Source organism: Mesorhizobium sp. BR1-1-16, assembly GCF_020165495.1.
Lineage (GTDB): Bacteria > Pseudomonadota > Alphaproteobacteria > Rhizobiales > Kaistiaceae > Kaistia.
The window spans coordinates 900922-956985 of sequence record NZ_JAIUIE010000001.1; the positions used below are offsets into that span (position 1 = coordinate 900922).

Below are 56064 nucleotides of genomic sequence, written 5' to 3' on the forward strand. Positions count from 1 at the left end.
CGACTCGTCCGAGATCGCCTTGGCGGTTCCGAGCTCGGCGATGAGATGATCCTTCTCGGCCCGATAGCGCATCATGCCCATCGTGGTCGATTGCAGGCGCTGTGACAGCGTCAGGAAGAAGATCTCGCTGCCGATCGAGAGGAAGGAGAGGGCGAGATAGAGCACATCCTGGCGGATCGCGAACAGCGCCACCATGGTCAGCGCGATCGGCGCCGTGCTCGCGACCGCGCCGGCGGGAATGCTCGACGCGAACATGGTGCCGACCGCAAGCATGGTCAGCATGGTCGCGAACTGGAAGATCTCGATGCCGGGGGCCTGCGCATTGGTCGTGGCGACGAGCAGGGCGATCCAAGTCAGCCCGTAGCAAAATTCCGTCGCGACGAAAATGCGGGTCCAGCGGCGGATCGACACCCGGTCGGATGGACTCCTGACGAAGCGGTGGCAGAGAAGGGTGCCGCCGCAATGCACGAAAAGTGTCGCGGCCGCCCAGGCGACGATGACGGCGTGCGGCAGCCAGACCGTCGCCACGAGCGCGACCAGCGCTACGAGTAGCGGCACGGCATAGGCCGCTGACAGGCGCGTGCGCGCATAATGGACCAACAATTCGTGGTCGAAGCTCGGGCTGGTGCCGCTTGTGGAGGCGAGGCTTTCGCGGTGATGGCGCACGGTGCGCGCAAGCGCGCGCCGCCGCTCCGCGCGCTCGCTGTTCATGGCGATCTTGTCGTTCGGAATGAGGTCCGATACGCCGTGCATTCAAAGTTTCCCGGACGGGATGGACCCCGATACTGTCGAGCTTAACCGCTGATGGTTTAAGTCCCCTTTCGACGGGCTGGTTAATGCGGGGTCGCAATGATGCGTCCAACCGATCCGAACGCCGTTCCGGCTGAGCTCGGAGTGGCGTCTTTCGATGATATCGCTACCCGTGCCCGCGCCTGCCGGCTCTGCGTTACGGCGCCGCGTGGCGCGCCGCTGCCGCATGAGCCGCGGCCGGTGATCCGTGGCTCGGCCGAGGCGCGGATCTTGATCGCCGGCCAGGCGCCAGGCACGCGCGTTCACGCCTCCGGCGTCCCATTCGACGATCGCTCGGGCGAAAGGCTGCGCGACTGGATGGGGGTCGACACGGACACCTTCTATGACGAGGGCTTCATCGCGATCCTGCCGATGGGCTTCTGCTTTCCCGGCCTCGACGCCAAGGGTGGCGATCGTCCGCCGCGGCGTGAATGTGCGCCGGCCTGGCGGGCGCCGCTCGTTGCCGTGCTGCCGGCCGTCAAGCTTGTGCTCGCGATCGGCGGCGCGGCGCAGCGCTGGCATCTCGGGCCAGAGGCCGATGGCGGCGTCGACGACACGGTCCGCCGCTGGCGCACTATCGTCGCGTCTGCCACCGCGCCCACCGTCTTCCCGCTGCCGCATCCCTCGTGGCGCAACACGGGCTGGCTGAAGCGCAATCCCTGGTTCGAGACAGAACTGCTACCGGAGCTGCGGGCGCGCATACTCGACCAGCTTGGTCGTCTTGACAGGTCGACGCGTTAGGGAGAGAATATTATTCTCATCTATCGTGCTTGCGGCGGCTCAGGCGGAAAATTCGTCCGGTCGCTCGCTTGGGCACTCTGGGGACAATTCACAGATGATCGATCGGCTCGACAGGAAGATCCTGCAGATCCTGCAGGAGGACGCAACCATCCCGGTCGCCGAGATCGGGCGAAGGGTCGGCCTTTCGACGACGCCCTGCTGGCGGCGCATCCAGAAGCTCGAGGAAGACGGCGTGATCCTCCGCCGCGTCGCTGTGCTTGATCCGCGCAAGGTCAACGCGAAGGTGACCGTGTTCGTCTCGATCACCACGAGCCAGCATAACGAGGAATGGCTGAAGCGCTTCGCCGAGGTGATCCGCGACGTGCCTGAGGTGGTCGAGTTTTACCGCATGAGCGGGCAGGTCGATTATCTGCTGCGCGTCGTCGTGCCCGATATCGAGGCCTATGACGCCTTCTACAAGCGGCTGATCACGCGCATCGACATCGCCGATGTTTCCTCGGCCTTCGCCATGGAACAGATCAAATATGCGACGGCCCTGCCGCTGAACTATGTGCCGCTCGAAAAGGACAAGGGTGTCGCCTGACCGCTTGGCCCTTGATCTCGATCAAGGCTGGCACGCCGTTGGCCGAGCAGAAGTCCGCTGGAGCGGGAGAATGAGACGATGAACCAGCCGACCGATCCACGCGGGCGTGTGCCCCTGACATTGGGCACGCCCGAAGGTGTCGACGAGGATGGCATCCGCCGCCTCGTGCATGGCTTTTATGACGCGGTGCAGGCGGACGCTTTGCTCGGGCCGGTCTTTGCCCGCGAGGTCGAGGATGGCCGCTGGCCGGAACATCTCGCCAAGATGTGCGACTTCTGGTCTTCGGTGCTGCTGAAGACGCGCCGCTATGAGGGCCGCCCGCTGGCGCCGCATCTTCGCCTCGCCGATCTCTCGGATGCGCATTTCGAGCGCTGGCTTTCGCTGTTCGCCGCAACGGCACGGCGCTCGTTCGAGCCCGATGCGGCTGCCGTCGTCATTGCCTTCGCCGAACGGATCGCCAACTCCTTCCGCCTCTCGCGTGCCCTGCACCGCGGCGAGGATACGACCCGCTTGCGGCCGATCGCGGCTGCCTGATCGGCGATTGAACCTGCCGGTCAGTGCTGGCGCACATGCCGCGTCAGCCGCCGCTCGATCAGGTCCCAGACCCGGCGGATGATCTCGACGAGCGCGAGATAGAGCACTGCGGCCCAGAGATAGACCTGGAAATCGAACGAACGCGAATAGGCGAGGCGGGTTACGCCCATCAGATCGAACACCGTGACGATCGCCGCCACCGATGAACCCTTGATCATCAGGATGATCTCGTTGCCGAGCGGGCGAAGCGCCAGCAGCACGGCCTGAGGCACCACGACCATGCGGAAGATGGCCCGCGGCTTGAGGCCGAGCGACATCGCGGCTTCGCTCTGGCCGCGCGGCACCGCCAGGATCGCACCGCGATAGATTTCAGCCTGATAGGCGGCGGTGTTCAACGTGAATGTGAGCGCGCAGCAGAAGAAGGCATCGCGAAACAGCCACCAGAGACCAACCGCCTGCAATTCCGGTCGGAACTGTCCGGCGCCGTAATAGACGAGGAAGGTCTGGGCCAGAAGCGGCGTTCCACGCACGGCATAGACATAAGCAAAGGCGAGGCCGCCGACGAGGCGGTTCTTGCTCATCCGCCCGAGCGCGATCGGAACGGCCAGCAGCGCGCCGAGGCTGATCGCGATGACGACGAGTTGCAGCGTGACCATGAGGCCCTGCAGCATGCGGGGGCCGTAATTCTGCAGCAGCTCCCAGTTCATGCTGCCCGCCTGTGGCCGCGTTCAACGCGCCGTTCGATCGCGGTGATGCCGATCGAGGAGATCATCGACATCGCGAGATAGATGAGGCAGGCGACGCCGAAGAAGAAAAAGGGCTCCTTTGTGACGCGGACCGCGATGCCGGTCATGCGCAGGAGATCATCGAGCGCGATCACCGAAACGAGCGAGGTATCCTTGAGGAGGATCAGCCAGAGATTGGCAAGGCCGGGCAGGGCGAGGCGGATCAGCTGCGGCAGGATGACGAGCCTGAGCGTCGGAAAGGGCCTGAGGCCGAGCGCTTTGGCCGCTTCCCACTGGCCGCGGCTGATGCCGTTGAAGGCGCCGAGCAAGACTTCCGATGCATAGGCCGAAAAGACGACGCCGAGCGCTATCATGCCGGCGACGAAGCCGCTGATCTCGATCGTCTGCCCGGGCACGACCAGGTTGACAAGCTTTTGAAGCGCGATCTGCCCGCCGAAATAGACGATGAAGATCGTCAGCAGCTCGGGCAGTCCGCGAAAAACGGTGGTGTAGAGATTGCCGAAGGCGCGCAGGAGGCGGTTGTCGCTGCGCTTGGCCTGCGCGATCGCCAGGCCGAGAACGAGGCCGAAGGGCAGCGTTGCGAGGGCGAGACGTATCGTCAGCCAGGTACCGGCGGCCAGGGCATTGCCCCAGCCGCCAGGCCCGAAACTGATGAGGCCGAGAAGATCCAAGCCGTTCTTCCTCCGCCGCGCCTTCCGGCCTTGCCGATCGGGCGAGGCCGCGAAGGGCTAGTCCGCGCTCAGTTAGCCCAGATCGAGAACGGGAAATACTCGGCGTTGATCTTGTCGTAGGTGCCGTCGGCCTTGATCGCCTCGATTGCCTTCGAGATGGCGTCGCGGAGGTCGGTGTCCTGCTTGCGCACCGCCGCGCCGATGCCGCCACCGACCGGAACTTCGCCGACGATCTCGCAGCATGCGCCGTCGGATTTCTTCAGCCACTCCATGCCGACGAGCTTATCGACCAGCAAGGCGTCGATGCGGCCCGAGGCCAAATCGAGATTGACCTCGTCCTGCGTCGGATAGAGCTTCACGTCGAAGCCCGGATAGGTCTGCTCGAGATAGCTCGACTGGATGGTCGAGGACTGGGCGCCCAGGGTCTTGCCCTTGAGACCGGCCGGCGAAACATCTGTGATCCCCGATCCCTTCGCGGCGATGAAGGCCGTGGGCGTGTTGTAATAGGCGCGGGAGAAGTCGACGACCTGCTTGCGCTCGTCGGTGATCGACATCGAGGCGAAGATCGCGTCGAACTTGCTCGCCTGCAAGGCGGGGATGAGACCGTCCCAATCCTGGGCGACAAAGGTGCAGGTCGCCTTCAGATTGGCGCAGACCGCCTTGGCGATGTCGATGTCGAAACCTTTGATCTGCTTGTCGGAATCGATGAAATTGAAAGGCGGGAAAGCACCCTCGGTGCCAATGCGGATGGTCGACCAATCCTTGGCCTCCGCCGAGAGAGTAACCGCGACGAGCGTCGCTGCCGTCAGGGCAATTGTCTTGAACAGGCGCATGTTCATGAATCCCAATGTTTCTTCGGCTCCTGAAGGAACCACTGTTCATTGCTAGCATCGGACAGAGTGGATGCACAATCCGGGCGCCTGGCACCTCAGGCACCGGATCGGAACAGCTCCAATTGATCCGCTTGCCTAAGCGTTGAGCGTGCTTTGATAAGCATCACAATCCGCGTCAGACCGCAAGCCACGCCTCGGCGCGGATGAGGTCGTCGGGCGCGTTGACGTTGAAGAAAGGGTCGGGGCCACCGGCAGCGACCGGCCAGGTCGCAACCGAAAAGCCGACGGCGGCGAGGAATCCGCGGACGCCCTGGCTTTTTGCTGTCCTGCGCCAGTCAGCAAGCATCGTCGCGAGGGCGACTGGCCAAAGCGCGAAGACGGGATGGTCGCGGTCGCCGGAGGCCGCGATCACGATCCGGTCGGCCTCGCCCGCGACTTCGGCAAGGCGCGTGACCAGATCGGCTGGCAGCAGCGGACCATCGACCGGCACCGTGACAAGAAGGCGCGGGGGAGAGGCGAGCCGCGCGGCCCAATCGAGCCCCGCCTCGACACCGCCGAGCGGCCCGGTGTCGGGACGATCATCCGCGACGACAGGCAGTCCGAAGCTGGCAAAGCGTGCCGGATCGCCATTGGCATTCAGCGCAAGCGGGCCAACCTGTGGCCCCAGCCGAGCAATCACATGCGCCAGCATCGGCTGCCCGGCCAAGGGCACGAGCGCCTTTTCCCGGCCCATTCGTGTCGAGCCACCGCCTGCGAGGACCAGGCCCGCGACCGTCATCGGCTCCAGCGCTTGTTGAGAAGCATGAAGGCTCCGCCTGCTGCGAGCCCCCAGAATGCCGCGCCTATGCCGAGAAAGGAAAGCCCCGATGCGGCGGTGACGAATGTTACCATCGCTGCGTCTCGATCGGCGGGGTGAGCAACGGCACCGGCCAGAGCGCCGCCGAAGGCTCCGAACAGCGCAAGCCCTGTCGCGGCCTCGATCAGAACCGGCGGTGCGATGGTCAACAGCGCTGCGGCGGTTGTGGCGCCGAGACCGAGCACGAGATAGGTGACCCCGGCCGACAAGGAAGCGATCCAGCGTCGGCCCGGATGGGGGTGCGCGTCGGGGCCGGCGCAGAGCGCGGCCGTGATCGCGGCGAGGTTCAGCGTGTGGCCGCAGAACGGCGCGGCTATGATCGAACCGATTCCTGTCGCGACGAAGATCGAGCTGACCGGCGGATTGTAGCCATTGAGTCGGAGCACCGCGAGGCCGGGCAGGTTCTGCGCCGCCATGGTCACGATGAACAGCGGTACGGCGAGCGAGATCATCGCCGTGGCGCTGAATTGCGGCCAGACAAATGCGATATCGGGCATGAAATGGGCTGACATCAGCCCGCCGGACGGCGCATGCAGCGCGATCATGACGACCGCGGTCGCCACCGCAGCCGGAACGGCCCAGATCCGCTTGATCCGCCCGACGATCGCCCAGACCAGCACCACCGGTATGGCAAGGCTTGGCTCGGTCGCGACCGCCTTGGCCGGGGCAAGACAGAGGCCGAGCAGAATGCCGGCCAGCATCGCGCTGGCCAGCACCGGCGGTATGGACGACACGAGCTTGCCGAACGGCTTGATCATGCCGGCGGCGATAATCAGGACACCCGCGCCGATAAAGGCTCCGATCGCCACCGGGAAGCCGCCATCGAGCATGCCTGTCGCTGCGAACAGGACCGAGCCTGGCGTCGACCAGGCAATCGAAATCGGCAGCTTGTACCGAAGGCTGAAGAGGATCGAGAGAAAGCCCTGCACGATGCAGATGGCAAGAAGGCCCGAAGCCGCCTGGGCTGGCGTGGCGCCAACCGCGATGAAGCCCTGGATGATCACCGTGAAGACGCCGGCATAGCCGACAAAGGCCGCGATGATGCCGGCAAGAACTGGTTGCAGGTCGCCTGAACGTGCGAGGCCGGCCTGAGGATGATCGGAACTGTCCTGGAGGGTCATGCGGGGCTTGCGATAGAGAGGGCGGAGTGCAATTGTTAGATTGGATCCAATCGACAGGCAAGCGGCGCCGACATCTCTGCGCGTCGGGGCATGGGGTCGCGAAGGATCGGTCATCGCCGATGCGCGGGATTAGGTCAGGTAGGGGGAGAGAGCGCTGTGGCATCGCTGGACCAGGTGATCCAGGCCGGGGGGCGACGCTTTCGCACGGCGACGGAATTCGTCGAGGCGACCCTCAAACAGGCGATCCTCTCGGGCGCGCTGCTGCCCGGCACGCCGCTGCGGCAGGAGGAACTGGCGACCCGCTTCGAGATGAGCCGCATGCCGATTCGCGAGGCGCTACGCCAGCTCGAGGCGCAGGGCCTTGTCGACTTCGAACCGCATCGCGGGGCGATCGTCGTCGAGATCACGCTGGCCGACTCGGACGATAATTTCGCGATCCGCAGCGCGCTGGAGCCGCAGGCGCTGCGCCTTTCGCTCCCGCATCTCGGGCCAGACGATTTCGCGCTTGCAGAAGATCTGATCGCCGAGATCGACAGCGAGAACGACCCCGCCCGCATGGGCGAGCTCAATCGGCGCTTTCATATGACCCTCTATGCTGGCGCGGGCCTCCCGCGCCTGCTGGCGCTCACCGAGCAGCATCTGGTGGCCGCAGATCGCTATCTCCGCTTTCACCTTGCGACCGACGGCGACATGGGTCAGGCCGAGCACCGCGCGCTCGTCGCTGCCTGCCGCGCGCGGGATGAGAACGAGGCCGTGGCCGTGCTCAACCGGCATCTCGCACGGGCGCGCGCCGGCCTCAGCGCTTTCTTCGCGGCGCGGGCCGCATCTTGAGCGCGGCGGAACGTTCGGCCCGGCTTTGACATTGATGGGAGAGGCAAGAGGTGCCTCGTCTGCACAGGATTCCCATCATGAAGACAGTCGCGATCGTCGTTTCAACCGTCGCCGCGCTTATGGCGGTGTCCACCATTCCGGCCAGTGCCGTGAGCGCGAGCAAAGCGCGCCAGGTCTGCATCAATGCCGCCGCCACCCAGCACAACGCGCTGAAGGGCAATGTCGAGGTACGCAAGGTGAAGGCCGGCAAGTCGGGAGCCCAGGTCAACCTCGTGGTCAATGACGTCGAGGTGAACTGCATGGTGACCTCGGGCGGCAAGGTCCGCTACATCAACTGATGGCATCGACCAATGAAAACGGGCGGCCCGGGGCCGCCCGCTTTCGGTTTTCATGACTGGTCGCTCACGCTGCGACGTCGAGGCCCTTGGCAAGCTCGAGCGCCTGACGCTCGAACAAACGGCGATAGATGCCGCTGTCGCGCCTGACGAGCACGTCATGCGTGCCTTCCTCGGCGATCTTTCCGCGCTCGAAGACAAGCAGGCGGTCCATCGAGCGAACGGTCGAGAGACGGTGTGCGATGACGATCGCCGTGCGTCCCTCCATCAGCCTCTCCATCGCCTCCTGGATCAACGCCTCTGATTCCGAATCGAGGCTGGACGTTGCCTCGTCGAGGATCAGCACAGGCGCATTGGCAAGGAAGGCCCGCGCAAGCGCGACGCGCTGGCGTTCGCCGCCGGAGAGCTTCACGCCACGCTCGCCCACCAAGGTCTGGTAGCCTTTCGGGAGCCGCCCGATGAAGTCGTGCGCATTGGCGAGCCGCGCCGCCTCGATGATCTCATCCATCGAAGCGCCGGGACGCGCATAGGCGATGTTCTCCGCCAGCGAGCGGTGGAACAGGATCGGCTCCTGCTGCACGATCGCGATCTCGCCGCGCAGCGATGACTGCGTGACATGGGCAATGTCCTGCCCGTCGATCAGGATGCGGCCTCGGTTCACGTCGTAGAGACGCTGGATCAGCTTGACGAAGGTCGTCTTGCCGGATCCCGAATGCCCCACGAGACCAATTTTCTCGCCGGCAGCTATGGTTACGTTGAAATCCTCATAGAGCGGCGTGTCGTGTCCGGCATAATGGAACGTCACGTCGTCGAAGCGGATTTCGCCGGCGCCGATGCGCATCGGCCGTGCATCGGGCTGATCCTCGATGCCGAGCGGCTGGTCCTCTAGGCCGACCAACTCCTCCATGTCGTTGACTGAGCGCTGCAGGTTGCGGACATGCATGCCGACATCCAGCAGATAGCCTTCGAGGACGAAGAACGAGGTCAGCACGAAGGTGACATCGCCGGGGCTTGCTTGTCCCTGCCACCACAGCCACAGGACGAGCCCAATGACGGCGCCGCGCAGGATCACAACCATGGCGTTCTGCGACGTTCCGTTATTGGTGCCTCGGACCCAGGTGCGCGCGGTCCGGACGCGCCACTTGCCGATGATGCCGGCTAGCCGCGCATCCTCGCGCGCCTCGGCGCCGAACGCCTTGACGACCGAGTTGCAGCTGACCGCATCGGCCAAAGCACCGCCGAGCTTGGTGTCCCAGGCATTGGCAAGGCTTGCGGCCGGCGCGACATAGAACAGCGACAGCGACACGGTCACCGTGATGTAGACGACGGAGCCGATCGCCACGATGACGCCCATCATCGGCCAATAGGTGCCCATCAGCAGCGTGGTGCCGACCAGCACGACGATCGACGGCAGCAAAGCCAGGATCAGCGTGTCGTTGAGCTGGTCGAGCGCCCACATGCCGCGCGAGATCTTGCGCACGGTGGAGCCGGCGAAGCTGTTGGCCTGCCAGTTGGTCGAAAAGCGCTGGACGCGGAAGAAGGCATTCTCCGCCACGGTCGACATGATGTTGAGCGTCAGGCGGATGATGCCCATGAAGGCGAGATGCCGCGCGACGACCATGCAGAGGCTGAGCCCCATGACGATCAGGAAGGCCCGCACCGCAATGGCGAGCGCCGCCTCACGCTCGGTGCCGCTCGATGCAAGCGCATCGACGATGCGGCCTGCGAACAGCGGCAGCAGGACATGGGCGAGCGTCTCCAGCAGCATTGCCGAAGCAACGAAGGCGGCGATCTTCTTCTCCTTGCGCCAATGCGCAAAGGTGAAAGCGAAGACTTTTGCGAACGGGCCGGACAGCCAGCGGCTGCGCGGCCGCGGAAATGTGATGCGAACCATGATGACGACCCGGCCGCTCGACGCGGTTCCGGCCTCAAAAAGAAAGACGACGATCGGCGGACGCGGCGCCGCAAGGGCGCGCCGTCACACGGCGAAAAAGAGGAAGCTGGGAGAAGGGCGGAGACCGGGCGCGGCTGAGAGCCGGGGCCGGATGCGCCCGCCGTCCGAACTAATGCCCGGGATGTTCCGGGACGGGGAAGGCAGGCGCGGCAGCCATATGCATCGAAGCCATGCAGTCCTCCCTCGTTGGACGTTTCAGGAGGACAATATGTACTGCAAGTCGTGGCGCATGCCAAGCCGTCGCCGCGGCGAAGTGCCACGTCGAAGCTCTGGAAGCGGGTGTCTGTGTCCAAAAAGACACAAAGCGGCTGCGGGAGTAGAGAATGGGGCCCCGGCCGGAGCCGGGCCGCCGAAGCGCTATTCAGTAACGACGGGCGCAGCCGCATGCAGGGCGCGGGCGGCTTCCTGCGCGAAGCAGAGATCGAGAATGCGCTGCACTTCCGCGGCGCGGCGGAAGGTTGGCTCGTCATTGATCCCGGTGTTGCAGGCCTTGGCGAAGCGCGCATAGGTCGTGGGGACCGGCGGGCATTCAACAGGCTTCCAGCTCGACGAATCGATGTCGGGGCCTTCGCAGATCTTGAGCGAGGAAACCTTGCCGTCGGTCCGGACATCGAGCCCGCCGGCTGTGCCGAACAGGCGCAGCGTCAGGTCGTTGGCATGGCCGGTCGCGAAGCGCGTCGCCGAGATCGTGCCGAGCGCGCCATTGGCGAATTCGGCTGTCATCACGGCGGAGTCGTTCACGTCGAGCGGATAATCGCCGATCTTGTCGCCCTCGGCCTTGTGGAAGGTCTTCAGGCGGCTGTCGATATTGGCGACCTCGCTGTTCGCCGCGAAGCTGGCGAAATCGACGATATGCACGCCGACATCGCCGAGAACGCCCTTCGAGCCATGCTGGGCTGAAAGGCGCCAGAGCCAGCGCGACTCGGTGCGCCAGTCACCCCATGCCTTGCTGACGAGCCAGCTCTGCAGATAGGACGCCTCGAAATAGCGGATGTCGCCAATCGCGCCGGCCATCACCAGTTCGCGCGCCTTCTGCAAGGCGGGCGAGTTGCGATAGGTGAAGTTGACCATGTTGATGACGCCCTTCGCCTCGGCCGTGTCGGCCATTTCGAGGGCGAGGGGGTAGCTGGTCGCGAGCGGCTTCTCGCAGAACACATGCTTGCCGGCGGCGAGCAGGCGCATCGTCGTCGGATAGTGCACCGCATCGGGCGTCACATTGGCGACGGCGTCGAAGCCGCCCCATGCGATTGCCGATTCGAGGTCGGCGAAAAGCTCGGTGATGCCGAACTGCTTGCCGAATGCCTCGCGGCGCGCCGGGTCGGTCTCGACCGCCGCGACGAGTTCAGTGTCGGGCGCTGCGGCAAAAGCTGTTGCGTGGCTGACGGCCATGCTGCCGGTGCCGAGGATAAGGATCTTGGCCATGATGGTGGGTATGAGCTCCTGAGCGCGATACAGCTTCCCCTAGCGGAAGCCAGCCTCGCCAGCCTTGTGCAGCGTTTCGCCCTTGATGGTGAGCGGACCGTTCGGGGCCTTGTCGGCGGGGGTGTTGGGGGCATTGGTGATGCCAGCCCAGGCGGGCGCGGGGTTGTTGGCCCACTTGACCGCGTTCTTCAGCACCTGCTTGACGTCGGTGTTGTAGTAGATCGGGTAGGTTTCATGGCCGGGCGAGAAATAGAAGATCTTGCCGCCGCCGCGCTGGTAAGTCAGGCCCGAGCGGAACACTTCGCCGCCTTCATACCAGGTGACGAACACCGTCTCCATCGGCTCGGGAACCGTGAAGGGCTCGCCATACATCTCGGTCTGCTCGATCTCGAAATAGTCCGAGAGACCCTGAGCGATCTGGTGATTGCGATTGATGACCCAGACCCGTTCCTTCTCGCCAGCCTCGCGCCACTTCAGCGAGCAGGGAGTGCCCATGAGCCGCTTGAAGATCTTCGAGAAATGGCCGGAATGCAGGACGAGGAGGCCCATGCCTTCCCAGACGCGATTGGCGACGCGCTCGACGATCTCGTCGGAGACCTCGCCATGCGCCTTGTGGCCCCACCAGATCAGCACGTCGGTCTTGGCGAGGCGCTCGACGGAAAGCCCGTGCTCGGGCTCCTGCAGCGTCGCGGTCGACGCTTCGATCATGGGGTCTTCGCCGAGACCCTTCGCGATCGTGGTGTGCATGCCTTCCGGATAGATTTTCCGGACCGTCTCGTTCTCCTGCTCGTGAACGTTCTCGCCCCAGACGACGACGCGGATCGTCATGATCTCATTCTCCCTTGAGGGTTCCTCGGTGACACTTTCGACCCGCGGCACGGGCGCATTTCGGAGGCGACTCGAGATGGGCGCGGGGGGGCCGCTTGTGCCCATCCAAAGCGCTTTGGATGATCAGCGGCTTATCTATAGCGCGCCGTACGGTGGATACAATATGGTCTGGTGAGCGCCGATGCAGGCTTTTGCAAGGCTGGCGAAAAACCGGCTCGGTCGCCCGCTTGACGCGGCGGCGGCCATGTCTCTATATGCCGCCATCTCGTCGGCGCGTCCGGCGAAAGGGCGGTTAGCTCAGCGGGAGAGCATTCGCTTCACACGCGAAGGGTCACTGGTTCAATCCCAGTACCGCCCACCATTTCCACCTATTCCCGATCCGGCAGCGTCTTCGCCTCTGCCCAGAGCGTTTCCATCTCGTCGAGGCTCGCTTCACCGGGGCTGCGTCCGATTTCAAAGAGGCGCTGCTCGACATGGCCGAAACGTCGACGGAATTTCTCGTTGGTGCCGCGCAGCGCGGTGTCGGGATCGATATCGAGATGGCGCGCGAGGTTGACGACGGCGAAGAGCAGATCGCCGACTTCGTCCTGCAGCCGCGCCGGGGCGTGCTCCGGTCTGGCGAGTTCCTCCTCGACCTCCTCGATCTCCTCCCGCATCTTGGCGATCACGGCATTCGGGTCGTTCCAGTCGAACCCGACCGTCGATGCCTTCTTCTGCAGGGCGACCGCGCGCGCGAGCGGCGGCAGGCCGGCGGGAACCTGGCCGAGCAGCCCCGGCGCTGATTCGTCTGGCAAGCCGGCTGCGGCCCGGCGCTCGGCGCGCAGCCGCTTCTCCTCGGCCTTGATCTCATTCCAGAAGCCTTTGGCCGAGCCGGCGCTGCGCGCCTCGGCGCTGCCAAAGACATGCGGATGCCGGCGGATCATCTTGGACGTGATGCTCTCGACGACGTCGCCAAACGCGAACGCGCCTTCCTCTTCGGCCAGGCGCGCGTGATAGACGACCTGCAGCAGCAGATCGCCAAGCTCCTCCTGCAGGTCGCCACGATCGCCACGCTCGATGGCGTCGGCAACTTCATAGGCCTCCTCGATCGTATAGGGCGCGATCGTCTCGAACGTCTGCTCGACATCCCAGGGACAACCGCCGACCGGCGCGCGCAACGCCGCCATGATCTCGATAAGGCGGGCGATATCGCGCGAAGGCTGCATGGCTCGGTCCTTGGCAAGGTTTTCAGGAGGCGGAGCGTCCCGGCATCGGCCGCGCTCGTCAAGCCGGTGTAGAGCGACAACGAAATCAAAGACTGCCTCTTTTTTGGACGCTCTGCACAGGGATGGAACGCACGGCTCATGCTCCCGGGCCCGCTAAGGTGCATAGATGCGGCAAGCCGCGATCACCGGCGCGCAGGTCACAACGAGATCGAGGGCAGGAAATGGCTTCCAGGACGACGGGGAAGATGTCGCTTCCCATGCTGACCGCCATGGTTGTCGGCTCGATGGTCGGCGCCGGCATCTTCAACCTGCCGGGCCGCTTCGGCACGGCGACAGGCCCGTTCGGCGCCATCATCGCCTGGGCGATCGCCGGCACTGGCATGTACATGCTGGCGCGGGTCTTCCAGGCCCTGGCCGAGAAGAAACCCGAAATCGATTCCGGCGTGTTCGCCTATGCCAAGGCTGGTTTCGGCGACTATATGGGCTTCCTGTCGGCCTTCGGATACTGGCTCGGCAGCTGCCTCGGCAACGTCTTCTACTGGGTGCTCATCGGCTCGACGCTCGGGCGCTTCTTTCCCGAAATATTCGGCGACGGCAGCAGCCCGACCGCGATTATCGTCTCGCTGATCGGCATCTGGGCGTTTCATTTTATGATTCTGCGCGGGGTCGAGCAGGCCGCCTTCATCAACGGTGTCGTGACAGTCGCCAAGATCGTCCCGATCATCGTGGCGATCATCATCTTCATCTTCGTTTTCAACTACAGCCAGTTTTCCGAGAATTTCTTCGGCGGCATCGGCATGCCCGACAAGTCGCTGTTCCAGCAGGTGCGTGACACCATGCTGATCACCGTCTTCGTCTTCCTCGGCATCGAAGGTGCCAGCGTCTATTCGCGCTTCGCCAAGACGCGGGCCGATGTCGGTTCGGCCACTATTCTCGGCTTTGTCGGTGTCATGGGGCTGATGGTCGCCGTCACGCTGCTGCCTTACGCAGCCATGCCACGCGCCACCATTGCGGGCGTCCAGCAGCCTTCGCTTGCCGGTGTGCTGGAAATCGTCGTCGGCCATTGGGGCGCGGTGTTCATCTCCATCGGCGTGCTCATTTCGGTGCTCGGCGCCTATCTCGCCTGGTCGCTGATCTGCGCTGAGGTTCTGTTCGCCGCCGCCAAGTCGCAGGACATGCCGCGGCTCTTCGCTGCCCAGAACGGCAACAAGGTGCCGGCCAATGCGCTCTGGTTGACCAATATCGTCGTGTCGCTGTTCGTGATCTCGACCTACTGGTCGCGCGACGCCTTCAACTTCATGCTCGACATGACGAGCGTGACGTCGCTGCTGCCCTATCTGCTGGTGGCCGGCTATGGCGTGCTCATCGCCCGGCGCGGCGAAGGCTATGAGACGACGCCGCTGGAGCGCCGCCGCGACCAGATCTTCGCGTCTATCGCTGTCGCCTACACGATCGTCATGTTCCTGGCGGCGGGTCTCAAATACGTACTGCTCGTCGCAGTCCTCTATGTGCCCGGCACCGTGCTCTATGTCTGGGCTCGGCGCGAGCAGAACGCTCGCCTGTTCTCATCGCCAGAACTCATCGCCTTCGCCGTCACGGCGCTCGCCGCCGTTGCCGGCGCTGTCGGTCTCGTGACCGGCGTCATCACGCCTTGACATCAACGCCGTACAGAAGGGTCGAAACCATGGCCGAAACCGCGACACCCACCCCGTTCGGGGTTCATTCCGAAGTCGGTCAGCTCCGCAAGGTCATGGTCTGCGCGCCGGGGCGGGCCCATCAGCGCCTGACGCCCAGCAATTGTGACGAACTGCTGTTCGACGACGTCCTCTGGGTCGACAATGCCAAGCGGGACCACTTCGATTTCGTCAACAAGATGCGCGACCGCGGCATCGATGTCGTCGAAATGCACAATCTGCTGACCGAAACCGTCGCAATTCCTGAAGCGAAGGCGTGGATCCTCGACAACCAGATCATCCCCAACCAGGTCGGTCTCGGCCTCGTCGACGAGATCCGGAGCTATCTGGAAGGTTTGCCGCATCGTGAACTTGCCGAAACGCTGATCGGCGGGCTTTCGACGGAAGAGTTTCCGGATATCCATGGCGGCGAGATGCTGAAGCTGGTTCGCGAGGCGGCCGGGGTCACCGAATATCTGCTGCCGCCGCTGCCGAACACGCTCTACACCCGCGACACGACCTGCTGGATCTATGGCGGCGTCACCATCAATTCCCTGTTCTGGAAGGCGCGCCACGAGGAGCCGATCCTCGCCGCGGCTATCTATCGCTTCCATCCCGATTTTGCCGGCCGCGTGAAGGTCTGGTGGGGCGATCCGACTGCGGATTGGGGCATGGCCACCTTTGAGGGCGGCGACGTCATGCCAATCGGCAAGGGCAATGTGCTGATCGGCATGAGCGAGCGCACCTCCCGCCAGGCGATCAGCCAGGTCGCCGAGCGGCTGTTCGCGGAAGGGGGCGCCGAGCGTGTCATCGTCGCGGCCATGCCCAAGCTTCGGGCGGCGATGCATCTCGACACCGTGTTCACCTTCGCGGATCGCGACTGCGTCCTGTCCTATCCGGACATCGTCGATGGCATCCAGGCCTTCTCCTACCGGCCAGATGGCAATGGCGGCCTCGAACTGCACAAGGACAAGGGCACGTTCATCGAAACCGTGCGCGATGCGCTTGGCCTCAAGAAGATGCGGGTCGTCGAGACGGGCGGCAACGCCTATATGCGCGAGCGCACACAATGGGACTCCGGCGCCAACCTTGTCTGCGCCGCGCCGGGCGTCGTCTACGCCTATGACCGCAACACCTATACCAACACGCTGCTGCGCAAGGCCGGCATCGAGGTCATCACAATCACCGGCGCCGAACTCGGCCGCGGTCGCGGCGGCGGTCATTGCATGACCTGCCCGATCATTCGCGACGCAGTCGACTACTGACCGGGACCCTGTCCTGGGGGCAGGACGGATCGTGCGGCCGTCGCGATGCCGCGACTGGCCGCACGATCCGATGGGAACGCCGATGCGCGACGGCGATGCAGGACTCGGCTAGAACCTTGAAAGGTTCAGGACCGCGCGGGGATTTCGATGCATCGCTGGTTTGGCAGGCAGCTGAGGCGCCTGGTGCTTCTCGTCATCGTCGTCGTCGTGTCGCTGCTCGGCGGCCGCATCTATCTGGCCGAGAGCGGCCCGCCGCTCGAGCCATGGCACACCTATGTGCCGAAGGAGATGTCGGACGAGGCGATGGAGCGCGCCAGCTTCGCTGACTATCAAAAGGCCGAGAACGCCATCTTCGCCGACATCCGCCGCCATGTGACGGATAAGCTCGATGCTGCCGAGCGCGTGCCTTTCAACCGCTACTTTGCCGGTAGCCCGGTCAATCCGGAGCGCTTTGCGACAGACTGGAACCGTTCGTTCGAATTGATGCCGCAGGGCACGCCTGTCGGCGCCGCGGTGTTCCTGCATGGACTGACGGATTCGCCCTATAGTCTCCGTCACCTCGCCGAACTCTACCGGGACCGCGGCTTCGTCGCGATCGGCATCCGCTTGCCGGGTCATGGCACGGTGCCGGGCGGCTTGACGGCGGTAGCGTGGCGGGACTGGATGGCGGCCGTGCGGCTTGCAATGCGCGAGGCACGGCTGAAGGCCGGGCCGGACGCGCCGATCCATATCGTCGGCTATTCGAATGGCGGCGCGCTGGCGCTGCTCTATGCGCTCGACGCGCAGGAGGACGAGAGCCTCGCGCGGCCCGCACGCATCGTGTTGATGTCGCCGATGATCGGCGTCACGCGGTTTGCCCGTTTTTCAGGCCTGGCCGGACTACCCGCGCTGCTGCCAGCCTTCGCCAAGACGGCCTGGCTCGATCTCCTGCCCGAGTTCAATCCGTTCAAATACAACTCCTTCCCGGTCAATGCCGCGCGCCAATCCTATGCACTGACCATGGCAGTGCAGGACCGGATCACGCGCCTGGCTCAGGAGGGCAAGCTCGGCGGCCTCGCGCCGGTGCTGACCTTCCAGTCTGTGCTCGATGCCACCGTGAGCGTCCAGGCCGTCGTCAATGCGCTCTATGGCAATTTGCCGGACAATGGCAGCGAACTCGTGCTGTTCGACATCAACCGCCACACCGAACTCAGCCTGTTGTTTCGCACCCGCGCCGAAGAACTTCTGCCGAGCCTCGTGACACCAGCGCCGCGAAACTACCGGCTGACGGTGCTCGGCAACCGCGATCCGACCACCGATGACGTCGTTGCTCGCAGTACGCCGGCCGGATCGACGAACGAGACTGTTCAGCCGCTGGGGCTCACTTATGCCCCCGACGTCTATTCGCTGTCGCATGTCGCCGTGCCATTCCCGCCGGAAGATGGCCTCTATGGCAATCATCCCGATCCTGCCGACGACTTCGGCATCCATCTCGGCACGATTGCCGCCCATGGCGAACGGAGCGCGCTGATCGTCAGCCTCGACTGGCTGCTCCGGATGTCGTGGAACCCGTTCTTTCCCTTCGTGCGCGAGCGCGTGCTGGCTGGCTTGCCCGGCGGCGACGCTGCGGCAAGCATCGTCCCGTCCGCGTCGGCGCCAGCGCCGTCTCCGATCACTGCGCCGCCGCCGGCTCAGCAAGTGCCAGCTCCGCAAGTGCCTGCGCCGAACACGCCGGCCCTCGAAGGATTGGCCGCTCCGGAGCCGGCGACTCCCTGACGGGTTGGTGACGCTAGAAAGAGCCGAACACCGAACCGAGAATGATCACGGCGACCAGCGCCAGGATGGCGCCGACGATCGCCACCATGACGATGTCGCGATAGCTCTGCCTGGGTGTGGCGCCGCAGACCGCCAGCAGCGTCACGACGGCGCCGCTATGCGGCAGACTGTCGAGCGTGCCGGCGCTCATGACCGCAACGCGGTGCAACAGCGCCGGGTCCATGCCGATTTCGGCGGCGAGCTTCATATAGGTGCTGCCGAGGGCATCAAGCGCGATGGTGAGCCCGCCCGAGGCAGAACCGGTGAGCGCCGCGAGTATGTTGGTCGCGACCGCGAGCGAGACCAGCGGCCCGCCGCCGATCGACAGCACCCAGTCGCGGACGAGCGCGAAGGCCGGCAGAGCGGCCACGACGGCGCCGAAGCCGACGAGGCTGGCGACCCCCATGATCGGCAGCACGGCGGCGTTCGCGCCGGCATCCATGGTGTCGCGCAGCTTGGGCAGCCGTTGCCAGTTGAGCGCCACGCTCGCGACGATCGCAACCGCGAGGGCGACAGCCACGGACCAGACGCCACTGACCGAGGCCAGCGAGATGCCGCCCCAGCGCGGCTCGGCCAGGAAGGCGAAGTCGAGCCGCGGCAGGACGAAGAAGGACATCACCAGATTGACGATGATGACGAGCACCAGCGGCAGCGCCGCAATGGCGATCGGTGGATGCGCCGCGCTCTGGAAGCCATGCCTGATCTCGGCGGGGTCGAACTCGCGGGTCGTCGTGGCGCGCTCCCGCAGCGTCGTGTCATCAAGCGCGGCCGGAGCCGACAGGCCACTCCCGTCGCCGAAACCTTCGCCCTTGCGCCGTGCCCCTGCTTCCTGGCGGGCGAGCCACCACAGGCCGAAGCCGAGCATGATCGCCGAAGCAATGATGCCGAGGCCAGGCGCTGCGAACGGCGTCGTGCCGAAGAAGGGCATCGGGATGGCGTTCTGGATCGCCGGCGTGCCCGGCAGGGCCATCATCGTGAAGGTGAATGTGCCGAGCGCGATCGCGGGCGCCATCAGCCGGCGCGGGATATCGGCCGAGCGGAACAGCGCCTCGGCCATCGGCGCGATGACAAAGAGCGCGACGAAGAGGCTGACGCCGCCATAGGTGACGATCGCGCCGGCCAGGACCACCGCGAGAATCGCCCGCTTGGTGCCGAGCTTCTCGGTCATGAACTCGGCAATCGAGGCCACCGCCCCGCTGTCCTCCATCAGCTTGCCGAACAGGGCGCCGAGCAGGAACAGCGGGAAGAACTGGCCGATGAAAGTGGCCGCGCTGCCCATGAAGGTCTGCGTCCAGTGCGCGAGCAGCGGCTCGCCCGACAGCAGCGCCGCGATCAGCGCAGCGACCGGCGCGAGCAAGAGGACACTCCAGCCGCGATAGGCGAGGGCGATGAGGAGGCCGAGGCCGAGCAGGATGCCGAGAAGACCTGTGGCAAGACCCATGTCACACCCCCTCCAGCAGGCGATCGAGATCGAGCGTCGAACGTTGGCCGATATCGTCACCGTTCAGTGCCAGGAATTCGGAGGCGGCCTTGCGGCCCTCGTCGCGCAGCATCGTCAGGAACGGCCATTCGGCGTTGAGCTTCGAGGAAGCGCCGAGCGATGCCATAACATCATTTCGGACCATGTGGATGCGCATCCGCGCCCAGCGCGCGCCCTCGGTATTGCCCGGATCCGCGACCTGGCGCAGCAGCGCGACCATGCGGAGTTCCTTCAGCAACACGCTGTTGAACGACACCTCGTTCAGCCGGTTGAGGATGTCGGCAGCCGAACGCGGCGTGCCCGGCCGTTCGACCGGATTGACCGGAATGAGGATTGTGTCGTCGGATTCGAGGTCGCGCACCAGCGGCGTGATGGTTGGATTGCCGGAATAACCGCCGTCCCAATAGCTCTCGCCATCGATCTCGACCGCCTGGAACAGCGTCGGCAGGCAGGCCGAGGCGAGCAGGACGTCCGCCGTGATCTCGCCGTTGCGGAAGACGCGGCCCCTGCCGGTGCGCACATTCGTCGCCGTGACGAAGAGCTGGATCTCGGAGCTCTTCAGCGCCTCGAAATCGATCGCTTCGTCGAGGATTGTGCGCAGCGGGTTGCGCCCCGTCGGGTTGAGATCATAGGGCGAAAACAGCCGGGACATCATGTCCATCGCCACGAATACCGGCGATGTATCGAGTGTCCATCGTCCCAGCAGGACATCGAGGGGGCCGCGCTGGAACGGGCTGAACTGCGCCGCGTTGGCGACCTGGCGCCAGTAGGCTTCGAGCGCAGCCCTGGCGCCGTCGGCACCGCCTTTCACGAAGCCAGACGCCATCACGGCGGCGTTCATGGCGCCAGCCGATGTCCCGGAGATTCCGTCGATGCGGAAGCGCCGTTCTTCCAGGAGACGGTCCAGCACCCCCCACGTAAAGGCGCCATGCGAGCCACCACCCTGCAGGGCCAGGTCGATCAGAATTGGTGGGTTATTCATCGACACATGGTTGTTCATGGCAATCAAACCCCTGTTGATCAAACCGGCGCATGGCGATCATCACAGCTTGTTGCACTGCGACATGACGCTTTCGCGCATGGCTGCCTGTCGTTTGACGACAGCCTGGCGTAGAATTGGCGGGCAAACGCTTGGGGGAGCGAGACCATGGGATCTGCGGTTCCGCGCGATCGACACGAAGCGATGCAGCCCCAGGCTTCCCTGGCGAGCTTGTGTTCCGCTTCGGTCCCGCTGCGCTTCGATACGGGTCTGTTGGACCGACAAGATCAGTTCACGGCTTGGCGCGACTTCATGGCCGCGACCATCGACGTGACACGCGAAGGTGATCCTGCCGAGGGCTTCGAAGCCGTTCAGACCGTGTGGGATCTCGGCAGCCTGGCGCTGTCGCATGCCGTGCTGCCGGCTGGCGGGCGAATGCGGCACTGGCGCCATTTGAGGCGCGATCCGCTCGATCACTGGTGCATCGTCGTCAGCCGCGGCGCTGCGGCGGACGGTGCCTTTTCTCTATCCATGCGCTCGCTGGCCTTGCCCTTCGAAGGGCAAGGCAACGATCGTGCCGTCATCAGCCTCTATCTGCCGCGCGATCTGATGCGAAGGGAGGCCGCCGCGCTGGACGCGCTCTCAGACCGGATGCCGGATACGCCGCTGGTTGGCATTCTCATCGATCATCTGATCAGTCTTGATCGTCGCCTGCCATCGATCTCGGCGGATGATCTGCCCGGCCTGGTCGAGGCGACACGGCAGCTCATCGCTGCGTGTCTCATCCCGTCGGCTGATCGCGTCGAGGCGGCGCGGGACGTGATGGTGGTGTCGCTCGTCGGCCGCGCCCGGAAGATCGTGCACCAGAATCTTGGCGCCACGAATTTCGGTCCGCAGCAGCTCTGCCGCATGCTCGGCGTGTCGCGGTCGCGGCTCTATCGGCTGTTCGAACCACTCGGCGGGGTTGCCCATTACATTCACCGCCAGCGCCTGCTGGCGGCCCATGCCGCGCTGACTGATCCACTGAACAACGGTCAGATCGTCAAGCTCGCAGAGCAAGTGGGCTTCGGTGATCCATCGGCTTTCAGCCGCGCTTTCAGGCAGGAGTTCGGCTACAGCCCAAGCTATGCGCGCGCTGCAGCTTCGGCGAATGCAATGCTGCCGCTCGTCCGCAGGCCGGCGCCGGCGCGGGGCTGGTCTGGGCTCGCCGATGTCCTCGCCGGTCTCGGCGCGTAAGGGCGAAGTTCCTAACGCGCGGCCAGCATGGCGCCGGCAAAGCCGATTGCGAGAAGAAGCAGCAGCGTGCCAGCCACCGGCCAGGTCGTGATCCACGCCTCCATCCCTGCGATGCGGTCGGCCAGCCGGTAGAACCTCGTGGTGGCGGGCCGCATCAGCACAAGCACGTCGCCCGGCGGCAATTCGGGCCGATGCCTCAGCCGCGACCAGCCCATGAAGGCGGCGCCGCCCAGCAGCATGGGCCAGGCGAGGGCAAAGAGCGATTTCGCTTCCACTGCCTTGCGGAGATTTCCCGCCACGGAAGGAAACAGCAGCCAGGGCAGCAGCAGCGCCGCGGCGGCGGCACCCCACCATGCGGCGCGGATTGCGAAGGGCGCCTCTGCGCTCGTGTCGGAAGCGGCGGTCGCGCGGGCTCGCACGATAAAATGCAGCATCAGCATCGTAGTCGCGGCTGCCGAGAGCGATCCGAGCAGGCCGGCGAGCCCGTCGCCGAGCGCATCCTTGACGGCGAGCTTAGCCAGGGCGCCGCCGGTCAGGGGCAGCCCGGCGATGCCGAGCGCGACAACGACGGCCGGCCACAGGATGGGACGAAGGTGGCGCGGGCCGGTCATCGCGATGGCTGCGAGCGCCAGGAACAGGCCACCCTTCGCGAAGACATGGTGCAGGGCATAGAAGGCGAGTTCGGACGGAGCCGCAGCGCGTCCGCCGGCCAGCGACATTCCGGCAACGGCGGCGATGACGCCCATCTGGCTGATGCTCGAATAAGCGAGGACGGCTTTCGGATTGCGCTGCGTGAGGCCGATGGCGACACCGAAAAAGGCTGAGAAGAAGCCGATGATGGCGAGCGCCTCGCCCCAGCCGGATAGAGCGGTGCCGAAAGGCAGGAAGCGCGCAAGTCCGATGACGCCGGCTTTGACCGCTGCGCCGCTGAGCACCGCGGCCGCAGGGAAGGGGGCCGCGGTGTAGGAGGGCGGCATCCAGACATGCAGCGGCACCAGGCCCATCTTCGTGCCGAAGCCGAGCAGCAGAAAGAGGAGCGCTGCGTCGCGCAGCGGAGAGGCGGCGAGGGCTGCGACGACATCGGGGATCGCGATGCTGCCGGATGGCGTGCCGACCGCAAGCAGCACGAAAGCGGTTAGCAGGAAGGCCTCGCCGATGACGGCAAGGGTGAAATAGACGCGTCCGGCGCGAAGGGCCCGAGCACTGCCATCGCGTGTGACGAGGCCGTAGCCGGCAAGGCTGACCAAGGAGAAGGCCAGATAGAAAGTGACGAGGTTGGACGCCATGAAGACGGCGAGACTGCCGGTCATCGTGAGCAGCCACCACGACTGATAGGGCAGCGTTTCGAGCTTCTCGCCCCAGAAGGCCAACGTGGCGATGCCCGCGGCCATCCAGATCAGCCCGGCGGCACCGAGCAGCATGGCGCCGGGAAAATCGAGCGCAAGGGCTAGCGGACCCGGCAGGGCAAGCGCACCGCCGATCGCGAACAGCGCGGCCGCGAGCGCCGGCAGAGGCGCGAGCCAGAGCAGGCGCGCGACCCTTGGACGCCACGCCGGCCAAAGCGCGGAGAGGACGAACAGCGCCAGCGGAAACAGTGCCGCGATCGGCAACAGCGCATTCATGGCGACACCTGAATGAGGCGGCCGATGGCGAGCAGGGGCCAGGGCGACAGCGGCAGGAAGCCGATGAGGATCGCGATCACCGCGAGCGACAATGCCGCGAGTTCGCGCGTGAGCGCGACTGGATGCAGGCGCTCGGCCGGTGCATCCGGCGTGGAAAAGGCGGGCATGAGGATACGGAACACATAGCCGGCAGCGAGCAACCCTCCAGCCAGGATCACCACCGCCCACCACCAGGCGCCTTCGCCGAGTGACGCGCTGAGCATCAGCCATTTGGCCGAGAAGCCGCCGCTCGGCGGCAGGCCCATCAGCGACAGGCCGGCAAGCGTCATCGTCAACACGGTGATCGGGGCAAGCCGGCCGAGGCCACGGAAGCCATCGATCCGGTCATGGCCGATCGCCTCATAGACAAGACCGGCGGCCATGAACATCGCCGCCTTGGCAAAGGCATGCGCGAGGAGCTGCAGCACGCCGCCGGTCCAGGCGAGCGAGGCGAAGGGCGAAGCCGCCTCGCTGCCAGTCGCGAGCGGGAAGATCAGAAAAAGATAGCCGATCTGCGCGACGGTCGAATAGGCGACCAGCAGCTTCAGCCGCGCCTGGCGGAGCGCCAGCACGCTGCCGACGATGACCGCGCCGGCGCCAAGCAGGCCGAGGCCGTTCGCTCCGATCGTGCCGAGCCCCGGCGGCAGCAGGTCGAACCAGAGCCGCAGGATCAGGAAGAACGAGCCCTTGACGACCAGCGCCGACAAAATGGCGCTTGCGGCCGCGGGTGCCCCGGCATGGGCCGGCGGCAGCCACAGATGCAGCGGGAAGAGGGCGGTTTTCGCGATGAGTCCGGCCGTCATCAACGCGATCGCCAGTAGCAGCGCTCCTTCAGCGCCGCGAATCTCGCTCAGGACCACCAGATCGAGCGTGCCATAGGCGCCATAGATCACCGCGACGCCGAGGAGGTAGAGCACCGAGCCGGCCAGCGCGAAGACGAGGTAGCGCAGCGCTGCCTCCAGCGTGTCGCGGCTGCCGTCGAGACTGACCAGCGGCACGGCCGCGAAGGTCAAGAGCTCCAGCGCGACATAGAGATTGAACAGGTCCTCGCCGGCAAAGATGAGATTGAGGGCGCCGGTGATGGCGAGGAGCATGGTCCAGAAGACCATCGGTCGGCGCCGCTCGGGGCCTTGCGGGTCGAAGCCGAACTGGCCGCGTGCATAGAGCGCCGTCACTGCGACGATCGCGCCGGTCATCGCCATCAGCACGGCGGCGATGCCGTCGACGCGAAGCGCGAGGCCAAGTGGCGGCAGCCAGCCGCCTACGAGATAGACGAGCGGCGCATCGCTCGCCCGGACCGCCTGCAGCGTCGCCAGCGACAGGAAGAGATTGACGGCGAGCGTGGCGATCGCCACCCATTCGATGTCGCGCGCACGCACGAGCCAGAGCGCAAGGATGCCGATGACCGGCACGACGACTGCCAGCACGAGCAGCAGCCCGCCAGGCGTCGTCGCCATCAAGGCCGCGGTCATGAGTGGTCGTCCCCGTCGCTGGCTTCGTCTTTGGCAGCCAGCCGTTCGATCAGCGTGATCGCCAGCGCGGTGGCGCAGAAGGCAACGACGACGCCGGTGATGACGAGGGCCTGCGGCACCGGGTCGCCCGGAAACCCAGCGCCCGCGCCCCGCCGCGCGATGACGCCGAACAGAATGAACACGCCGCCGCCAAGCAGGTTGAAGGCAAGTAGACGCCGGATGAAGACGTCATGCAGCACGATGCCGTAGAGGCCTATCCCGACCAGAACCGCGCCCATCAGGCCGTAGAGCGTCGCGGCGTCCAGCGTTGCAAGGCTCATGGTTCGACCCCCGGCGTGACGTCAGGCGGTCCGGCGACCAACAGGCCGAGTGTTGCAGCGATCGAGAGCGTGAGCGCGACTTCGATCAGCAGGATCAGCGGCTTTGCTAGCGCTTCGGGATAGGCGAGAAACGCCCCGGCCAGCGGGATGCCCGCAAGGCCGATGGCAAGGAAGACGATCGGGCCGGCTGCAAGCAGCAGGCGCAGGCGCCAGCGCCCGATCGACGGCGCTTGGGTGAGGCCGGCCATCATGGCGAGGATCCACATCGCCGCGAGAATGGTCGCGCCCTGGAATTTGCCGCCCGGCGCGTCGGCTCCGACCCAGACAATATAGACCCCGATGACGATGCCGACCGGGATCAGAAGGCGTCCGAACAAGGGAAGCGGGCCGAACGCCGCGGCAGGGACCGCCATTGCGGGTCGGCCGCCCCAGGCCGCGTCCGGCGTCAGCGACCAGACACCGAACAGCGCCAGCAGCACCACCACGGTCTCGAGGAATGTGTCCAGCGCACGATAGGCCATGAGGACACCGGCAATGGGATTGCCGAGGCCGGTGCTGGCAAGATGCGTACGCACCTCGATGGCAAGGCTTGGCGCCGGCGTCATGGGCAACAGGACGACGGCGGCCAGTGCGGCGCTGATCGCCGCGCAGAGCAGTCCGACAAGGATGCGGGCGCCAATCGGCTTCCGCGCGGTCGCGACCGGCTTCAGGCGAATGCTAGCCCTGAGCAGGATGACGCCGGTGACACCGCCGCCGATCGCCGCCTCGGTCAGGGCGACGTCGTAGGCGGCGAGCCGCGCCCAGGCGAGGGTCAGCAGCAGGCCATAGGCGACGAAGCCGACAATCGCCGCGAAATCGTCGCGCGTCCGCACGGTCCAGAGCGCGACGCCGATGACGAGCGCCGCGATCAGCAGATCGAGAGCAAGGCCGAGCATCACTCGCCCCGCTCGGTGGAACGGGCCACGCGCGCGATCAGCTGTGCCACGGTCGCACCAGCAAACTGTACCAGCGCCCAAATCACGACGAGTTTCAGCGCCATGCCGACACTGCTCGAGAGCGGCAGAAGGCCGATCACGATAAGGCCGAGGCCGAGATTGTCGGCCTTGGTCAGTGCATGCAGCCGCGTCAGCCCATCGGGAAAGCGGATCAACCCGACCGTGCCGGCGAGAAAGAAGATGATGCCGGCGCCGATCGCCGCGGTCGAGAACAGGGCGACGAGCGCCGTCATGACGCAGGCGTCCCTGGCGCATGCTCCGCTTTCGCGGCGGCGGTCGCCTTCTGCGCGAGCGTGGTCGCGAGTGCGATCGAGGCGAAGGCCGCGAGCAGCGCCAGCGTCAGCGCGATATCGACGAGCGCGTCAGTGCCGCTTCCAACCGCAAGCAGGACGAGGACGGCGACGCTGCCGGAGCCGAGCAACTGGACCGCCATCATGCGGTCGATGCGCGACGGGCCCCGCAGAACGCGAACAAGCCCGACAGCGGCAATGGCGAGGACAATGACGGCGGCAACGGTCAGCGCATCAGCCATGGGGTCGGCTCCGGGTCACGATGCGCCGAAGCCGTGCCTCGTCCCGTGCCATGTCGACCGCCACGGGTTGGCGGATATCGAGGCAATGCACGACCAGACCGTCCTTGCCGTCCTCACCAACGGGAAGCGTCCCGGGCATCATGCTGGAGATCGTCGTGAACAGGTCGCGCGCGAAGCCGCGGCCGAGAGAAGGGCGAAATGTGACAAGCCCAGTCGCGAGCGGCAGCGCGGGATCAAACGCGCGCCGGGCGACGTCGATGCCGGCAAGGAGGGACTGCTTCAGGAAACGGCCGGTGTAGCGGACCAGCGCTGCGATATCGAGCGGATGGGTGCCCTGGGGCATCAGCCGTAGGTTCGCCACCGTCGCGGCGAGCGCGGCGGCGATGCCCACCACGATATCGGTCGGAGAAATGCCCTTCAGTGCGCACCACAGCAGCAGGAACAACGCGAATCGAAATAGAGACCAGGAAGGCACTGGTCGCGCGTCACGCTTCGATCGGCCCGACCGTTTGGCCATTCGCCTGCCACCCCTTGCGATTCGCGAGCCACAGTCGCCGAGAACGATGATGCCGCAACCGGCGAGCTGAATCTCGCGCGAGGATGGTCAAGTCCGGCTGCGGTGACAAGCGCCTTCCATGGTCACGCGCACGACATGGTGGTTTGGGATTCCTGGCACAGCGATGGGACGGATTGCTCATCACATGGGTCGGCCGAATAGATAGGTTCCGCGCGAATGGCGCGGGACACGCGCCTGCGGCACATTGATCAGGAGATGGCGGCCCGTCGGCACGGGGTGCCATGTCGCCAGTGTCACTTGCGTCGCTGCGACTTGCGTGGCTCTTCTGTCGACGGTTCAAACGCTGGGATGCTCCTCGTGACGATATCGGCAAAAACGGCGAAGGCGGGTTCATCGGTGCTGCGCGCGGCTGCCATCCTGGCCTTGGCCTTGCCGCTGCTGGCAGCCTGCAGCCGCGAGGAAGAGGCCAAGACCCCGGCGCCGCGGCCCGTGCGGACGGTGACTGTCGAGCGCGCGCCGGCAACCGAATCGGTCGTTCTCACCGGTCAGGTCCAGGCGCAGAACGAGGCTTCGATGGCGTTCCGCATTGGCGGGCGCATGATCGAGCGTCCCGTCAATGTCGGCGACAGCGTCAAGGCCGGGCAGATCCTCGCAAAGCTCGATCCGGTCAACGAGCTCAATACGTTGCGCTCAGCCAATGCAGCCCTCTCTGCGGCCGAGGGCCAACTGGTCCAGGCGGAAAACGCCTTCGAGCGGCAGGATCGCCTGCTCGCCAGCGGCTTCACCACGCGGGCCAACTGGGATCAGGCGCAACAGGCGCTCCGCACCGCGCGTTCGCAGGTGGACGACGCCGAGGCACAGCTCGAGCTCGCGCAGGACCGCGTCAGCTTCACGGAGCTGAAGGCGGATGTGGATGGAACGGTGACGGCGCGCGGCGCCGAGCCGGGCGAGGTCGTGCAGGCCGGTCAGATGATCGTCCAGCTCGCGCGTCGTGATGGCCGTGATGCGGTGTTCGACGTGCCGCCGCAGGTGCTGCGCACGGCCCCGCCCGATGCCGAGATCACGGTCCGCCTGACATCCGACCCTGGTGTGACTGCCATTGGCCGGGTGCGCGAAGTGGCGCCTCAGGCCGATGCGCAGACCCGCAACTTCGCGGTTCGAGTCGGCATCAATGAGCCGCCGGCTGCCATGCTGCTCGGCTCCACCGTGACCGGCACGCTCAATATTAGCGGCGCTCCGGTGATCGCGCTTCCGGCGACCGCGCTCACGACCAGTGAGCAGAAGCCCGCGGTCTGGGTGGTCGATCCGGCCGCCTCCACAGTCTCGCTGCGCAATGTCGCGATCGTGCGCCATGATCCAGGCACGGTCATCGTCGCTGACGGCATCGCGCCGGGCGAGGTCGTGGTAACGGCCGGCGTCCAGGCGCTGCATCCGGGCCAGACCGTTCGCCTCGTCGGGGCGACGCCATGAAAGGCGTCAATCTCTCGGCCTGGGCGCTGGGCCATCGGTCGTTCATCATTTATTGGATGATCGCGATCGTCGTTGCCGGCACCGCCGCCTTCGTTCATCTCGGCCGTGCCGAAGATCCGGCGATCACCATCAAGACCATGATCGTTGGCGCAGCCTGGCCGGGCGCGACGCTCGACGACACGCTGCAGCAGGTGACCGAGCGGCTGGAGCGCAAGCTGCAGGAGATTCCCGCGGTCGACGATATCCGCAGCGAGACCAGCGCTGGCCGGACGACGCTCTTCGTCAACCTCAAGGACAAGATCACTTCAGCTGAGGTGCCGGACATCTGGTACGAGGTCCGCAAGGGCATCGGTGATATCCGCGGGTCCCTGCCGCAAGGCGTCGTCGGACCGGTCTTCAACGATGATTTCGGCGACACGTTCGGGACGATCTACGCCTTCACCTCCGATGGCTTCACGCATCGTGAGCTGCGCGATTATGTCGAGGGGGTGCGCTCGAAGCTGCTCTCGATGCCGGACGTCTCCAAGATCGACATCCTCGGCGCGCAGGACGAGCGCATCTATGTCGAATTCTCGGCCGAGCAACTCGCCGGCCTCGGCATCGACCGCAATCAGCTCATCGCGGCTCTGAGGGCGCAGAATGTCGTCAGCCCGGCGGGTGTGCTGGAAACGGGGGACGAACGCATCGCCGTCCGCGTGACCGGTGCGTTCGAATCCGAAAAAGACCTGCTCGACATCAATTTCGTGGCCAATGGCCGCCTCATCCGTCTGCGCGACATCGCTGAGGTTCATCGCGGCTTTGCCGATCCGCCGCAGCCGATGTTCCGCGTCAACGGCAAGCCGGCGATCGGCCTGGCGATCTCGATGAAGGATGGCGGCGATATCCTCGCGCTCGGTGGCAATATCCGCACGGCGATGAACGAGATCACGGCCGAGCTGCCGCTCGGCATCGAGCCGACGCTCGTCGCGGACCAGGCCGAGGTCGTCGACGACGCGATCGGCGAGTTCACGGCCTCCCTCTGGCAGGCGATTGCCATCATCGCGGTGGTCAGCTTCGTCAGCCTCGGCATCCGGGCCGGAACCGTTGTCGCGCTCGCGATCCCGCTGTCGCTCGCGATGGTCTTCGCGGTGATGGACATTGCCGGCATCGACCTGCAGCGCATTTCGCTCGGCGCGCTGATCATCGCGCTCAGCCTGCTGGTCGACGACGCCATGACGACGGTCGATTCGATCTCCTCGCGGCTTGCCAATGGCGAGAGCAAGGAAGCGGCCGCCGCCAACACCTTCAAGACGCTGGCGCTCGCCATGCTGACCGGGACGCTGGTCACCGCCGCCGGATTCGTGCCGATCGGCTTCGCCCAGAGTTCCGCCGGCGAATACACGTTCTCGATCTTCGCGGTGGTCGGCATCGCGCTGGTCGTCTCGTGGATCGGCGCGGTCACCTTCTCGCCGCTGATCGCCGTGCTCCTCCTGAAGAAGCCGGAACCGAAGACGGTCGACGCTCCTCCCGGCTTAGTTGCGCGGACGTTCCGCACGATCCTGTTGACGGCGATGCGCATGCGCTGGTTGACGATCGGCGTCGCCGTGGCCTTCTTCGTATTGGCGCTGCTGACCCTTCCCCATGTGCCGCGCCAGTTCTTCCCGGCTTCGGATCGCGCCGAACTGCTGGTCGATCTTCGCCTGCCGCAGAACGCCTCGATCGAGGCGAGCGCCGATGCCTCGGCTAAGCTAGATGCCATCCTCGGTGCCGATCCGGATGTCGCGCGCTGGAGCACCTATGTCGGCCGCGGTGCGGTCCGCTTCTATCTGCCGCTCAACGTCGAACTCGCCAATCCGTTCTTCTCGCAGGCTGTGGTGATCGCGAAGGACGTCTCCGCCCGCCTTCGTCTGCAGGAAAAGCTCGAAAAGGTCCTCGCCGAGGACTTCCCCGGCGCAGTGACGCGCGTCTCGCCGCTTGAGCTCGGCCCGCCGGTCGGTTGGCCCGTCCAGTATCGCGTCAGTGGGCCGGATATCGAAAAGGTACGCCAGATCGCGCAGCAGCTCGCCAGCGTGCTGTCGTCCAATCCGGATGCGCTGCGCGTCAACTACGACTGGATGGAGCCGGCGCGGATGGTCCGCGTTCAGATCGACCAGAACGAGGCGCGGCTGCTCGGCCTCTCCTCGCAGGCGCTGGCCTCGGCCCTGAACGCCGTCGTCTCCGGCTCGACGGTCACGCAGGTTCGCGACGATATCTACCTGATCGACGTGGTCGCGCGGGCGACGAGCGCGGAGCGTCTGTCGCTCGCCAATCTTCGTACGTTGCAAGTCCCGCTCGCCAATGGGCGCAGCGTGCCCCTGTCGCAGGTGGCGACATTCGATTTCGGACAGGAGTATCCGCAGATCTGGCGGCGCGACCGCGTCCCGACACTGACCGTGCAGGCCGACGTCAAGCCGGGCAGCTCGCCAGAGGCAGTGGTCGACGCCGTGACATCGGGCATCGACAAACTGTCGGCCACGCTGCCCGCCGGCTATCACATCGCGGTCGGCGGCACGGTGGAGGAGAGCGCCTCGTCGCAGGCTTCCGTCATGGTCGTCGTGCCGTTCATGCTGTTCCTGATGATCAGCTTCCTGATGGCGCAGCTGCAGAGTTTCAGCCGCCTGCTGCTCGTCATGAGCGTCGTGCCGCTCGGCCTGATCGGCGTCGTCGGCGCGCTGTTCATCTTCAACAGGCCGCTCGGCTTCGTGGCGATCCTCGGCATCCTCTCGCTGATGGGGCTCATCGCCAAGAACGCCGTCATCCTGATCGAGCAGATAGAGGCGGAGCGGCGAACGGGCCAGCCGGTCTGGGATGCCGTGGTCAACGCCACGGTCTCCCGCTTCCGGCCGATCATGCTGACCGCCATCTCGACGATCCTCGGCATGATCCCGATTGCGCCGACCATCTTCTGGGGGCCGATGGCTTTTGCGATCATGGGTGGCCTGTCCGTGGCGACGGTCCTGACGCTGGTCTTCCTGCCGACGCTCTACGTCACCTTCTTCAATGTGAAGGAAGGCGAGGCAGCGCCGACCCCGCCCGCCGCTGCAACGCCCGGCGCTCCGGTTGCCGCCTGAAGCCAATGTGCGGGGTGGCTCGGGGCGGGCGCCTCGCGCGCCAGCTGAAGCCGAGGACCTGACATGACAGACCTGCCGCCGCCGCTTCCCGTTTCTGGCGACGCGACCCTGCGTGAGCCCGCGCGCTGGCGCAGCGGGCTTTCGACTGCGCTGATCGTTCTCGTTGTCCTGCTCGGTCTCGCCCTCGTCTGGTTCACGGCGTCGAGCCTCCTGGTCATCTTCGCCGGCATCTTGTTTGCGGCTTTTCTCGATGCCTGCGCGCGCTCGTTGCGGCCGGTCTTCCCGGTGAGCCACACGCTGCGCCTCGCCACGGTCATTGCCGTTCTGACGCTGATCGTCGGCTTCGGCGCGGTGCGTGGCGCGGCGCAACTGCCCGAGCAGGTGCGCAGCCTGATCACGATCATCGATAGCCAGATCGACGTGCTGCAGGAGAGGCTTCTCGCCTTCGGCATCGATTCGCTCGGCCCTGAAGGCGGCCGCAACTTCCAGGGCCTGCTGCCCGATATGGGCCAGCTGTTCGGCCATGCGCAGGTCGCGGTCGGGACGGCGACGAGCGTCCTGATGACGACGATCCTCATCATCTTCATCGGCCTCTCCTTTTCGTTCGATCCGGGTGTCTATCGCGACAGCATCGTTCGCTGCGTCCCGATCGGCCGCCGTGCCCGCGTACGCGCCGTGTTCGACGAGATGGGCGTTGCGCTGCGGGCCTGGCTGGTCGGTCAGGCGGTGCGCATGTTGCTGATGGGCGTCGTCGTCTGGGGATCTCTCTATTGGCTGGGCGTGCCGGGCGCCTTCGTCCTGGGTGTTCAGGCCGGTATCCTCAATTTCATCCCCTATCTCGGACCGATCGTCGCCGCCGTGCCGATCGCGCTGGTGGCGATGCCGCTCGGCATCGGCCCGCTCGTCTGGGCGGTCGGCATCTACACGCTGATCCAGACGATCGAGGGCTATGTCATTGGCCCGCTGATCCAGAAGCGAACCGCCGATGTCCCGACCGCCTGGACGCTGGTCGGCATCGTCATCGCCGGCACGCTGTTCGGGACGCTCGGCGTCGCGCTCGCCATGCCGCTGATGGCGATCGGCCGCATCGCGCTGATCCGCTTCTATGTCGAGGATTGGCTCGGTGACCGCGCCGGCGCCAAGCCGCTTGGCGGCGATGCCATGCGGCCGACATGACGACAAAGCATCCTGATCACCGGATAGTCATTTCAAAGATCGAACAGTCATGCAGGTCCAACCGGCTCCGATCATCAAGTCGTTGTTGGCGATGATCCTCGTCCCCGGAGTCGCGCGATGACGGTTCAGCAGGTCACCGGACCGGGGCGTGCGGCGGCGCGCGCAGGATCGCTGATCCTCGCAATTGCCGCGGGATTGTCGTCTGCGCTCTGGGTGGCGATTTGTGCCGCAGCTCCGGAATTCATCTGGCGCGGGCTGAAGATCACGTTGGGGCATCTCGACGTCGGCGATGTGCTGTCAGCGCTCCTTATCGGCCTCGTTCTCGCCTTCTTCGTCGAACCGCTGATGCGGCGTTTGCAGGCGCGTGTTGAAGGTGAGCGCGGCACAAGCGGCGCCTCGCCGAGGCCTCGCAACGCCCTGTTCGCGGCGTCCATGGGTTTCGTGTTCGCCTTCGCTTCAGTCTGCGTACATGACGCGATGATCGCCTTCGTCGCGGGTGGGGACGGCGGGCATGCGGGCGAGGCGTCCGGAGTTGCAGCCGGCATCGCGCTGACCGCAACCTGGGCCATCGTCCCGTTCGCCACGACACTCGCCTGGGTGAGCGCCCGAAGCCGCTGGCTGAGGCTGCCGATGGGCGCGATTGCTGCCGTGTCGGCTGCTCTGTCCGGTTGGCTGTTCGGCTGGACGCTGTTCGAGATCGTCAGCTCGGTCATTCCATGCCTGGCGATACTCGCCCTCGGCTATCGCGAGATCGGCAGAGATCCGCTGGAGGAGGCCTTTGTGCGGGCCGGGCGCCGCCTCGTCCTGGTGGCGGCGGTCTGGCTCGTGTCAGCCGCGATCGTCTGCGCCCTTCTTGGCCTGATCGGTGCGTCGCCCGCCATGCTTTACAGTCCGTCCAGCTTCTGGATGGATGCGCGGTTCTATCTCGGCTGGGCTATCGGCCTTCTGCTGGCGCCGTTTCCGGTTGCGGCGGCGGCAAGCGCGCGGGCGACGGCCTGAGCCTTTGCCCGCCTCACTGTCGCGCTATTCCGCCGAAGATCATCACCGGAGCTGAAAGGACGACCCCGGCGACCGAGCCGATCGTCTGGCCGGCGCCCTGCGCCGTGGCGCCGATCTGGGCGGCCGGCGCGTCGGCATCGGATATGAGCTGCCCGGCAGCCATGCGCCCGCCCAGCAATTGCACGATCTCCGGGCTGGTTGCAAATTTAGAATGGTTGAGGCGGTCGCCGTTGCTCAGCGCCGAAAGGTCGATGACCGTGACGTCGTTCGTCTTCTCGAACTGCGAGAGATAGGGCTCCCGCGTCAGGTCAACGGCGCCAACGCGCGTCACGCCGCCGGACAGCAGGCGGGAGACACGCAGGGCGCGGTCGTTTGATGAAACGAAGATCGTGATATGCGGCCGCTTCGGCCCGATTTCCTGCATCTGGCGACGGAAGACATCGACGTCGAGATCGGGCGAGGCGAGAATGACATTGCTGACCTTCGCGGGGATGCGGCCGTCCTGGAGTGCGATCTGACGGAGCGCTTCGACAGCCACCCAGCCGCCCATCGAATGCGCCATCACGGTCACGCTCGAGACATTGGGGCTGCGGGCCGCTGCGCGGATGACGAAAGCGAGATCACTGCGCGAGAAATTGGCGCTCTCGCGGTCGTAATTATAGTCGAGCACCCGTCCGCGCGATGGCCAGGAGAAGAGTACCGGCGCTGCCTGTTCGTTGCTATCGTGCACGATCTGCGCGAAGCGGAACACCGAGGCGTCGAACGGCGTATTGAAGCCGTGCACGAAGATGAGCACGGGGCGCGCCTTGCCATTGCGCTTCGTGAACCATTTCGAGATATCGGCGGTCTTGACCGGCGTTACCGAGGTGGCGACGAAATCCCGCGCCGGATTGCCCGGAACCTGGCGCGGCCATTCAACCTGTCCGATCGGCCGATTGTTCGGGATCGAGATGACGATATTGGCCAGCGACAGCCCACTGCCGCGCTCGCCATTGAAGAAGACCCCCGGCGTCGGATCAGCGGCGCGCGTGGTGGCGACCAACATGTCGACGCTGCTGGCAGCCGCCGGATCGGCGGCGACCGGCGTCAGGGCACCTTCGGGCCGCGAGGCGCAGCCGGCGAGGAAGAGTGTCGTCAGTGCCAATCCCAGCAACCCGCGCCAGCGATTTCTCCTGTCGTTGCCGGCGCGCATTGTTGCTCCTGTTCTCGAACCTGACCGGCCCCCGATGCCGCGGTTGTGGTGCGAGACTATAGACGGCCGATGTCATGGTGAAGCCGGCGCGCTCAAACGGCCGGCGGATCGGCGATTTGCGATGGCGTTGCGCTGTTGCGGCAACGCTCAGACGGCGCCGACCGCGGCTGCATCCGCGCCAGGAGAGGCGGGCTTGTCTTCCGCCTGGCCATTCGAGACGGATCCCAGCATGCCAAGCGCGATTTCCCGCTCGCCCATGATGGCGAGATTGGCGCCATAGTCGACCAGATGCGTCACCTCCGCATCCGTGCGGCCGCGCGCGATGATCTGCATGGTGCGGTTGAGGGCCCGAGCCTTCGAGACGATCTGCCCGGCTTCGAAGGCATCGGGAACCGCGATCAGAAGGTGCCCGGCCCCCGCCACATTGGCCGCGGCCAGCACCTCGCTGTCGACTGCGTTTCCGACGATGACCTCGGCTCCGGTCGCAATGGCCTCCTTGGCCCGCTGATCCCCGTTCTCGACGACGAGATAGGGTCGTCCAGCCTTGCGAAGCCCTTCGGCGACGATCCGGCCGACGCGTCCGTAGCCGATCACCACCGCATGGCCGGAAAGCCGTGTCGGCGAGAGATCGCGCGCCTGTGCCGCGGCTTCGCTCGCTTCGGCGGCCCGAACGGCGGCGCGATGGCCTTCGCCGGTGCGCTGGTAGATGCGCTTTGCCAAGGCGAACATGACTGGATTGATCAGGATCGAGAGGATCGCGCCGGCGAGGATGAGGTCGCGCGCCGTCTCGTTGATGAGCCCGAGATCGGCGCCAAGCGCCGCCAGGATGAAAGAGAATTCGCCGATCTGGGCGAGGCTCGCCGAAATGGTCAGGGCTGTTGAGGTTGGATAGCGGAATGCCTTGACGATGACGAACGCCGCGATCGACTTGCCGATGAGAATGATCGCCAGCGTGCCGAGGAGAAGCAGCGGCTCTTTCATGATGATGTGAGGGTCGAACAGCATGCCGACCGACACGAAGAACAGCACCGCAAAGGCGTCGCGTAGCGGCAGTGTTTCCTCAGCCGCACGCTGTGAGAGCGGTGATTCGCTGAGAATCATGCCGGCGAAGAACGCGCCGAGCGCAAAGGAGACCCCGAACAGCGAGGCCGCGCCGAAGGCGACGCCAAGCGCTATCGCCAGCACCGCGAGGCGGAACAGTTCGCGCGATCCGGTATGCGCCACGTAATGCAGCGCCCATGGGATCAGGCGGCGTCCGACGATCAGCATGAAGGCGACGAAGGCGGCCACCTTGCCCACAGTCAAAGCGAGGATGCCGGCAAGGCCGAAGCCGCTCGAACCGGCAAGGCCGGAACCGCTGGTCGCGCCGCCCGTGAGGATTTCCGCGAGCGCCGGCAGCAGCACCAGCGTCAGCACCATTGCGAGGTCTTCGACGATCAGCCAGCCGACGGCGATCTTGCCGCGGTCGGTGTCCATCAGCCGCCGTTCCTGCAGCGCGCGCAGCAGGACCACGGTGCTGGCCACCGACAGCGCGAGACCGAAGACGAGGCCGCCGACGAGCGGCCATCCGACCGACCAGCCGAGCCCCATGCCAAGCAGCGTCGCCGCGCCGATCTGAACGATTGCGCCGGGGAGGGCGATCGCCTTCACCGACATCAGGTCCTTCATAGAGAAATGCAGCCCCACGCCGAACATGAGCAGGATGACGCCGATCTCGGCCAGTTCGTTGGCAAGTCCCTGGTCAGCGACGAAACCTGGCGTCGACGGCCCGACAAGGACGCCGGCGAGGAGGTAGCCGACGAGCGGCGAGATCTTCAGGCGGTGGGCAATGACGCCGAGGATGAAGGCCAGGACGAGGCCGATGACGATCGTCGCGATGAGCGGCGTGTAGTGAGGCACGGGTCACTTTCCGGTTCGGGGCAGGTGGTAAGGCCAAGGTGGAGGTAAGCGCCTGGAGGTTCAACCGGAAATGAAGTCGGCACCGGTCTAGGCGGGCTCTTCACGCAAAAAAAGAGGCCCTCCGGAGAGGGCCTCGATTTCAGGATCGAAGAAAGGCGAAAGACGTCAGCCGTTCGCGCCGCCGGTCGGCATCGTCGTGTTGGACGAGGTCCGCGGCGGGACCGGATCCGGCACGGCGCCGCCATGGCTCTGATAGACGGCAACGGGATCGGGCTCGACATTACCGAGCACCTGCACCCTCGTGCCGATCGGCACGCGGCTATAGAGATCGATGATGTCCTGGTTGATCAGGCGGATACAGCCGGATGAAAGCGACTTGCCGATCGACCAGGGCTGCGTGGTGCCATGGATGCGATAAAGCGTGTCGACTTTGCCCTGATAGAGATACATCGCGCGGGCACCGAGCGGATTGCCGGGGCCACCCGGCATGCCGTCCGGCCACTTAGCGGCTTCTGGATCGCGCGCCATCATCTCCTTCGGAGGATGCCACATCGGCCATTCACGCTTCGCCTGGATCCTGGCGTCGCCAGACCACGCAAAGCCCTCGCGACCGACGCCGACGCCGTAGCGTATTGCCGTACCGTTCTCGAACACGAGATAGAGGAAATGGTTCGGCGGATCGATGACGATGGTGCCGGGATCGGCCTGCATACCCACCGGGATCGTGACGACCTGGCGCAGGAACTGCGGATCCATCTTTCGCGTGTCGACGGCCGGAACCGGGAATGGCTCCGTGTCGATGGCTGCGTACATCTGGGCGAAACCCTGATCGATAACCGGTCCCGTCGCGGTCGGAGCCGTGACATCGACCGACTGGCAGCCGGCAAGTGCGATCGGCAAGCCGATCATGAAACTGCGACGGCTGAGCTTTCCAGTCGTCTCATTAGGCTTCGCTTGGTTCAAAGCCTGACCCTTTCGACTACATATGGACGGGATAAGACAAAATGTTTCGACTTGGCCCAAGGCCGGCAGATGACCGTCGCTGAACCGTTGTCGCTATTTTCGTTCGCCTTAGCATAGGAATGGTAACCGTCTTGCCGGACCGCCGAGAAAATCCGCCCGGATGACAATTCGGCAACAACTCTGGGCAAGGCCGTCCGGGGTCGACCCCTTCATCGTTTTCATTCAGCGACAGTTCCGCCGAAACCAAGGCAAAGCGGCCTCAGTTGCGCCACGATGTCACCTAACGCCGTCAATGTTGCTGCAATGTCACATTCTCTCTGTCGTCCAGAGCCCTGAATCGGCTATCAGCCATCTCTCGGCCTCGTCCTCCGCTTCGAAGGAAATGCCATGCGCTGGTCGCCCCAGCAGGAAGATGCGCTTTCAGGCGTCGCGGCCTGGCTGAAGCGCGCCGATTCTCCGGTCTTTCGCCTGTTCGGCTTTGCCGGAACGGGCAAGACGACGCTTGCCCGGCACATCGCGGAGGGCATCGACGGCAAGGTCGCCTTCGCGGCCTTTACGGGCAAGGCGGCGCATGTCCTGCGATCCAAGGGCTGCGAAGGTGCCGGCACGATCCACAGCCTCATCTATCGTCCGCGCTCTGGCGACGACGAGGAGCAGCCGGTCTTCGCCATCAATCACGACAGTGCCGCAGGCGAAGCGGAGCTGATCATCATCGACGAGTGCTCGATGGTCGACGAGGAGCTCGGCCGCGATCTCCTCTCCTTCGGCACGCCTGTGCTGGTGCTCGGCGATCCCGCTCAGCTTCCGCCGGTGAAGGGGGGCGGATTCTTCACCGACGCTGAGCCCGACCTGATGCTGACCGAGGTGCACCGACAGGCGCAGGACAATCCGATTATCCGCCTGTCCATGGCCGTTCGCGAGGGACGGACGCTCGACTATGGCGATTTCGGTGAGAGCCGCGTCATCGGGCGGCGCGACATCGACGCGACGCAGATTCTGGATGCCGACCAGGTCCTCGTCGGCACGAACAAGACGCGGCGGTCCTACAACCAGCGCATCCGCGAACTGAAGGGCCTGCTCTCACCGATGCCAGCCGTCGGCGACAAGCTCGTCTGCCTCAGGAACGACAAGCAGAAGGGGCTGCTCAATGGCGGCACCTGGACGGTCGCGAAACTCGGTGCGCCGCGCAAGAGCCTGATCCGGCTCGATGTCGTGCCGGAGGAGGATTCGTCGGGTAAGGCGGTCAAGGTCGCCGTGCACCCCGATTTCTTCGAGAATGGCGGGGAGGGGCTCTCCTATCCGCAGCGCCGCGCCTCGGACGAGTTCGATTTCGGCTATGCGCTGACCGTTCACAAGGCGCAGGGTTCGCAATGGGATGATGTCGTCCTGTTCGACGAGAGCTGGGCCTTTCGCGAGCATGGCGGCCGCTGGCTCTATACCGGCATCACGCGGGCCGCCGAGCGGCTGACGGTGGTGCGCTAAACGGCCCGACGCGCCGTGCATGGCTGCCTTGCGTGCGACGCGTCGTTTCATGCCTTCCAAGGTCCGCGCCGTCATGCTAATGGCACGCGCCAACCTCATTTTCGTTCTTGCCCGCCGGTGGTCGCCCGACCCCCGGCCGGTCTTTCACATTCGAAGGGAAGCGTTGGCATGGCACAGATCATCGAGCTCACGACCGGTCGCGAGGCTCTGACCTTCGACGATGTGCTGCTTCAACCGGGGCATTCCTTCGTCATGCCCGGCGAAGTCGATATCCGAACCCGCCTGACACGCACCATCGAACTCAACATTCCCATCATTTCCTCGGCGATGGACACCGTCACCGAGGCGCGACTCGCGATCGCGATGGCGCAGGCCGGCGGCCTCGGCGTCATCCACCGCAATCTGACGCCCGAGCAGCAGGCCGAGGAAGTCCGTCAGGTCAAGAAATTCGAATCGGGCATGGTGGTGAACCCCGTCACGATCGGGCCCGACGCGACTCTGGCCGAGGCGCTGGCGCTGATGAAGGCGCACCGCATTTCCGGCATTCCGGTCGTCGAGGGCAATAGCAATCCCGGCCGCCTCGTCGGTATCCTGACCAATCGCGACGTCCGCTTCGCCTCCAATCCGGGCCAGCGCGTCTATGAGCTGATGACGCGGGAAAACCTCATCACGGTGAAGGAAGGTGTCAGCCAGGCCGAGGCCAAGCGGCTGCTGCACACCAACCGGATCGAAAAGCTCGTCGTCGTCGACGAAGCCTATCGCTGCGTTGGTCTGATCACCGTGAAGGACATGGAGAAGACGCAGCTCAATCCGAACGCCGCCAAGGACGAGCAGGGGCGTCTGCGCGTCGCCGCCGCGACCACGGTCGGCGAGAACGGCATCGAGCGCTCGGAAATGCTGATCGACGCCGGTGTCGATCTCATCGTGGTCGATACGGCGCATGGCCATTCGCAGCGGGTTCTCGACGCGGTCGAGCGCGTGAAGAAGCTGTCCAACCGGGTCCAGATCATTGCCGGGAACGTCGCCACCGCCGAAGGCACACGCGCCCTGATCGATGCCGGCGCTGACGCCGTGAAGATCGGCATTGGTCCTGGTTCGATCTGCACCACCCGCGTCGTCGCAGGCGTCGGCGTGCCTCAGCTCACCGCCATCATGGAAGCGGTCGCCGTCGCCGATAATGCCGATGTCCCTGTCATCGCCGATGGCGGCATCAAATATTCGGGCGATCTCGCCAAGGCGCTCGCCGCCGGCGCGCGCTGTGCGATGATCGGCTCGCTGCTGGCCGGCACCGAGGAAAGCCCCGGCGAGGTCTATCTGCACCAGGGCCGTTCGTTCAAAGCCTATCGCGGCATGGGTTCGGTGGGCGCTATGGCCCGCGGCTCGGCTGACCGGTATTTCCAGGCCGAGGTCCGCGATACCTTGAAGTTGGTGCCCGAGGGTATCGAGGGGCAGGTTCCCTACAAGGGGCCGGTTTCAGGCGTTCTGCACCAGCTTGCAGGCGGTCTTCGCGCCGCGATGGGCTATGTCGGCGCCGAGGATCTGCCCGCCTTCCGGGAACGGGCCCGCTTCGTCCGTATTTCCTCGGCGGGGCTCCGCGAAAGTCACACCCATGACGTGACGATCACGCGAGAGAGCCCGAACTATCCGGGAATTGGCTGATCCATATGCTCAAAACCGTCATCCTCTGGCCCGCCATCGCGCAGGCCGTCCTCATCTTCCTCGCCTACGTCAATCTCGGCCGTGCCCGCTCCGCGGCGGTCAGGAATGGGCTGGCCAAGGATACTGACTTCCCGCCCGGCAACGAGCCGCCTCAATCGGCCGCCGGACGGCGTCTTGTCGCCAACCAGTTTGAACTGCCGGTGCTGTTCTTCGTCGTTATCGGCTTCCTGATGATGATTGACGGCGTCTCGATCATCGAACTCGCTCTGGCCTGGGTGTTCGTCATATTCAGGGCGCTGCAGATGATCGGCAGCCTCAAGGGGCCGCTGATGCTCCGCCATGCAAGCTTCTTTGCCGCCTTTCTGATAGTCGTGGCGCTCTGGGCGGATCTCGCGATCCGTCTCATCTGAGACGGCGAGGGGGCCGATGGATCTAACCAACGCTGCATTCGCGGGCCGCATTCTTGTCGGCGCCCTGTTTGTCGTCATCGGCGTCCGCCTCGTCATCGGGCGCCGCGCGGTCGCGATGCTGCTCGGCTCGAAGAAACTGCCACAGCCGCTCGCCATTGCCATCGCCGGCGGCTGTGTCGAGATCGTGCTTGGCCTGGCCGCGCTTGCTGGTCTGGCGCTTCCGGCCGTATTCGTCGCCATGGCCCTCTTCGTCATCGCCGCCACGGCGATGGTGCATGACTTCTGGAACAAGAAGGGCATGGCACGGACGCTGGACGTGAATGTCGTTCTGTCGCATGGCCTGATCGTCGGCGGCCTCATAGTCATGGCCGCCTATCCATGGTGACGGCCGACAAGGGAAACGCTGCTTCATGACGCCTGTCGCCCGCATTTCGGCTGCGATCGAGGTTCTCGACGACATCATCGACCGCCGCCGCCCGGCTGCCGACGCGCTCAAGGACTGGGGGCTCGCGCATCGCTTCGCCGGATCAAAGGATCGGCGCGCGATCGGCGACCTCGTCTTCGACGCGCTGCGCCATCGCAGTTCCTCGGCCTTCGCGGCCGGCGGCGAGAATGGCCGCGCCATCATCCTCGGCCTCTTCCGCGTCCATCGCGGCCTCGATGTGGCTGCGATCGAACAGCTGATCTCCGGCGAGCGCTTCGCGCCGCCGCCGCTCACCGACGAGGAACGCACTGCGCTCGGCACGGACTGCCTCGCTGGTGCGCCCGATCATGTTCGCGGCGATTATCCGGAGTGGCTCGCCGATGAGCTCGGCCGCGTCTTCGGAGCCGATGTCGTCGCCGAGATGCAGGCCATGGCAGCGTCCGCGCCGCTCGATCTTCGCGTCAACACGCTGAAATCCGAGCCCGACAATGCCGCGCGCGAGCTGGCCGCCGAGCTTGGCCGGGCGCCCGAACGGCCGCCGCTCTCCCCGCTCTGCCTGCGCCTGCCGCTGGAGCCTGAGCGCGGCGAGCCGCACATCGCCTCGACGGAATGCTTCCTCAAGGGCCATATCGAGATCCAGGATCTCGGCAGCCAGCTCGCGGCCGAATTCGCCGGCGCGCGGCCCGGCATGCAGGTCCTCGATTTCTGCGCCGGCGGCGGTGGCAAGACGCTCGCGATGGCCCCTGCGATGCAGAACCATGGACAGATATTCGCCTATGATTCCGATCGCCGCCGTCTGGCGCCGATCCATGACCGGCTGGCGCGCGCTGGCATCCGCAATGTCCAGGTCCGCACGCCGAAGCCGGGCTCCGACGTACTCGATGATCTCGAGAGGCGGATGGACCTCGTCCTCGTCGACGCGCCCTGCACGGGAACCGGCACCTGGCGGCGCAATCCGGACGCCAAATGGCGCATCCGCCCCGGCAGCCTCGCCGAGCGGCAGAAGGACCAGGCGGCGGTGATCGAGGCGGCATCGCGCTATGTGAAGACCGGCGGACGGCTGGCCTACATCACCTGCTCGCTGCTTGAATCGGAGAATTCGGACCGTGTCGCCGCCTTCCTGGCCGACCATCCGGGTTTTGATGTGGTTGCTCCGGACACTCTTGTTTCGGCGTTCGAGGCTGAAGCGATGATCGAGACCGGCTCGGCCGTGCGCCGCCTGCCGCTCGGCCTGATGCTGACGCCCCGACAGAGCGGCACCGACGGCTTTTTCATCGCTGTGCTTGCACGGCGAAGCTGAGGACGGCGCTCGGCCGACCTCGACACCCAGCCAGCCCGCCACTAGAAGGGCAGGCTCAGGACTTAGGAACGGAGATCATCCATGCGCGGGCTTGTCAGGCTCATCGTTCTCGCCATCGTCGTGATCGGCGGCTACTGGGCCTATTACGTGTTCGCCGCTGCTGACCCCAACGATCGTTTCGGCGTCGAGATCAACAAGCACATGCCTGAGCAGGCGCGCCAATTCGCCTGCGACAAGCTGAAGGAACGCTTCGGCGCCATCACGGCCCCCGAGGGCTGCGCGGCCTATCCGAGCTGGGCCAGCACGCCCGTTGCCGCGCCGCCGGCCACGCCGAACCCCGCGACGACATCGCCCTGATGAAAGTGGAGGCCGGCCCGAGCGCCGGCCTTCTGCTTCCTGCAGCCTTGCCACCCGTCCGCTCAACCTCTCTTCGCCGGATCCGCCCATGCCAGACAGCATTCTCATCATCGATTTCGGCTCCCAGGTCACGCAGCTCATCGCGCGGCGCCTTCGGGAAACCGGGGTTTATTGTGAGATCCATCCGTTCCAGAAGGCCGAGGAGGCCTTCGAGCGGCTGAAGCCGAAGGGCGTCATTCTCTCGGGCAGCCCCGCAAGCACGGTCGATATCGGTTCGCCCCGCGCGCCGGAGACGGTGTTCGAGGCCGGCGTGCCTGTTCTCGGCATCTGCTACGGCGAGCAGACAATGAGCGCGCAGCTCGGTGGCAGCGTCGAAGTCGGTCACCACCGCGAATTCGGACGCGCCTTCATCGAGGTCAAGAAGCCGTCAGCGCTGTTTGAAGGCCTTTGGGAGCCCGGCAGCCGCCATCAGGTCTGGATGAGCCATGGCGACAAGATCACCGCGATCCCCGAGGGCTTCGAGGTCATTGCGGTCTCGGAGGGCGCGCCCTATGCGGCAATCGCCAACGAACAGCGCCGTCTCTACGGCGTGCAGTTCCATCCCGAAGTGCTGCATACGCCGGATGGCGGCAAGCTGCTGGCGAACTTCGTCCATCAGGTGGTCGGGCTGAAGTCGGACTGGACCATGGCGGCCTATCGCGAGCAGATGATCGCCAAGATCCGCGCTCAGGTTGGCAGCAAGCGCGTGCTCTGCGCCCTGTCCGGCGGCGTCGACTCGGCGGTCGCGGCGGTGCTGATCCACGAGGCGATCGGCGAGCAGCTCACCTGCGTCTTCGTCGACCACGGGCTGATGCGGCTTGGTGAGAGCGATCAGGTCGTGTCGCTGTTCCGCGAGCATTTCAATATTCCGCTCGTCCATGTCGACGCGTCCGATCTTTTCATCGGCGAGCTCGAGGGCGTGTCGGACCCAGAGACCAAGCGCAAGATCATCGGCAAGCTCTTCATCGATGTGTTCGAGGCCGAGGCGAAGAAGATCGCCAGCGATGGCAAGGGCGCGCCGGAATTCCTCGCGCAGGGCACGCTCTATCCCGACGTGATTGAGAGCGTCTCCTTCTCCGGTGGCCCGTCGGTGACGATCAAGTCACATCACAATGTCGGCGGCCTGCCGGCGCGCATGAACATGAAGCTGGTCGAGCCGCTGCGCGAGCTCTTCAAGGACGAGGTGAGGGCGCTCGGCGGCGAGCTCGGCCTTCCCGACTTCTTCGTCGGCCGCCACCCATTCCCGGGCCCCGGCCTCGCGATCCGCTGCCCCGGCGGTATCACGCGCGAGAAGCTGGATATTCTCAGGAAGGCCGACGCCGTCTATCTCGACGAGATCCGCAAGGCCGGCCTTTACGACACGATCTGGCAGGCTTTCGCGGTGCTGTTGCCGGTGCAGACGGTGGGCGTCATGGGCGACGGCCGCACTTACGATTTCGTCTGCGCGCTGCGCGCCGTAACCTCGGTCGACGGCATGACCGCCGATTTCTACCACTACGACATGACCTTCCTCGCCGACGCCGCAACGCGCATCATCAACGAAGTAAAAGGCATCAACCGCGTCGTCTACGACGTAACGAGCAAGCCGCCGGGGACAATCGAGTGGGAGTAAAGGGTCGTAGTTTTGGATATGCGCGGATACCAAATCGCGGAACCGGCGACGAAGATCGTCCAATAGAAGCCGGTGGACCGCAACGCTTGTAATGTCGCCTTTACCAGATGGGCTAAGGGCGTTCAGGCACGGTGCGTATGGCACAGAGCCTGATTGCAGCGCCCTTAGTGCCTGGGTCGACGTCAGTGTCCCATACATTTGCGGTGGTTTCGGATCGCTGAGCCGGCCGAACGTCTTGGCAGCCAGCCGGTGCGCGTGTGGCCGATACTTGTCTTGAGATGCTCCAGCAATGCCTCGACGCGGCGACCGAGCCGATCTACATCGGCCGACCCGCTGCACTGGTTGACGCCTGTGCAGACCGGCCTCTTGCAACCTCACCAACTCGAGATCAGAAGCGCCGGATCTCTCCTTCTGGCCGGAATTCAAATCGGGATCAGGGTCAGTCGGAACGATGCGGGACCCGATCGAGCGGCGCTGCCTGCGCAAGCGCCGCTCGACATATCAGGGCCGCGATCGGCGCGACGTTATGCGCGCTCGGCAATCTGCTCCAGGATAGCCTTCGCCGTGCCGTGCGCTGACTGGGGGTTCTGCCCCGTCACGAGATTGCCGTCGACGACGACGTGGGAGCTCCATGCGCCACCCGACGAGAACTCCGCGCCACCGGCGCGCAGACGGTCTTCCAACAGCCAGGGAGCGTTTTGTGCGAGCCCGACCATCGTTTCTTCCTCGTCAGTGAAGGAGGTGAGCTTGCGACCCGCGAATGGCCAGGATTCCGCATCGCCCGCGGAAAGAAAACTGGCCTGACCGTGGCACAGCGCGCCGACCACCTTTGAGCTGTCGGCCAGCGCCGCGGTCAACACGCGCCCCACCGCCTCATTGACTGCGAGATCCTGCATGGGACCGTGCCCGCCCGGCACGACAACCGCATCGTAATCGGCGATGTCCACGTCTTCGATGCGCTTCGGAGACTTCAACAGATCCTGGTGCTGGTCGAGATACGCGGTCACCTCAGCGACCTTTGCAGTGTCCCCATTATTGGCTTCGGGCGAAAGGCTGAGACCATCGACGATGGAGGGGCGGCCACCGGGCGTGGCTATCGTGATATCCGCTCCCGCTTCGGAGAAGATCTGGTGCGGGGTCACGAATTCCTCGCCCCAGAAGCCGGTCGATTTCTGGACGCCGTTCTTTTGGCTCCACTTTGTGGCGCTGGTGAGGATCATGAGGATGTTCGGCATCGGGTAGCTCCTGGACGTGCGTTTGGCGCCGATCGTGGACCGGCAGTTCGCCAATCGAAGGTATAAGGTAAGTGGCTCGGCTTAGATGGGAGGCGCCACTTGCACATCAAGGTAAGCCGCTTATCTTTCTTTGATGATTGGCGGGTGTGTCCGCGCCCTGTAAAAGCCGGAAAACAGGAGCGGGGCATGACGGCCGAGACCTATCATCAGAGAATCAAACAGGAGAAGCGCTCGGCTGCGATCCACGCCGCAATGGAGCTGTTTCTCGAGCAGGGCTATGAGCGAACCTCGCTCCAGCAGATTGCCAAACGTGCCGATCTCTCGACAGCCACATTGTTCAAGCGATTTCCCACGAAGGCAGCCTTGTTCGAGGCCATCGTCGAAGAGTTCTGGTCCGACAATGAGGAATGTGGCGGGACACTTCCGGTTGGCAATCCGGTGGATGGCCTCCGCAAGATCGGGCTGGGCTATGCGTCACGGATGCGCCAACCGGACATGCAGGCCATCTATCGGTTGATCATTGCTGAAGCCTTGCGCTTCCCCGATCTCGGCCAGATGCTCTACGACAAGGGCAAGGGCCCCTATCAGGAACGCCTCAATAGATATCTCATAGCCGAGGTGGAGGCTGGCAATCTGGCGGTCGATAACATTCGGGCAGCATCGGGCCAGTTCCTCGCGCTCATTGCCGGGCAGTCGTTCTGGCCCGAACTGATCGCGCCCGGTTGCGGCGGCACCGATGCGGAGATGCGCGCGGTCGTGGACAATGCGACCGCCCTGATGCTGGCGCGATACGGCCGCTGATCAGGCTTGCGCCGGCGATCTAGTCTGGATGTCATCGAGACCTTACCAGGTCAAGCGCGCGCGTGCTGTTAGCGAGAAATCGCGGCGGAGTTGGGCAGGCGTCGGGTGAATTTCATTCGGTAAGGTCGCTTCGGGCGGCCGATCTAGCGCTCGGCCACTGAATCGTTTGTCTGGGCTTCCTCCGGCAATATCTGGCAAGCCGTCCGAAAAGCTCGGGGCGAATGTCCGGTCACCCGCTTGAAAGCATTGCTGAAGGCGCTTTCGGATCCATAGCCGATCGATCGGGCAACCACCGTCACCGGCGTCGCCTCATCGCGTAAGGCGCGTTCGGCGAGTCGCATGCGCCATTCGGTGAGATAGGTTAGCGGCGCGACGCCTGCAATCGCCCTGAAATGCGACGCGAACGTGGTTCGCGACATGGCGCAAGCCCTGGCGAGTTCCTCAAGGTGCCAAGCTCGGGAGGGTGCGCCGTGCATCAGGTGAAGCGCGGGCGCGATACGCGGATCGCCCAATGCGCGCAACCACCCGGCGGACATGAGGTCGGCCGTTTGCAGATGAACCCGCAATATCTGGATGAAGAGCAACTGGGCGAGTTGCGCCGAGGCAAGCTGCGCACCCGGTTGCCCGCTCGCTTGCTCCTCGACGAGTTGGTCGAGAAGGGCGCGGAAATTTCTCGCCCGGGGCGATGCCGCCCGCACATGGATCCACGGCGGCAGAACATCGCGAAGCAGCCGACCGCTGACGGGATCCAGCAGGACGTGGCCGCCGATGTGAGCGAAGTCTTCCCCGTCACCAAGTTGTGCCGTCGATTTGCCTGCGCCGGAGAAAAGGCTCATCGCGTCGACAGGAACGACACCCGGCTCGCTGGCAAGAACAAACGACCGTGGCGCCGCGAGAAGGCCGACATCGCCAGCTTCGAATAGAACCGGCTCCGGCTCGCCATCGATGCTGACCCGGCAGGTGCCTTTCACGACGGCAAAGAACTTGATGGTCTTCGGCACCGGGAAGCGGATGGCCCAAGGGCCGCCCGCCGTGAACCCGCCCGTCACCAGTGTCTCTGCGCGCGTGAATCTCAGGATTTCGGAAAAGGGATCAACGGTCATTTCCGGACCATCGCGCAAGTAAAGCGGACTTTCAATCATTCATAATGCGGCGTGCGCGTCCCATCTCTCGCGATGACAACCGAGGCGCGCGTCGGCAGAGCATCGTCAAGGCGATTGAAGTGCCGCGGTGCCGGCAAGCACAACAGTTGAATGGGACCATCGTTTTGAACGCACAACAACATCCTCTCGAATCCGGCTACGGGGCCGCTTCGACGGCTGACGAGGTGATCCGCGGCGTTGATCTCTCCGGCAAGACGGCGATCGTCACGGGTGGGTATTCGGGCCTCGGTCGCGAAACGGTTCGCGTCCTTCGGGGTGCCGGTGCGCGCGTGATAGTTCCGGCGCGCGATACGAATCGCGCCCGCGAGGCGTTGCGGCGGATCGAGGGCGTCGAGATCTGGTCCACGGACCTTCTGGATTCCCGCTCGATCGCTGCGTTTGCGGCGCGCTTCCTTAACGAAAATGCGGCGCTCCATATCCTCGTGAACAGCGCCGGCATCATGGCGCTGCCTGAGCGCGAGCTGGATGCGCGCGGCTATGAACTCCAGTTTGCCACCAATCATCTTGGCCATTTCGAGCTGACAACCCGGTTACTCCCAGCGCTTCGGGCCGCGAAGGGCGCACGCGTGGTGTCGGTGTCCTCCCTCGGTCACCGCTATTCGCCGGTGCACTTCGACGATATCAACTTCGAGCATCGCGAATACGGACCGTGGCTGGCCTATGGCCAATCCAAGACCGCCAACATCCTTTTCGCGATCGAACTTGACGCGCGCGAGAAGGCAAATGGCATCCGCGCCTTTTCCCTGCATCCGGGATCGATCGCCGGGACGGGCCTTGAAAAGCATATTCCCACGAAGATGCTGATCGATGCGGGGGTGCTGGATGCCGAGGGCAACCCGATCCGCGACCCGTCGCGCAATCTCAAGACAATCGAACAGGGCGCGGCGACCAGCGTCTGGTGCGCGACGAGTGCGCAGCTTGACGGGCTTGGCGGCCTTTATTGCGAAAACTGCGATGTCGCGGTCGCGATCGAGCCCGCTGGCGGCAAGAGCTCGATCGCCGAGGGTGTCCGGCCCACGGGCGGGGTCCGGTCGTTCGCTCTGGATCAGGTCGCGGCCAGTCGTCTCTGGGCGCTGAGCGAAACCATGATCAGCGCCGCAACCAACGCTCAGGAATAGGAAAGTCATCATGACATTGAACAAAAGGCGGCTTGGCAATCAGGGGCTCGAGGTCGGCGCGATCGGCCTGGGCTGCATGGGTATGAGCCAGTCCTATGGTCCGGCCGACGAGGCGGAATCGATCGCGACCCTTCATCGAGCGCTGGAGCTGGGAGGCGATTTCTTCGACACGGCCGAGGGATACGGTCCCTTTACCAACGAGGAACTGCTCGGACGCGCCTTCCGGGATCGCCGCGATCAGGTGATCCTCGCCACCAAGATCGGTTTCCGCTTCGAAAATGGCCGACAGGTGGGTGCGGAAACGGATAGCCGCCCGGAAAGCATACGCAAGGCGGTCGAGGGCTCGCTCAAGCGGCTGCAGACCGACCATATCGACCTGCTCTACCAGCACCGGCTCGACCGGAAGGTGCCGATCGAGGACTTCGCCGGCACGGTCGGCGACCTGGTGCGCGAGGGCAAGGTCCGCTTCCTCGGCTTTTCCGAGATCGGCGCCGCCAATCTGCGCCGCGCCCACGCTGTCCACCCTGTTTCGGCGCTGCAGAGCGAATATTCCCTGTGGGAGCGCAATCTCGAACCGGACGTCCTGCCAGTGGTAGAGGAACTGGGCATCGGCCTGGTCCCATTCTGCCCGCTGGGGCGCGGATTTCTGGCCGGCGGTGTCAAGCGCGCGGAGGATTATCCGGAAGGGGATACGCGGCGTATCGACCCGCGCTATCAGGGCGCGAACTACGACGCCAACGTCAAGGCGGCGCAGATCGTTTTCGACATCGCCAAAGCAAAAGGTGCCAAGCCGGGGCAGATCGCGCTCGCATGGCTGCTGCACAAAGGCGATCACATCGTGCCGATCCCCGGCACCAAGCGCCGCACTCATCTGGAAGACAATATCGCCGCCGCCGCGATCCACCTTGATGCGGGCGACATGAGCAAGCTCGACGATGCACTGGCGGCGGGGACCATTTCCGGCAACCGCTACCCCGACTTCGTCATGGCGACGATCGATCGCTGAGCGGCAGCCTTTCCGGGAGTTTGGAAAATTGGCGAATGACGAATTGGTGCTGGTCACGGGCGGGACCGGGTTCATCGCGCAGCACTGCATCCTGGTGCTGTTAGGCAGCGGCTATCGCGTGCGAGCCACAGTTCGTTCGCTGGCGCGCGAGGCGGAGGTGCGCGGCAACCTCAAGACGGGCGGCGTGGAGGCAGGCGACCGCCTGTCTTTTGTCGCGGCCGACCTGGGCGACGATCGTGGCTGGGCGGAGGCCGCCGCCGGCAGCGCGTATGTGCTGCACGGTGCGTCGCCCACGCCTTCGGGCGATCAGGTGGGGGAGGAAGACTGGATCAAGCCCGCTGTCGACGGCAATCTCCGCGTCCTGCGCGCCGCACGAGACGCTGGTGTCAGGCGGGTGGTCCTCACCTCGGCCTTCGGTGCGATCGGCGTCGGGCACAAGCCGATGCGCAGGCCGTTCGACGAAACCGACTGGAGCGATCTGACGGGGAGGGTCGCCCCCTATCAGAAATCGAAGACCCTTTCGGAACGTGCGGCATGGGATTTCATCGCGCGGGAAGGGGGCGCGCTTGAACTCGCCGCCATCAACCCGACCGCGGTTCTCGGTCCCGCGCTCGGACCCGATTTTTCCCATTCGATCCGCCTGATCAAAAGTCTGATGGACGGTCAGCCCGGTTGTCCAAAGATCAATTCCGGCTTTGTCGATGTGCGCGACGTGGCCGACCTTCACCTGAGCGCCATGACCAATCCCGCCGCCAAAGGGGAGCGTTTTCTCGCGATTTCGGGCGAGAGCATGTGGATGATCGATGTCGCGAAGGTCTTGCGGGAGCGCATGGGAGCGGCGGCGCGCAGGGTGCCTTCGCGCGCGCTGCCCAATTGGCTGGTGCGCCTTGCGGCGCTTCGGGACCCCGCTGTGAAGGGCATCGTGCCGATGCTCGGTGTGAACTTGAACGCGACGAGCGAAAAGGCCCGGCGCATGCTGGGATGGGTTCCCCGGTCAAGAGAAGAGGGGATCATCGCGACCGCACAGAGCCTTGTCCGGCTCGGCCTCGTCAAAGCGTCCGGGTGAGCGAAGCGGCACAGGCGCATTGTGCGTTTGTGGCGCCGCCCCGGCGGCGCCAAGCACGCCTCATAGGACGTAGCCACCATCCATGGTGACGCTGGCGCCAGTCATGAAGGCCGCTTCGTCGCGCGCCAGGTAGGAGACAAGTCCGGCGACCTCTTCCGGCGTGCCAGTGCGCTTGAGAGCGGTGGCGCCAGCGGCGGCGGCATGGTCGAGGAGGCGATCCGTTCCGATGGGACCGGGCTGGACGTTATTGAGGGTGATGCGGCGCGGGGCGAGGTCAAGTGCGACCCCCTTGACCAGCGCTGCCACGGCGCCCTTGCTCATCTGATAGGCGCTCACACCGGGAGAGCCGGCGCGGATTGCGGCGTTGCTTAACAGCAGGCTCAGCGCGGAATGCCTCAAAGCCCACTGGTTCATGGACCTTGCAGACGCAAGTGAAGAGCCGGAGGCTTGGAGAATAGACGATAGCGAGGTCGGATCCCCAGCGCGATCGATTACGACGTCCCTATCGACCTGCATAATCCCGAGGGCGCACGCGGCGCGTCATCGTGATCAGAGCCGGAAAACTCCACCACCGACAATCCAAAACTGGGGGCAGGGCGTGGGCTGTGATCTTCGTCGCGCAGCATCCAGACAGCCATCCGAAGCTACGACATAGTCGAGGGTGATTGTTGGCTCAGGGCGAGGCCGTATTTCTTGCCAATTTTGACAAAATCTCAAAGAGGATGTCACGCTCCACCTCTGAGATCGCCGCAAAAGAATGTTGCAGAACCTCGTGGTGAAGGCTCGCGCCTTTCTTGACCATTGCACCGCCGTGCGGGGTAAGGACATGGACGAGCACACGACCTCGGCCCTGCTGCCGTTCGACGAGTCCGGCCTGAAGCAGTCGGTTGACCAGCGTGCCGAATGCCTGGTCGGAGTTGAAGGTTAGTTCGGCGAGCCGGTGCATCGAGGCCCCAGGATTGCGATCGATCTCGCGAAGCGCATTCCATTGAACCAGCGTGATCCCGATCGCGCTCAGCGCCGTATCGAGCGCGCGATGATGGCGGTGTTGAACAGCCTTGATCAGCAGGCCCAGCGTTTCAGCATCTGTTGACATATAAACATGTTTGTATAAACAAACGTATATGTCAATCGATCAATCGGGCCAGCCGCTATGAAGAAGATGCAGGTTCTCGCCGGCTCTGCGGAGCTCGCATTCACGGATTTGGGCAACGGTGCAGCCATCCTCCTTCTCCACGGCGGAGCCGGGCCCGCATCGATGGTAGGGCTCGCAGAGGCGTTGTCGGCATCGCATCGGCTGATTCTCCCTGTCCATCCCGGCTTTGATGAGAGACCTCGGCCTGAATGGCTCCACACCATCCATGATCTGGCCACGATCTATCTGGCTCTGATCGAGCGGCTGGATCTTCCACGCGTTACCCTTGTCGGAAACTCGGCGGGCGGCTGGATCGCGGCGGAAATGGCGCTTCGCCGGTCGCCGCGCATTGCCGGGATTGTTCTTCTCAATGCGGTCGGCATCGATCCGAAGCCGACAGGCAAGCCAATCGTCGATCCGCTGGGTGTGCCACCCGCCGAGCGAGCCACGCTGGCGTTTCATGATCCGGCGACCTTCGCAGCAGCCCCGCAGACCCCTGAAGCGTTGGAAAGGCTCAGGCGAAATCAGCAAGCTCTCATGGTTTATGCCGGCGATCCATTCATGCACGACCCGACGTTGCGTGACCGCCTAGCGCGTCTTGATGTGCCCGCAATGGTGCTGTGGGGCGCCAGCGATAGGATTGTGGAGATCGAATATGGCTTATCCTTCGCTGCCAGCATGCCGGGCGCCCGTTTTGAAACAGTCGCGGAAGCGGGTCACTTTCCGCAGATTGAGAAGCTCGATCTGACAAGCCGGCTGGTGGCTGAATTTGCGGACGGGCAGTCGCAATCAAAGCCCTTCTGACAGAGCCTTGCAAATAGCCTCCTGAGTATCGCGCGGTGATCAGGACGAGCCCCTTGAGCCGTGAACGTGTCCAGATCGTCTCGGCGCGCCAGGTGATGCCAGACGGGTTTTGGTGGATCGCCGCTCCACGCCAGAAATTGTCTCAGGTTATTTGTCGCTGGAAAGCGGCGCTGCGTCGGTAGCGCCCGAAAGGCGCCCAACATCCTTACAAAAGCGGTCGTTTCACTGGGCGAGCAGATGGGCGAGCAGCCTTTTCTGCTTGGTCACGCGATTTCTATCGCGACCCGTATCTCTACCGGTGCCTGTTCGCCTCCTCGCAGTTCAAGATCGCGGTGCCTGCACCTTCGTCTGCTTTCATGAACCGGAGGGATCGCAGACCCTCGGTCGAGCGGACACGGGCAGAGGAAGGATTGCCGCCGGCCAGATGTCAGCTCATTGTCTTGGCGGCCGTCATGACAGACTGTCTGGCGTCGATCAGCGCCTCGATCAGCATCTCGATGTCTGCCATTTCGGTTCGCCACGACGATATGCTCAGCCGGAAAGCAGGGCGGCCTTGCCAACTGGTGGGGCTGAACCAGGTGCGGCCGCTGTCCAGCACCGCCTCACGCACCGCCAGGGTTTCGACATCGTCGGCGCAGCGGACAAGAACCTGATTGATGCAAACAGAGTTGACTACATCGAAGCCTTCTTCGAGCAGGCGACGGCCAAGATAAGCCGCATAGTCGCAATGGCGCTCGATGAGCGCAGCAACGCCGTCCCGCCCCAAGCTTCTCAACGCAGCCCAGATGGAAACGCCTCGCGGACGGCGCGAAAACTCCATCGTCATGTTTTTCTGCGAATCTGCGGCTGCGGAGAAATAGGCCGCGTCGCTGTTCATGGCCTGCGCCATCGCGTCACGATCACGGCAGATGGCGACGGCACAGTCATAAGGCGTATTGAGCCATTTATGGCCGTCGGTCGTCCAGCTGTCGGCTGCGTCTATGCCGGCCGTCAGGGCGCGTCGGTTGGAAGCGCGCGCCCACAAACCGAAGGCGCCATCGACATGGACCCACGCCCCCGCCGCTTTGGCGACGGGAATGACGGCTTCAAAAGGATCGAAAGCCCCCGTATTTACCTCGCCTGCCTGCAGACAGACGATCGTGCGATCGTCCAGCGCCGGCAGTCTTGCAGGATCGACGCGCCCCCCGTCGTCAGTGGGAATTTCGATCACGCGGGCGTTCCCAAAGCCCAGCAGACGGACCGCTTTCCTGACGGAGATATGCGCGGTGGCGGAGAGCGCGATCCTGATCCCGGGCGAACCCGCCAAACCGTCGCGATCGAAGTCCCAACCGGCCCGCGCTAGCAGCGTCCGGCGCGCAGCGGAGAGGCACGTGATCGTTCCGGTTGTCGCGCTGGTTCCGAAGCCGACGCCACTCTCGCGGGGAAGATCCAGGATTTCGAGGATCCAGTGAGCCGCGACCTTTTCCACGGCTGCAGAGACCGGGGAAGTATCGTGCGACGACGCGCACTGATCCCACGCCAAAACCATCCGGTCTATTGCCGAAGCCGCCGGAAGCGAGGCCCCGAGCACAAAGCCGAAATAACGCGGCCCATTGGAGGCGACCGTCGCAGGCGAGCCCGCTCCGTCGAACAGCGCCAGCGTGTCCGCGCCACCTCTACCCTTCGAGGGCAGCGGCTCGTCGAACAGCGCAAGGCCCGCGAGCGCCCGCGCGTCGGGAAATGGCCGACGCCGTGCCGCATCTCGAAGATAGGACGCGGCTCGTCGATCCGCTTCCGCCAGCAGGTCTTCTTCTGTCATTTGGCGCTGCCCCCCTTCCGCTATAATCTCGCTAGTTAGCTGCTCGTATCAGGCGATAGCGCCGTCAAATTCCGTTCCGTCCAGGCCGGGCAATGCCTTCGTGTCGCGCGCATAACGAGCCGGCGAGACGCCGATTTCTCGCGTGAACGCAACACTGAAAGCGCTTGTCGAGCGGTATCCAATTTTACGGGCGATCTCCCCGACGCTCGCTTCCCTCTTGCGCAACAGGTTCCTTGCAACCGCCAACCGCCACGTCTTCAGATATTCGATCGGCGCCATGCCCACAGCCGTCTGAAACCGCTCATGGAAACCTGATCGCGACATGCCAGCCTCCCGCGAGAGTTCGGCGACTGTCCAGCCACGTTCGGGCCGTGCGTGCATCACCCTGATCGCCATGGCCAGACGCTCGTCCGACAGACCCCGCACCAATCCCGGCAAATCCCCCAGTTCAGCGGCCGATCGCAACGCCTCGATCAGCAATACCTCCAGCAGGT

At 64.9% G+C, this 56064-nt stretch carries 53 protein-coding genes and 1 tRNA gene (2 of these 54 cut by a window edge); 26 read left to right on the plus strand and 28 right to left on the minus strand.

Going from position 1 to position 56064, the window contains the following annotated elements; translation table 11 throughout:
- A protein-coding gene (locus LB518_RS04325) for a sensor histidine kinase (protein WP_224573416.1) crosses the window boundary here: on the minus strand, positions 1-753 show its 5' end (the start). The gene continues 834 nt to the left of window position 1, outside the view; the window shows 753 of its 1587 coding nt (coding positions 1-753); it begins with the start codon at positions 751-753; its stop codon lies beyond the left edge, outside the window.
- 99 nt (positions 754-852) lie between these two features.
- Between LB518_RS04325 and LB518_RS04330 the strand changes: the two genes are divergently transcribed.
- The 3 genes from LB518_RS04330 (at position 853) to LB518_RS04340 (ending at position 2647) form a co-directional block, all read left to right on the plus strand.
- Positions 853-1530 (plus strand): uracil-DNA glycosylase family protein, encoded by a 678-nt coding sequence (locus LB518_RS04330; RefSeq protein ID WP_502845790.1) that lies wholly within the window; start codon positions 853-855, stop codon positions 1528-1530.
- A gap of 97 nt (positions 1531-1627) precedes the next feature.
- Positions 1628-2113, plus strand: a complete 486-nt coding sequence (locus LB518_RS04335; RefSeq protein WP_502845791.1) for an Lrp/AsnC family transcriptional regulator — start codon at positions 1628-1630, stop codon at positions 2111-2113.
- Positions 2114-2191: 78 nt separating this feature from the next.
- On the plus strand, positions 2192-2647 hold the full coding sequence (locus tag LB518_RS04340) for a group III truncated hemoglobin (protein WP_224573421.1): 456 nt from the start codon (positions 2192-2194) through the stop codon (positions 2645-2647).
- A gap of 20 nt (positions 2648-2667) precedes the next feature.
- Here LB518_RS04340 and LB518_RS04345 read toward each other — a convergent pair whose 3' ends face one another.
- The 5 genes from LB518_RS04345 to LB518_RS04365 form a co-directional block, all read right to left on the minus strand.
- Positions 2668-3354, minus strand: a complete 687-nt coding sequence (locus LB518_RS04345) for an ABC transporter permease (protein WP_224573424.1) — start codon at positions 3352-3354, stop codon at positions 2668-2670.
- Entirely contained in the window at positions 3351-4064 is a 714-nt protein-coding gene (locus LB518_RS04350; RefSeq protein WP_224573426.1) for an ABC transporter permease, read from the minus strand. The genes LB518_RS04345 and LB518_RS04350 overlap by 4 nt, the downstream gene beginning before the upstream one ends.
- Before the next feature lie 68 nt (positions 4065-4132).
- The gene (locus LB518_RS04355) at positions 4133-4897 is read right to left on the minus strand and encodes an ABC transporter substrate-binding protein (RefSeq protein WP_224573428.1); all 765 of its coding nucleotides are present in this window, start codon (positions 4895-4897) and stop codon (positions 4133-4135) included.
- A 175-nt stretch (positions 4898-5072) separates the two neighbouring features.
- A complete protein-coding gene (mobA, locus tag LB518_RS04360) occupies positions 5073-5675 on the minus strand; it encodes a molybdenum cofactor guanylyltransferase MobA (RefSeq protein WP_224573430.1) in 603 nt (200 codons plus the stop codon).
- Entirely contained in the window at positions 5672-6874 is a 1203-nt protein-coding gene (locus LB518_RS04365) for a benzoate/H(+) symporter BenE family transporter (RefSeq protein ID WP_224573432.1), read from the minus strand. Before LB518_RS04365 ends, mobA begins: the two co-directional genes overlap by 4 nt.
- Positions 6875-7030: 156 nt before the next feature.
- Here LB518_RS04365 and LB518_RS04370 point away from each other — a divergent pair, with 156 nt between their 5' ends.
- Together LB518_RS04370 and LB518_RS04375 are read left to right on the plus strand one after the other, a co-directional pair.
- Complete coding sequence (locus tag LB518_RS04370) at positions 7031-7705, plus strand: GntR family transcriptional regulator (RefSeq protein WP_224573434.1); 675 nt, start codon at positions 7031-7033, stop codon at positions 7703-7705.
- A 77-nt stretch (positions 7706-7782) separates the two neighbouring features.
- Positions 7783-8043 (plus strand): hypothetical protein, encoded by a 261-nt coding sequence (locus LB518_RS04375; RefSeq protein ID WP_224573436.1) that lies wholly within the window; start codon positions 7783-7785, stop codon positions 8041-8043.
- A gap of 64 nt (positions 8044-8107) precedes the next feature.
- Here LB518_RS04375 and LB518_RS04380 read toward each other — a convergent pair whose 3' ends face one another.
- The 3 genes from LB518_RS04380 to LB518_RS04390 form a co-directional block, all read right to left on the minus strand.
- Entirely contained in the window at positions 8108-9934 is a 1827-nt protein-coding gene (locus LB518_RS04380; protein WP_224573439.1) for an ABC transporter ATP-binding protein, read from the minus strand.
- A gap of 417 nt (positions 9935-10351) precedes the next feature.
- Positions 10352-11416 (minus strand): Gfo/Idh/MocA family protein, encoded by a 1065-nt coding sequence (locus LB518_RS04385; protein ID WP_224573441.1) that lies wholly within the window; start codon positions 11414-11416, stop codon positions 10352-10354.
- A gap of 39 nt (positions 11417-11455) precedes the next feature.
- On the minus strand, positions 11456-12244 hold the full coding sequence (locus LB518_RS04390; RefSeq protein WP_224573443.1) for a ThuA domain-containing protein: 789 nt from the start codon (positions 12242-12244) through the stop codon (positions 11456-11458).
- A gap of 286 nt (positions 12245-12530) precedes the next feature.
- Between LB518_RS04390 and LB518_RS04395 the strand changes: the two genes are divergently transcribed.
- Positions 12531-12605 (plus strand) — tRNA-Val (locus LB518_RS04395).
- A gap of 7 nt (positions 12606-12612) precedes the next feature.
- Here the strand turns inward: LB518_RS04395 and mazG are convergent.
- Positions 12613-13449: a nucleoside triphosphate pyrophosphohydrolase gene (mazG, locus tag LB518_RS04400; RefSeq protein ID WP_224573452.1), complete on the minus strand. Its 837-nt coding sequence runs from the start codon at positions 13447-13449 to the stop codon at positions 12613-12615.
- A 221-nt stretch (positions 13450-13670) separates the two neighbouring features.
- Between mazG and LB518_RS04405 the strand changes: the two genes are divergently transcribed.
- The 3 genes from LB518_RS04405 to LB518_RS04415 all read left to right on the plus strand — a co-directional run bounded on the left by LB518_RS04405 (position 13671) and on the right by LB518_RS04415 (position 18142).
- Positions 13671-15104, plus strand: coding sequence for a basic amino acid/polyamine antiporter (locus LB518_RS04405; RefSeq protein ID WP_224573454.1), 1434 nt, complete (start codon positions 13671-13673; stop codon positions 15102-15104).
- A 29-nt stretch (positions 15105-15133) separates the two neighbouring features.
- Positions 15134-16387, plus strand: coding sequence for an arginine deiminase (gene arcA, locus LB518_RS04410; protein WP_224573456.1), 1254 nt, complete (start codon positions 15134-15136; stop codon positions 16385-16387).
- Positions 16388-16534: 147 nt separating this feature from the next.
- The gene (locus LB518_RS04415; protein ID WP_224573458.1) at positions 16535-18142 is read left to right on the plus strand and encodes an alpha/beta hydrolase; all 1608 of its coding nucleotides are present in this window, start codon (positions 16535-16537) and stop codon (positions 18140-18142) included.
- Between the two features lie 13 nt (positions 18143-18155).
- On the opposite strand, the gene LB518_RS04420 is transcribed toward LB518_RS04415, so the two are convergent.
- Positions 18156-19622 carry a GntP family permease gene (locus tag LB518_RS04420; protein WP_224573460.1) on the minus strand — a complete coding sequence of 489 codons (1467 nt, stop codon included), beginning with the start codon at positions 19620-19622 and terminating at the stop codon, positions 18156-18158.
- Position 19623: 1 nt separating this feature from the next.
- On the minus strand, positions 19624-20661 hold the full coding sequence (locus LB518_RS04425; RefSeq protein ID WP_224573462.1) for a patatin-like phospholipase family protein: 1038 nt from the start codon (positions 20659-20661) through the stop codon (positions 19624-19626).
- A 252-nt stretch (positions 20662-20913) separates the two neighbouring features.
- On the opposite strand from LB518_RS04425, the gene LB518_RS04430 reads away from it, so the two are divergent.
- The gene (locus LB518_RS04430) at positions 20914-21876 is read left to right on the plus strand and encodes an AraC family transcriptional regulator (RefSeq protein ID WP_224573464.1); all 963 of its coding nucleotides are present in this window, start codon (positions 20914-20916) and stop codon (positions 21874-21876) included.
- 11 nt (positions 21877-21887) lie between these two features.
- Here the strand turns inward: LB518_RS04430 and LB518_RS04435 are convergent, their stop codons facing one another.
- From LB518_RS04435 to LB518_RS04465, 7 genes are read right to left on the minus strand one after another with little or no spacing between them, the layout of a single operon-like run.
- Complete coding sequence (locus LB518_RS04435; protein WP_224573466.1) at positions 21888-23498, minus strand: complex I subunit 5 family protein; 1611 nt, start codon at positions 23496-23498, stop codon at positions 21888-21890.
- The gene (locus LB518_RS04440; protein ID WP_224573468.1) at positions 23495-25009 is read right to left on the minus strand and encodes a complex I subunit 5 family protein; all 1515 of its coding nucleotides are present in this window, start codon (positions 25007-25009) and stop codon (positions 23495-23497) included. The genes LB518_RS04435 and LB518_RS04440 overlap by 4 nt, the downstream gene beginning before the upstream one ends.
- Positions 25006-25329 (minus strand): NADH-quinone oxidoreductase subunit K, encoded by a 324-nt coding sequence (locus LB518_RS04445; RefSeq protein ID WP_224573470.1) that lies wholly within the window; start codon positions 25327-25329, stop codon positions 25006-25008. The genes LB518_RS04440 and LB518_RS04445 overlap by 4 nt, the downstream gene beginning before the upstream one ends.
- The gene (locus tag LB518_RS04450; RefSeq protein WP_224573472.1) at positions 25326-26264 is read right to left on the minus strand and encodes a hydrogenase subunit MbhD domain-containing protein; all 939 of its coding nucleotides are present in this window, start codon (positions 26262-26264) and stop codon (positions 25326-25328) included. Before LB518_RS04450 ends, LB518_RS04445 begins: the two co-directional genes overlap by 4 nt.
- Entirely contained in the window at positions 26264-26557 is a 294-nt protein-coding gene (locus LB518_RS04455; protein ID WP_224573474.1) for a cation:proton antiporter, read from the minus strand. The genes LB518_RS04450 and LB518_RS04455 overlap by 1 nt, the downstream gene beginning before the upstream one ends.
- On the minus strand, positions 26554-26856 hold the full coding sequence (locus LB518_RS04460; protein ID WP_224573476.1) for an MrpF/PhaF family protein: 303 nt from the start codon (positions 26854-26856) through the stop codon (positions 26554-26556). Before LB518_RS04460 ends, LB518_RS04455 begins: the two co-directional genes overlap by 4 nt.
- Positions 26849-27301, minus strand: coding sequence for a Na+/H+ antiporter subunit E (locus LB518_RS04465; RefSeq protein ID WP_286198543.1), 453 nt, complete (start codon positions 27299-27301; stop codon positions 26849-26851). The genes LB518_RS04460 and LB518_RS04465 overlap by 8 nt, the downstream gene beginning before the upstream one ends.
- A gap of 420 nt (positions 27302-27721) precedes the next feature.
- Between LB518_RS04465 and LB518_RS04470 the strand changes: the two genes are divergently transcribed.
- The 4 genes from LB518_RS04470 to LB518_RS04485 all read left to right on the plus strand — a co-directional run bounded on the left by LB518_RS04470 (position 27722) and on the right by LB518_RS04485 (position 34107).
- Positions 27722-28843 (plus strand): efflux RND transporter periplasmic adaptor subunit, encoded by a 1122-nt coding sequence (locus tag LB518_RS04470; RefSeq protein ID WP_502845778.1) that lies wholly within the window; start codon positions 27722-27724, stop codon positions 28841-28843.
- The gene (locus tag LB518_RS04475) at positions 28840-31932 is read left to right on the plus strand and encodes an efflux RND transporter permease subunit (RefSeq protein ID WP_224573492.1); all 3093 of its coding nucleotides are present in this window, start codon (positions 28840-28842) and stop codon (positions 31930-31932) included. Before LB518_RS04470 ends, LB518_RS04475 begins: the two co-directional genes overlap by 4 nt.
- Before the next feature lie 63 nt (positions 31933-31995).
- A complete protein-coding gene (locus LB518_RS04480; RefSeq protein WP_224573494.1) occupies positions 31996-33108 on the plus strand; it encodes an AI-2E family transporter in 1113 nt (370 codons plus the stop codon).
- 117 nt (positions 33109-33225) lie between these two features.
- A complete protein-coding gene (locus LB518_RS04485; protein ID WP_224573497.1) occupies positions 33226-34107 on the plus strand; it encodes a hypothetical protein in 882 nt (293 codons plus the stop codon).
- 13 nt (positions 34108-34120) lie between these two features.
- Here LB518_RS04485 and LB518_RS04490 read toward each other — a convergent pair whose 3' ends face one another.
- The 3 genes from LB518_RS04490 to LB518_RS04500 all read right to left on the minus strand — a co-directional run bounded on the left by LB518_RS04490 (position 34121) and on the right by LB518_RS04500 (position 38161).
- Positions 34121-35299 (minus strand): alpha/beta hydrolase, encoded by a 1179-nt coding sequence (locus tag LB518_RS04490; protein WP_224573500.1) that lies wholly within the window; start codon positions 35297-35299, stop codon positions 34121-34123.
- Between the two features lie 147 nt (positions 35300-35446).
- Positions 35447-37198 carry a YbaL family putative K(+) efflux transporter gene (gene ybaL / locus LB518_RS04495; RefSeq protein WP_224573503.1) on the minus strand — a complete coding sequence of 584 codons (1752 nt, stop codon included), beginning with the start codon at positions 37196-37198 and terminating at the stop codon, positions 35447-35449.
- A 165-nt stretch (positions 37199-37363) separates the two neighbouring features.
- Positions 37364-38161: a L,D-transpeptidase gene (locus tag LB518_RS04500; RefSeq protein ID WP_224573505.1), complete on the minus strand. Its 798-nt coding sequence runs from the start codon at positions 38159-38161 to the stop codon at positions 37364-37366.
- Positions 38162-38548: 387 nt separating this feature from the next.
- Between LB518_RS04500 and LB518_RS04505 the strand changes: the two genes are divergently transcribed.
- From LB518_RS04505 to guaA, 7 genes are all read left to right on the plus strand, one after another.
- Positions 38549-39643 (plus strand): ATP-dependent DNA helicase, encoded by a 1095-nt coding sequence (locus LB518_RS04505; RefSeq protein ID WP_224573507.1) that lies wholly within the window; start codon positions 38549-38551, stop codon positions 39641-39643.
- Between the two features lie 168 nt (positions 39644-39811).
- Positions 39812-41302 carry an IMP dehydrogenase gene (gene guaB, locus LB518_RS04510; protein ID WP_224573509.1) on the plus strand — a complete coding sequence of 497 codons (1491 nt, stop codon included), beginning with the start codon at positions 39812-39814 and terminating at the stop codon, positions 41300-41302.
- Positions 41303-41307: 5 nt separating this feature from the next.
- Positions 41308-41712, plus strand: a complete 405-nt coding sequence (locus LB518_RS04515) for an MAPEG family protein (RefSeq protein ID WP_224573511.1) — start codon at positions 41308-41310, stop codon at positions 41710-41712.
- A gap of 16 nt (positions 41713-41728) precedes the next feature.
- A complete protein-coding gene (locus LB518_RS04520; protein WP_224573514.1) occupies positions 41729-42097 on the plus strand; it encodes a DoxX family membrane protein in 369 nt (122 codons plus the stop codon).
- A gap of 25 nt (positions 42098-42122) precedes the next feature.
- Positions 42123-43436 (plus strand): RsmB/NOP family class I SAM-dependent RNA methyltransferase, encoded by a 1314-nt coding sequence (locus LB518_RS04525; protein WP_224573526.1) that lies wholly within the window; start codon positions 42123-42125, stop codon positions 43434-43436.
- Positions 43437-43517: 81 nt separating this feature from the next.
- Positions 43518-43793: a hypothetical protein gene (locus LB518_RS04530; protein ID WP_224573528.1), complete on the plus strand. Its 276-nt coding sequence runs from the start codon at positions 43518-43520 to the stop codon at positions 43791-43793.
- Positions 43794-43881: 88 nt separating this feature from the next.
- Entirely contained in the window at positions 43882-45444 is a 1563-nt protein-coding gene (gene guaA, locus LB518_RS04535; RefSeq protein ID WP_224573530.1) for a glutamine-hydrolyzing GMP synthase, read from the plus strand.
- Positions 45445-45968: 524 nt separating this feature from the next.
- Here guaA and LB518_RS04540 read toward each other — a convergent pair.
- Complete coding sequence (locus tag LB518_RS04540) at positions 45969-46679, minus strand: type 1 glutamine amidotransferase domain-containing protein (RefSeq protein ID WP_224573532.1); 711 nt, start codon at positions 46677-46679, stop codon at positions 45969-45971.
- A 99-nt stretch (positions 46680-46778) separates the two neighbouring features.
- Here LB518_RS04540 and LB518_RS04545 point away from each other — a divergent pair, with 99 nt between their 5' ends.
- The gene (locus LB518_RS04545) at positions 46779-47480 is read left to right on the plus strand and encodes a TetR/AcrR family transcriptional regulator (RefSeq protein WP_224573535.1); all 702 of its coding nucleotides are present in this window, start codon (positions 46779-46781) and stop codon (positions 47478-47480) included.
- Between the two features lie 143 nt (positions 47481-47623).
- On the opposite strand, the gene LB518_RS04550 is transcribed toward LB518_RS04545, so the two are convergent.
- Complete coding sequence (locus LB518_RS04550; protein ID WP_224573537.1) at positions 47624-48583, minus strand: AraC family transcriptional regulator; 960 nt, start codon at positions 48581-48583, stop codon at positions 47624-47626.
- Positions 48584-48747: 164 nt separating this feature from the next.
- Between LB518_RS04550 and LB518_RS04555 the strand changes: the two genes are divergently transcribed.
- From LB518_RS04555 to LB518_RS04565, 3 genes are read left to right on the plus strand one after another with little or no spacing between them, the layout of a single operon-like run.
- Positions 48748-49761 carry an oxidoreductase gene (locus tag LB518_RS04555; protein WP_224574328.1) on the plus strand — a complete coding sequence of 338 codons (1014 nt, stop codon included), beginning with the start codon at positions 48748-48750 and terminating at the stop codon, positions 49759-49761.
- Between the two features lie 10 nt (positions 49762-49771).
- Entirely contained in the window at positions 49772-50767 is a 996-nt protein-coding gene (locus tag LB518_RS04560) for an aldo/keto reductase (RefSeq protein WP_224573538.1), read from the plus strand.
- A gap of 28 nt (positions 50768-50795) precedes the next feature.
- Positions 50796-51833, plus strand: coding sequence for an SDR family oxidoreductase (locus LB518_RS04565; RefSeq protein ID WP_224573541.1), 1038 nt, complete (start codon positions 50796-50798; stop codon positions 51831-51833).
- Positions 51834-51893: 60 nt separating this feature from the next.
- Here the strand turns inward: LB518_RS04565 and LB518_RS04570 are convergent, their stop codons facing one another.
- Together LB518_RS04570 and LB518_RS04575 are read right to left on the minus strand one after the other, a co-directional pair.
- Complete coding sequence (locus LB518_RS04570; RefSeq protein WP_224573543.1) at positions 51894-52349, minus strand: SDR family oxidoreductase; 456 nt, start codon at positions 52347-52349, stop codon at positions 51894-51896.
- Positions 52350-52506: 157 nt separating this feature from the next.
- On the minus strand, positions 52507-52929 hold the full coding sequence (locus tag LB518_RS04575; protein WP_224573545.1) for a MarR family winged helix-turn-helix transcriptional regulator: 423 nt from the start codon (positions 52927-52929) through the stop codon (positions 52507-52509).
- 57 nt (positions 52930-52986) lie between these two features.
- Between LB518_RS04575 and LB518_RS04580 the strand changes: the two genes are divergently transcribed.
- A complete protein-coding gene (locus tag LB518_RS04580; RefSeq protein WP_224573547.1) occupies positions 52987-53772 on the plus strand; it encodes an alpha/beta fold hydrolase in 786 nt (261 codons plus the stop codon).
- Between the two features lie 427 nt (positions 53773-54199).
- On the opposite strand, the gene LB518_RS04585 is transcribed toward LB518_RS04580, so the two are convergent.
- Positions 54200-55570: a pyridoxal phosphate-dependent decarboxylase family protein gene (locus tag LB518_RS04585; protein WP_224573549.1), complete on the minus strand. Its 1371-nt coding sequence runs from the start codon at positions 55568-55570 to the stop codon at positions 54200-54202.
- Positions 55571-55618: 48 nt separating this feature from the next.
- Positions 55619-56064: the 3' end of an AraC family transcriptional regulator gene (locus tag LB518_RS04590; RefSeq protein WP_353619930.1), read on the minus strand. The gene runs 580 nt beyond the window's last position; 446 of the gene's 1026 nt are visible here — the last part of the coding sequence; its start codon lies off the right edge, out of view; it ends in the stop codon at positions 55619-55621.

Excerpts from the sequence above, each read along its gene's own strand:
- LB518_RS04330 (WP_502845790.1), top strand. The coding sequence starts at position 853 with ATGCGTCCAACCGATCCGAACGCCGTTCCGGCTGAGCTCGGAGTGGCG.
- LB518_RS04340 (WP_224573421.1), top strand. The coding sequence starts at position 2,192 with ATGAACCAGCCGACCGATCCACGCGGGCGTGTGCCCCTGACATTGGGC.
- LB518_RS04345 (WP_224573424.1), bottom strand. The coding sequence starts at position 3,354 with ATGAACTGGGAGCTGCTGCAGAATTACGGCCCCCGCATGCTGCAGGGC.
- LB518_RS04355 (WP_224573428.1), bottom strand. The coding sequence starts at position 4,897 with ATGCGCCTGTTCAAGACAATTGCCCTGACGGCAGCGACGCTCGTCGCG.
- mobA (WP_224573430.1), bottom strand. The coding sequence starts at position 5,675 with ATGACGGTCGCGGGCCTGGTCCTCGCAGGCGGTGGCTCGACACGAATG.
- LB518_RS04365 (WP_224573432.1), bottom strand. The coding sequence starts at position 6,874 with ATGACCCTCCAGGACAGTTCCGATCATCCTCAGGCCGGCCTCGCACGT.
- LB518_RS04375 (WP_224573436.1), top strand. The coding sequence starts at position 7,783 with ATGAAGACAGTCGCGATCGTCGTTTCAACCGTCGCCGCGCTTATGGCG.
- LB518_RS04380 (WP_224573439.1), bottom strand. The coding sequence starts at position 9,934 with ATGGTTCGCATCACATTTCCGCGGCCGCGCAGCCGCTGGCTGTCCGGC.
- LB518_RS04385 (WP_224573441.1), bottom strand. The coding sequence starts at position 11,416 with ATGGCCAAGATCCTTATCCTCGGCACCGGCAGCATGGCCGTCAGCCAC.
- LB518_RS04390 (WP_224573443.1), bottom strand. The coding sequence starts at position 12,244 with ATGACGATCCGCGTCGTCGTCTGGGGCGAGAACGTTCACGAGCAGGAG.
- mazG (WP_224573452.1), bottom strand. The coding sequence starts at position 13,449 with ATGCAGCCTTCGCGCGATATCGCCCGCCTTATCGAGATCATGGCGGCG.
- LB518_RS04405 (WP_224573454.1), top strand. The coding sequence starts at position 13,671 with ATGGCTTCCAGGACGACGGGGAAGATGTCGCTTCCCATGCTGACCGCC.
- arcA (WP_224573456.1), top strand. The coding sequence starts at position 15,134 with ATGGCCGAAACCGCGACACCCACCCCGTTCGGGGTTCATTCCGAAGTC.
- LB518_RS04415 (WP_224573458.1), top strand. The coding sequence starts at position 16,535 with ATGCATCGCTGGTTTGGCAGGCAGCTGAGGCGCCTGGTGCTTCTCGTC.
- LB518_RS04420 (WP_224573460.1), bottom strand. The coding sequence starts at position 19,622 with ATGGGTCTTGCCACAGGTCTTCTCGGCATCCTGCTCGGCCTCGGCCTC.
- LB518_RS04425 (WP_224573462.1), bottom strand. The coding sequence starts at position 20,661 with ATGAACAACCATGTGTCGATGAATAACCCACCAATTCTGATCGACCTG.
- LB518_RS04435 (WP_224573466.1), bottom strand. The coding sequence starts at position 23,498 with ATGAATGCGCTGTTGCCGATCGCGGCACTGTTTCCGCTGGCGCTGTTC.
- LB518_RS04440 (WP_224573468.1), bottom strand. The coding sequence starts at position 25,009 with ATGACCGCGGCCTTGATGGCGACGACGCCTGGCGGGCTGCTGCTCGTG.
- LB518_RS04445 (WP_224573470.1), bottom strand. The coding sequence starts at position 25,329 with ATGAGCCTTGCAACGCTGGACGCCGCGACGCTCTACGGCCTGATGGGC.
- LB518_RS04450 (WP_224573472.1), bottom strand. The coding sequence starts at position 26,264 with ATGCTCGGCCTTGCTCTCGATCTGCTGATCGCGGCGCTCGTCATCGGC.
- LB518_RS04455 (WP_224573474.1), bottom strand. The coding sequence starts at position 26,557 with ATGACGGCGCTCGTCGCCCTGTTCTCGACCGCGGCGATCGGCGCCGGC.
- LB518_RS04460 (WP_224573476.1), bottom strand. The coding sequence starts at position 26,856 with ATGGCTGATGCGCTGACCGTTGCCGCCGTCATTGTCCTCGCCATTGCC.
- LB518_RS04470 (WP_502845778.1), top strand. The coding sequence starts at position 27,722 with ATGCTCCTCGTGACGATATCGGCAAAAACGGCGAAGGCGGGTTCATCG.
- LB518_RS04475 (WP_224573492.1), top strand. The coding sequence starts at position 28,840 with ATGAAAGGCGTCAATCTCTCGGCCTGGGCGCTGGGCCATCGGTCGTTC.
- LB518_RS04480 (WP_224573494.1), top strand. The coding sequence starts at position 31,996 with ATGACAGACCTGCCGCCGCCGCTTCCCGTTTCTGGCGACGCGACCCTG.
- LB518_RS04485 (WP_224573497.1), top strand. The coding sequence starts at position 33,226 with ATGACGGTTCAGCAGGTCACCGGACCGGGGCGTGCGGCGGCGCGCGCA.
- LB518_RS04490 (WP_224573500.1), bottom strand. The coding sequence starts at position 35,299 with ATGCGCGCCGGCAACGACAGGAGAAATCGCTGGCGCGGGTTGCTGGGA.
- LB518_RS04505 (WP_224573507.1), top strand. The coding sequence starts at position 38,549 with ATGCGCTGGTCGCCCCAGCAGGAAGATGCGCTTTCAGGCGTCGCGGCC.
- guaB (WP_224573509.1), top strand. The coding sequence starts at position 39,812 with ATGGCACAGATCATCGAGCTCACGACCGGTCGCGAGGCTCTGACCTTC.
- LB518_RS04515 (WP_224573511.1), top strand. The coding sequence starts at position 41,308 with ATGCTCAAAACCGTCATCCTCTGGCCCGCCATCGCGCAGGCCGTCCTC.
- LB518_RS04520 (WP_224573514.1), top strand. The coding sequence starts at position 41,729 with ATGGATCTAACCAACGCTGCATTCGCGGGCCGCATTCTTGTCGGCGCC.
- LB518_RS04525 (WP_224573526.1), top strand. The coding sequence starts at position 42,123 with ATGACGCCTGTCGCCCGCATTTCGGCTGCGATCGAGGTTCTCGACGAC.
- LB518_RS04530 (WP_224573528.1), top strand. The coding sequence starts at position 43,518 with ATGCGCGGGCTTGTCAGGCTCATCGTTCTCGCCATCGTCGTGATCGGC.
- guaA (WP_224573530.1), top strand. The coding sequence starts at position 43,882 with ATGCCAGACAGCATTCTCATCATCGATTTCGGCTCCCAGGTCACGCAG.
- LB518_RS04540 (WP_224573532.1), bottom strand. The coding sequence starts at position 46,679 with ATGCCGAACATCCTCATGATCCTCACCAGCGCCACAAAGTGGAGCCAA.
- LB518_RS04550 (WP_224573537.1), bottom strand. The coding sequence starts at position 48,583 with ATGACCGTTGATCCCTTTTCCGAAATCCTGAGATTCACGCGCGCAGAG.
- LB518_RS04560 (WP_224573538.1), top strand. The coding sequence starts at position 49,772 with ATGACATTGAACAAAAGGCGGCTTGGCAATCAGGGGCTCGAGGTCGGC.
- LB518_RS04570 (WP_224573543.1), bottom strand. The coding sequence starts at position 52,349 with ATGCAGGTCGATAGGGACGTCGTAATCGATCGCGCTGGGGATCCGACC.
- LB518_RS04575 (WP_224573545.1), bottom strand. The coding sequence starts at position 52,929 with ATGTCAACAGATGCTGAAACGCTGGGCCTGCTGATCAAGGCTGTTCAA.
- LB518_RS04580 (WP_224573547.1), top strand. The coding sequence starts at position 52,987 with ATGAAGAAGATGCAGGTTCTCGCCGGCTCTGCGGAGCTCGCATTCACG.
- LB518_RS04585 (WP_224573549.1), bottom strand. The coding sequence starts at position 55,570 with ATGACAGAAGAAGACCTGCTGGCGGAAGCGGATCGACGAGCCGCGTCC.